We start from the raw sequence: 56,003 nt of genomic DNA, 5'->3' as shown, positions 1-56,003 counted from the left end.
CGTCCGGGATTCGTGATCTTCATGTTCGCGCTCCGCGTCACGGCTTCTTCAGTTCGACGACCGTCAGCGCGCCATTCACGTCCTCGGCGACGAAGTCGATCTTGTCGCCGGCCTTGACCTGCGACAGCATCGCCGGGTCCTTCACCTTGAACGCCATCGTCATCCCGTCCATCCCGAGGTTCTCCAGCGGGCCGTGCTTGATCGTCAGCTTGCCGGCGGCCGTATCGACCTTGCGGATTTCACCGTGCGACATGCAATGCGCCGCGTCGGCGCCCTGCTTCGCGGCGCCGCTCATGTCCATGCCGGCCATGTCGCCGGCTGCGTACGACGCGGCGGAAAACGCCAGCGCGCAACCCGTTGCCATCAAAACCAGTCCCTTCTTCATCGTGAAGACTCCCATGTGAGTGAATGAAACCCGGCGGCCGCATCGGTACGGCCCCCGCGTGCTGCTGCTCAACCGTCCGGCAATTCGCCGGTGTATTCGTAGGCGACGGTGCCCTTCGGATGCCGGAACCAGCCCGGATCGCGATAGTCGTTGCGGCCGAGCCCCTGCCGCACCTTGCAGACCGTGAACATGCCGCCCATCTCCAGCGGCCCGAACGGGCCGGTGCCCGTCATCATCGGCAGCGTGTTGTCCGGCAGCGGCATCTCCATCCCGCCCATCGCGCCGCCCGTGCTGCCCATCGCCATGTAGTCGGGCACGAGCTTGCCGATGCGCTTCGCGAGATCCTGCTGCGGCACGCCGATCAGGTTCGGCACCTGGTGGCCCATCGCATTCATCGTGTGGTGCGACTTGTGGCAGTGGAACGCCCAGTCGCCCGGACGATCGGCGGTGAACTCGATCGCGCGCATCTGCCCCACCGCGACATCGGCCGTCACTTCCGGCCAGCGCGCCGCCGGCGGAATCCAGCCACCGTCGGTGCCCGCGACTTCGAAGCTGTAGCCGTGCAGGTGGATCGGATGGTTCGTCATCGTCAGGTTGCCGAAACGAATCCGCACGCGGTCGCCGGCGCGCATCGGCAGCGGATCGATGCCCGGGAACACGCGCGAGTTGAACGTCCACATGTTGAAGTCGGTCATCTCGTTCACGCGCGGCGTGTAGCTGCCCGGGTCGATGTCGTACGCGGCGAGCAGGAACACGAAGTCGCGATCGACCGGCATCGTGCCGCGATCCTTCGGGTGCACGATGAACATGCCCATCATCCCCATCGCCATCTGCACCATCTCGTCGGCGTGCGGGTGATACATGAACGTGCCGTGCGATTCGAGCTGGAACTCGTAGACGAAGGTCTTGCCGGGCGGAATGTGCGGCTGCGTGAGACCGCCCACGCCGTCCATCCCGTTCGGCAGCCGCAGCCCGTGCCAGTGGATCGTCGTGTGCTCGGGCAGCCGGTTGGTCACGAAGATGCGGACCTTGTCGCCTTCGACGGCCTCGATCGTCGGGCCCGGCGACTGGCCGTTGTAGCCCCACAGGTTCGCGTTCATGCCGGGCGCCATCTCGCGCACGACGGGTTCGGCCGTCAGGTGGAATTCCTTCCAGCCGTTCTTCATCCGCCACGGCAGCGACCAGCCGTTCAGCGTCGCGACGGGCGTGTACGGGCGGCCGTTCGGCGGCACGAGCGGCGGCTGCGTGCCGGTTTTCGCCATCGAGGGCGCTTCGGGCAGCGACGCGGCGCCGGCCTTGCTGACCATCGCCGCACCGAGCAGCGCGGCGCCCGAGCCGCTGAGAAATTGTCGACGGGACACCATGTCAATGACCTTCCGGATGCGTTTGCGTCGCGGGCGCCGGTTGCGCCGCGGGGGTGGAAGCCGGCTGCGGAGCAGCGTCGGCCCTGGATGGGGATTCCGGTGCCGAGGCGGTGTCATTCGTCGCGCGCGGCGCGGCGCCCGATGACGGCAGCCGGCCGCCGACGGCCATCTGCAGATCGGTTTCGGCGAGCCAGTAGTCCTTCAGCGCATCGATGTAGCCGTTGACCGCGCCGACCTGTTCGCGCGCATCGGTCAGCAGCTCGAACACGCTCGCCAGCATCCCGTTGTAGCGCAGCAGCAGTTCGTCGGAGATCGTCTTGCGCAGCGGCACGACTTCATCGCGATAGTGCGTCGCGACGTCGTAGCTCGTCACATACGCCGCGTACGATTCGCGCACTTCCGAGCGCGCGTCGATCGCCGTCTTCGCGAGCCGGTTCGCCGACTGCATGTAGATGGCCTCGGCGCGCGCGACCTTCGCGCCGCCCCAGTCGAACAGCGGAATCTCCACGCTGATCTCGTAGCCGTGCTCGTGGCCCTTGCCGGTCTCGTAGTTGTTCACGTAGCCGAGCTCGACCGCGTTGACGAAGCGTGTCGCCTTGCTCAGGCCGAGCGACGATGCGACGCCCTGCATCTGCAGCTTCGCGGCCTGGATGTCGAAGCGGTTGCTCATCGCGAAGCGTTCGAGACCGGGCAGGTCCGGGCGGGCTTTTGGCAGGTCGGGCAAGCGCTCGGGCAGCGCGTACTGCGTGCGCTCGCCCCACAGCCCCAGCGCGCGCGTCAGCTTCTCGCGCGCGGCCACGGCCTGTTGGCGCGCCTTCGCGTGCTGCGCGACCGCGTCGGCATGGAACGCCTGTTCGCGTGCGTAATCGAGGCGGCTGAAGTTGCCGGCCTGCCGCATGCGCTGCGCGAGTTCGGCGGCCGCGCTCGCGGCGTCACGTACCTGTTGCGCGTAGTTCGCGGCCTGTTCGGCGGCGACGGCCTCGACATACGCGCGGCGCGCATCGGCCGCCACCTTCAGCATCGCGTCGGCCGTTTCCAGCTTGGTTTGCTCGAAGCGGCGGCGTTCGATGTTCGTTGCGAGCGGCATCGTCAGCAGCGCGAACACGTTCGCCGAGAACGTGCGGCCAAGCGTCAGCTCGCCATCGCCGGCGCGCGTGCGGCTGAACGCGAAGCGCGGGTTCGGCAGCCGGCCGGCCTGCACGAGGTCGGCCTCCGACAACCCGAGTTCGGCATACGACGCCTGCAGGCCGCGGTTGTTCAGCAGCGCGACCTGCACCGCGTCGTCCATCGACAGCGGCTTCGCAAGCAGTTCCCTGGTTCGTTTGTCGACGGCTTCGCGATCGGCGTCGCTCCTGACGACCACCGCGTCTTTCCCGATGCGTTCCGATGCGGCGGACGACACGGCATCGAATCCGCCGTCCTTCGAAAACGTCGTGCAGCCCGCGAGGAACGCCAGCGCGACCGCGGCCGCGCCGATCCTCGGCGATATCGCCAGGTTCGTCATTGCGCGGCCCCTCCGTGTGTTGCATGGGCGCCGCCGTTGCGCGCCGGCGTGCCGGGCTTCGCGGGCCGCGCCGACACGTCCCGGTTCAGTTGTTTCCAGCCCGGGCCTTCGTCGTCGCGATACGGCCGGTAGCCATCGAATGCGGACGTCACGGTGACATCCGGCACCGCCGCGGCGGCGTCCGCCGGATCGGGCAGCGGGGTTTGCGCAGGCGCGAGCGACGGCACGAAGGCCGCCGCGCTCAACAGCGCCGCAGTGATCAGTCGCATGAAAAGGTCTCGTCTTGAGTCGTCCGGCGGATTCGATATCGCCGCCGGCGCGGATTGCAGATCGCGGCCGGTCGGGCCGCGGGCCGTGTCTAGACGAGAAGCCGGCGCGGTGGCCTGTCGATGCCGCCAGTCAGGAACGACACAACGACTGGCGTCGGAGCGAAAGAGGCGATCGCGATACCGATACCCGACGCAACGGACACCGCAGGGAGATCCGCCATGCCGGTGCCGAAGCAGCACGACCCGCACGCCGGGCACGGCTGTGCATGTCGCGCATGATCGTCGTGCTCATGCTGATGCCCATGCTGGCCACCGTGCGCACCCGGCATCGCATGCTGCGCGGCCGAATCATCGGCGCGTGCCGTGCCTTCCGCGTGCGGCGTAGCCACGACCGCACCAGCGCCCGCGCATGCCATCGACACGGCCGCGAACGACTGGATCGGCAGGCTCAGCGCCAGCAGCACGACGAGGACGAATTTGCGCCAGTACGACATGGATGCGGAATCAGGCAGGCAATGACCGGATGGGCCGGCACGGCGCCGCAATGGCGCGCTCCGGAGACACGACGGCCGCAGCTTATCGCCGGCGCGGTGACGACGACATGGCCGAAACATGACCGGATTTTCATGAAACGCGGGCTACGCAGCGTGCGCGCTCCATGACAATCCCGTCATCCGGCGGTCATCCTTCGCGCACGCGCGGCGCCGTAAGCTCAGGCGTTACACTGACCGGCTGGAATCACGGACAGCCTGCCTTACCATGCGGATACTGATAGTCGAAGACGAACCCAAGATGGCCTCGTACCTCCGGAAGGGGCTGATGGAGGCGAGCTACACGGTCGACATCGCGGAAAACGGCAAGGACGGGCTGTTCCTCGCGCTGCACGAGGATTTCGACCTCGTCGTGCTCGACGTGATGCTGCCGGAGCTGGACGGTTTCGAGGTACTCAAGCGGCTGCGCGCGCAGAAGCAGACACCTGTGCTGCTGCTCACGGCGCGCGAGGCGATCGAGGACAAGGTCGCCGGGCTCGAACTCGGCGCCGACGATTACCTGCTCAAGCCGTTCGCGTATGCCGAATTCCTCGCGCGCATCCGCTCGCTGCTGCGGCGCGCGCCGCGCAACGTGCGCGAGCTCCTGCAGGTTGCCGATCTCGAGGTCGACCTGCTCAAGCGCCGCGTGCGGCGCGCCGACACCCGCATCGACCTGACCGCGCAGGAATTCTCACTGCTGCAGTTGCTCGCGGAACGCGAAGGCGAAGTGCTGACGCGCACGTTCATCACGTCGCAGATCTGGGACATGAATTTCGACAGCGACACGAATGTCGTCGATGCGGCGATCAAGCGCCTGCGCGCGAAGATCGACAACGCGTACGAGAAGAAGCTGATTCACACGATCCGCGGGATGGGCTACGTGCTCGAGGATCGCTCGTGACCGCGAGCCCGGCGTCGTATTCGCTGCTGCGGCGCCTGACGGTCGCGTTCGCCGTCGTCGCCGCGCTCGTGTTCGCGCTGACCGGCGCGTATCTGTACCGTTCGCTGTCCGCAGAACTCACGCGGCGCGACGACATCGAGATCTCCGGCAAGCTCAACCAGTTCCTGCAACTCTCGCATGCCAGCGGATCGACGGCCGCGCTGCGCGCCGATCCGGCCGTGTTTCATGAAGTGCTGCTGTCGCACCCGGGCGTCTATCTCGGCATCTACGACGCGCAGAACCACCCGCTCGTCGAGCATTCCGACGAGGCCGGCAACACGCTCGCTTCCGTCATCGCGGCATCGCATCCGGCCGGTGGCAGCGCCGGCCCGTTCACCTGCTCGCCATCCGGCATCGGCACGTCGCGCTGCGTGTACGCCCGCGAAACGCTGCCGTCCGGCGAAGCGATCCAGGTCGCGCTCGCGCGCACGGCGACCGACCGGCATTCGCTGCTCGAAAGCTATCGTGTCGACATCTGGCTCGCGGCGGCCGTCGGCGCGCTGCTGGTCGGCGCACTCGGCTATGCGGTCGCGTCGCGCGGCCTGCGCCCGGTCGAGAGCCTCGGCCGGCAGACGTCGCGCATCGAGGCGCACAACCTGAACGCGCGCCTCGACGCGCGCGGCGGCCCCGTCGAGCTGCGTGAACTCGCGACGTCGGTCAACCGCATGCTCGACCGCCTCGAACGCGCGTTCGTGCGGCTGTCGCAGTTCTCGTCCGATCTCGCCCACGACATGCGCACGCCGCTCGCGAACGTGATCAGCTCGTCGCAGATTACGCTGTCGCGTGCGCGCTCGACCGAGGAATACGAAGCGCTGATCGATTCGAACATCGAGGAATGCGAACGGCTGCAGCGGATGATCGAGAACATGCTGTTTCTCGCGCGCACCGACAATGCGCGGCAGCACCTGAAGGCCACCGCGCTCGACGCGGGCAGCGAACTGCGCCGGCTCGCGTCGTATTTCCAGGCGCTGGCCGACGAAGCGGGCGTGCGCATCGACGTGCAGGGCGAAGCGCCGGTCATCGCCGACGCAACGCTGTTCCGGCGCGCAGTGAGCAACCTCGCGTCGAATGCGCTCGAACACGCGGAAGCCGCGTCGACGATCGAGCTGGCCGTTTCGACGCAAGGGAATTTCGCAGTCGTCGAAGTGACGAATCGCGGCGTCGCGATTCCGCCCGAACAGGTCGAGCGGATCTTCGAACGCTTCTACCGCATCGATTCGTCGCGGCACGGCGCGGCCCGCAATGCGGGGCTGGGGCTCGCGATCGTGAAGTCGATCATGGAACTGCATCGCGGCAACGTCGAGGTCGCGAGCCGCGACGGGCGCACGACGTTCGCGCTCTACTTTCCGCGCAGCGTGGAAGGGCAATCCGGTTAGCGATTCTCATTCACGACGTTCACGTGACGTCACCCCATGCCGATTGCTTTCCGATGCGGCAAGCGTGCCCGCCATGCACGCGCCTTTCCTCATCCGATGCAGGGATATGCACACGCAAGCTTGCCGAAAGCAATCGGCTCGGCTAGACTGCCCTTCGTCTTTGGGGAGTAGCCTGCTTTCCGTCCCCCGGAAAGCGAACGCGTCAACACACTCGGCCTGCGGCCGTGGCGCGTTCAGCCGGATCGGCTTGGCGAGACCATAGGCGCATCGCGTCGTTCCTGGTCGGACGTCGGCGGATGCGCCATGGTTCGTCAGCGTCCGACCACGGAGTCCCCATGTTCCCCGCAACCTTCTCCCCGCGCTCCCCCGCCCGTTACGCACGTGCCTGCGGAGGTGCCGCATGACCTTCATGTTCCTCGAACTGGCGTTCATGCTGATCGTCATCCTCATCGCGGCCGAGGTCTTTACCAATGCGCTCGAACATCTCGGCGAACGCCTGAAGATTTCCGAAGGCGTTACCGGTTCGCTGTTCGCGGCCGTCGGCACCGCGCTGCCCGAAACGATGGTGCCGCTGCTCGCACTGGCCGGCGGCACCGCGAACCAGGCCGTCAACGAGGAAATCGGCGTCGGCGCGATTCTCGGCGCGCCGCTGATGCTCGCGACGCTCACCACGTTCCTGATGACGCTCGCCGTGATCCGCTCGCGCGGGCTGCGCGGCACGATCGCACCGGAGCGCACGGGCTTCGTGCGTGACATGAACTACTTCCTCGCAGCCTTCTCGCTGGCCACCGCCGCGATGTTCGTCCCGCATCACAACTGGGCCGTGCGGGCACTGCTCGCCGCGATGCTGGTCGGCATCTACGTGATGTACGTCGTGATGACGTTCCGCGCATCGACCCGGCTCGTCGATGCCGGGCACGGCACCGAAGCGCCGCATGCGATGTTCCTGTCGCGTCTCGGCCTGCCGACCAACCTGGCGACGATCGCGCTGCAGCTGCTGATCGGCCTCGCGTTGCTGATCGCCGGTGCGAAGGGCTTCATTCACGGCGTGGAAGGCGTGTCGCACGTGCTCGGCATCTCGGCGCTGCTGCTGTCGCTGATCATCGTGCCGATCGCGACGGAGTTGCCGGAGAAGGTCAACAGCGTGCTGTGGATCCGGCGCAAGAAGGACACGCTCGCGTTCGGCAACATCACCGGCGCGATGGTGTTCCAGGGCACGCTGCTGCCGGCAATCGGCATCATGCTGACGCCGTGGGAGCCGCGCCCCGAAGTGCTGACCGGCGTGATCATCACGCTCGCGGCGGCCGCGTGGCTGCGCTTCAATGCGCGCACGCGCGGGCTCGCGATCTGGGCGCTGCTCGCGAACGGCGCGGGTTATGCGGGGTATCTGGTCCTGACGCTGACGCGTTGATGCTGATGCCCTGACGCCAGGAACGGGCGCGCCGGCCGACGGACACGTCGGCGCGGCGCGCTTCGCTGCGCGGGACGCAGGCGGCAACAACGCCCGCTCCGGACGATCAGGAACCCTTGACGAGCTTGACGATCGTCAGCGTGCCATCGACCTTCTCGATCCGCACCTTGACCTTGTCGCCCGCATGCGCATGCGCGAGCATCGCCGCATCCTTCGCCTTGAACGCCATCGTCATCGCCGGCATCCCGACGTTTTCAAGCGCGCCGTGCTTCAGCGTGATCTTGCCGCTCGCGGCATCGACCTTCTTCACTTCGGCATCGGTCAGCGCGGCATTCGATTCGGCCGCACCGTCCGACGACATCTTCATGCCCGACATGTCCATGCCCGACATCTCGCCGGCGGCAAACGCCGGTACGGCGACAGCGCCGAGCGCGACGACGGCGGTTGCGGTAGCGGTGGCGATCAATCGATTCATCTTCATCGTAATTCTCCAGTTGGGGTGGATGGCACGTTCGTGCCGGAAGGAACTGCATCGGAATGCCGCACCTGGCCCGCGCTTCGTGCACGACGGCGCTGAAACAGGAGCCACGCGGCGGGAATGACGAACATCGACAGCAGCGGTGCCGTGACCATGCCGCCGACCATCGGCGCGGCGATGCGCTGCATGACTTCGGAACCGGCGCCGTGGCCGACCATGATCGGCACGAGGCCGGCGAGCACGACGGCGACCGTCATCGCCTTCGGCCGCACGCGCAGCACTGCGCCCTCGCGGATCGCGTCGAGCAGCACCGCATCGGTCAGCGGTGCGCCGGCATCGAGCCGGCGCTGCAGCGCGCCCTTCAGGTACAACAGCATCACGACGCCGAATTCGGCGGCCACACCGGCCAGCGCGATGAAGCCAACCGACGTCGCGACGGACACCGCATGGCCCAGCACCCACACGAGCCAGAAGCCGCCGATCAGCGCGAACGGCACCGTCGACATCAGCAGCAGCGCATCGGCCGCCGAATCGAACGTGAGGAACAGCAGCACGAAGATGACGACGAGCGTGACGGGCACGACGGTGCGCAGTGTCGCCGCCGCGCGCTCGAGATACTCGAACTGCCCCGACCACGCGATCGAATAGCCGGGCGGCAATGCGACCTGTTGCGCGACGGCCTGCTGCATCGCACGGACCGCCGTGCTCAGGTCGACGCCGCGGAGATCGACGTACACATAGCCGGACAGCCGCGCGTTCTCGCTGCGGATCATCGGCGGCCCGTCGGCGATGTCGATGCGCGCGACGTCGCCGAGGCGGATCTGCGCGCCGCGCGCGGTGACGACCGGCAGTTGCCGCAGGTTCTCGAGCGAATCGCGGATCTCGCGCGGATAGCGGATGTTGATCGGGAAGCGCTCACGCCCCGCGATCACTTCGCCGACATCGTCGCCGCCGACCGCCGACGACACGACCGACTGGATATCGGCGACCGACAAGCCGTAGCGCGCGGCCGCGAGCCGGTCGATATCGACGTCGATGTAGCGCCCGCCGTTCAATCGTTCCGCAAGCGCGGACGTCACGCCCGGCACGTGCTTCACGGCCGCCTCGACCTGCGTCGCGATCGCATCGATGCCGGCGAGGTCCGGCCCGGAAATCTTCACGCCGACCGGCGTCTTGATCCCGGTGGACAGCATGTCGAGCCGGTTGCGGATCGGCGGCACCCACACGTTCGACAGGCCCGGCACCTTCACCGTCCGGTCGAGTTCGTCGACGAGCTTCTCGGGCGTCATGCCGGGCCGCCATGCGCTGCGCGGCTTGAACCGGATCGTCGTCTCGAACATCTCGAGCGGCGCGGGGTCGGTGGCCGAATCGGCGCGGCCCGACTTGCCGAACACCGTGTCGACCTCGGGCACGGTCTTGATCAGCCGGTCGGTCTGCTGCAGCAGCGCGCTCGCCTTGTCGGCAGAAATGCCCGGCAGCGCGGTCGGCATGTACAGCAGGTCGCCTTCGTCGAGCGGCGGCATGAATTCGCCGCCGAGCCGCGACAATGGCACGGCTGTCAGCGCGAGCGCGACGACCGCGACGCCGATCGCGAACCACGGGCGCCGCAGCGTCGCTTCGAGCAGCGGCCGGTACAGGCGAATCAGCACGCGGTTGATCGGATTCGCGTGCTCGTGCGGAATGCGGCCGCGCACGAGATAGCCCATCAGCACCGGCACCAGCGTCACCGACAATCCGGCGGCGGCCGCGATCGTGTAGGTCTTGGTGAACGCCAGCGGCGCGAACAGCTTGCCCTCCTGCCCTTCCAGCGAAAACACCGGGATGAACGACAGCGTGATGATCAGCAGCGAGAAGAACAGCGCGGGCCCGACTTCCGCGGCCGACGCCGCGACGAGCGCCCAGCGGCGCGCGGCCGTGAGCGGCTCGCCCGGATGCGCGTGGTCGTACGCTTCCAGATGCTTGTGCGCGTTCTCGATCATCACGATCGCCGCGTCGATCATCGCGCCGATCGCGATCGCGATCCCGCCGAGCGACATCAGGTTCGCGTTCACGCCCTGGTAGCGCATCACGATGAACGCGGCCAGCACGCCGAGCGGCAGCGACAGGATCGCGACGAACGCGCTGCGCAGATGGAACAGGAACACCGCGCAGACGATCCCGACGATGACGAATTCCTCGATCAGCTTGTCCTTCAGGTTGCCGACCGCGCGCTCGATCAGTTGCGAACGGTCGTAGGTCGTGACGATCTCGACGCCGGGCGGCAGCGAGCGCTTCAGGCCGGCGAGCTTCGCCTTCACCGCATCGATCGTCGTCAATGCGTTCTTGCCCGAGCGCATCACGACCACGCCGCCCGCCACCTCGCCCTGCCCGTTCAACTCGGCGATCCCGCGCCGCATCGCCGGGCCGACCTGGATGCGCGCGACGTCGCCGAGCAGCACCGGCGTGCCCGCGTCGTCGGTGCGCAGCACGACATGACGGAAATCATCGAGCGTGCGCAGGTAGCCGGACGAACGCACCATGTACTCCGACTCGGCCAGCTCGACGACCGACCCGCCGGATGCCTGATTGGCCTGACGCAGCGCATCCGCGACCGCCGCCTGCGTGATGCCGTAGGCGCGCAGCCTGTCGGGATCGAGCACGACCTGGTACTGGCGCACCATGCCGCCGATGCTCGCGACTTCCGAGACGTCCGGCACCGCCTTCAGCTCGAACTTCAGGAACCAGTCGTTGAGCGCGCGCAATTGGCCGAGATCGTGATGGCCGGTGCGATCGACGAGCGCGTACTCGTATACCCAGCCCACGCCGGTCGCATCGGGCCCGAGCGACACGGTCGCGCCGGCCGGCAGCCGGCTCTGCACCTGGCTCAGGTATTCGAGCACGCGCGAACGCGCCCAGTACGGATCGGTGTGGTCGTCGAACAGCACGTAGACGAACGCGTCGCCGAACGACGAGTACGCGCGCACGGTTTTCGCGCCCGGCACGCCGAGCAGCGTCGTCGTCAGCGGATAGGTGACCTGATCCTCGACGACCTGCGGCGCCTTGCCCGGATACGACGCCTTCACGATCACCTGCGTGTCCGACAGGTCGGGCAATGCATCGAGCGGCGTCTGTCGCAGCGAATGCACGCCCCATGCGGCGAGCAGCACGGTGGCCAGCAGCACGAGGAAGCGGTTCCGGACCGACCAAAGAATGATGCGCGCGATCATCGTTCGCCTCCCTGCGGCTCGATCTTCGTCAGCCGGTAGCCGTCGTCGGTCTGCGTGAACGCGAATCGTACGGTCTGGCCTGGCCTCACGTCCGGGAACGCGCGGGCCGACGGCTTGCCGAACGCCATCGTCATCGCGCCCCAGCCAAGCGCCGGTACAGGCTGATGCGAGAACGTGATGTCATCGGCCGTGACCTTCTCGACCTTGCCGGTGGTTTCATAGACCGGCGCGGTTGCCGCGACGGACGATGCGGCCGCGCTTGCCCCCGTCGCGCGCTCCAGCCGCGGCAGCACGCCTTTCAGGCTGGCTTCCGAATCGATCAGGAACTGCCCCGACGCGACGACCGTGTCGCCCTCGTTCAACCCGCCGAGCACTTCGGTGTCGCCGCCGACATCGCGGCCGGCCGTGACCGATACCGGTTGAAGCCGGCCGTCGCCGTTCTTCACGATGACGATCGTGCGCTTGCCGGTCGCGATCACGGCCTCGGACGGCACGAGCAGGCGCGACACCGTGTCCTTCGCGGCGACACGCACGCGCATCAGCATGCCGGGCGTGAGCTTCAGCGATGCGTTGTCGATCTCCACGCGTGCCTGCAGCGTGCGGCTGCCGGTGCTGATGCCGGGCAGCACTTCGCGAATGCGTCCGCTGAAGTGGCGCGCCGGATCGCCCGCGAACGTCGCATCGACCGACATCCCCGGCTGCACGTTCAGCGCGAGCGCTTCCGGCACCTCCACGATCAGCCACAGCGTCGACAGCCCGGCGATCTTCGCGAGCGTCTGACCGGGCGCGACCATCGCGCCGTCGCGCACGTTCAGCTCGCTGACGACACCCGTTTCCGGCGCGGCAAGCACGACATGCGTCTGCGCGCGGCCGGTGCGATCGAGGGCGGCGATCATGCCGTCCGGAATCGACAGCGCCCGCATCCGCGCGCGCGCCGCATCGAGCAGGCTGCCGTCCATCCCGCCGCGCTTCAGCGCGAGATATTCCTCCTGCGGCGCAAGCCAGTCGGGCACGAACAGCGACGCGACCGGTGCGCCCTTCGCGATGCGCTGCATCGGTGCACGCGCGTACAGACGGTCGATATAGCCGGTCACGCGCGACTGCACGACGTCCGCGCGCGATTCGTCGAACTGCGTGGTGCCCACCGCGTCGAAGCCCGCCGCCGTCTGCTGGCGGCGGACGGTCGCATAGCGGATGCCGAGGTTCTGCTGCAGGCCCGGATCGATCCGGATGCCCGCTGCGTTGCCGCCTTCGTCCGCATAGACGGGCTGCAACTGCATGTCCATGAACGGCGATTTGCCCGGTTTGTCGAAGTGCTGGTTCGGCACCATCGGGTCGTGCCAGTACAGCACCTTGCGGGTTGCCTGCCGGTCCGGCATGCGCGTTGGCGAAGCAGCGGCCATCTCGGCGCCGCCCGCCGCATGGCGGGCGCCCGCGAAATAGCCGGCCCCGGCAAGCGCCGCGCCGGCGAACGCCATCAGCGCCGCGCGCGCCAGTGATTGCTTGGTCATGGTGTTCTCCTTCACTGCGCGGCGGCCATCGCCGACGGCACGACCTGATATTCGAGCTGTGCCCAGGTCTGCGATACGTCGCGCCTGAGATCGAGCACCTGCAACTGCGCGTCGAGTTGCGCGCGCCGCGCGGCGAACGTATCGGCGAGCGCCCCCGTACCGGCGCGGTACGCAGCCGTCGCGAGCTGCACGCGCTGGTCGGCGGCCGGCAGCAGCGCGGCGCTCAGGTTCGCGATGCGTTCGCGGCCGCTCGCCAGCGTGTCGGATTGCGTGCGGATATCGGCCTGCACCTGACGCAGCGTGTCCTCGTACATCAGGCGCGCCTTCGTCTCGAGTGCGGCCTTCTCGGCGACGTCGCGGTTCTGGCGGTTCTTGCGATTGAGCGGCAGCGGGATCGAGACGCCGACCGACACCATGTTCGAATACGCGCCGCCGCGCTGCTGGTACGCGATCTCCCACGTCCAGTTCGGGCTGCGCTCGCTGTTCGCGACCGCCGTGTCGGCTTCGGCCACCGCGATGTCGTCCGCCGCCGCGACGAGCGCCGGCTGCGACAGGCGCAGTTCGTCCGGCGGCAGCGACGACACGAACGATTCGGGCGCGGGCGGCGCCCCCGTCACGTCGGCCACCGGAACGGCCGTCCAGCGGGCCAGCGCGATGAGCGCGGTGCGATACGCCTGCTGTGCCTTGAGCACCTGATCCTGCGTTTGCGCGAGCATCACGCGCGCCTGCACGACATCGCTCGCACTCGCCTTCGCGCCGCGATACGACGCCTGCGTCGCCTCGAGTTCGTGATTCATGTGACCGAGCAGCGCCTGCTGCAGCGCGAGCGCCTGCTTCGCGTAAACGGCGTCGAGCCATGCCGTCGCGGTCCGCTCACGCACGGTGGCGAGCTGCGCGAGATAGCCCGCGCGTTCGCGGCCGACCTGCTCGTTGGCGAGTGCCGTGCGCAGCCGCCGCTTGTCGCCGGACACCCATTCCTGTTCGATGCCGATACGGCGCATCGTCATGAAATCCTGGCCGACAGTGAAGCGCTGGCCGCCGTTGATCGGCAGGTTGTCGATGCCGGCCTTGAGCATCGGGTCCGGCAACTGGCCGGCCTTGATGGCCGCTTCGGAACGCGCGAGCACGGAAGCCTGCGCGGCCTGCATCGAGGCGGAATGATCGGTCGCGGCCTGCAGCGCGGCGTCCAGCGTGAAAGGTGGCTGCTGCGCGTGAACGGCGCCCGCCACCAGCAGCGCTGCCCACAGCACGGGCGCGCGCCGACACGCACGCCGCGTGTGCGGCGTGCTGAAATCGAATGACATGGTGTAACCCCAAGTCGGAACCCAAAGGGATTCCACGTCCTGCGCACAGGACGAACCTCACCGCGTGGGCGGTGAACCGGTCAGATCGGGATCAACTGATGCGTGGAGGGCGCCACAACCCGCTCGGGTCGCGGACCGGGACGGACTGCGTGTAGTGGAAGACGATCGTGCTGGCGAATGCAGCGGGACGGCTGACGTCGGCGCGGGCGGCCGGGTGATAGAGACTGCCGAACTGGCATTGGGCCGTCACCTTGCAGGCCATGCCCTTGGCTTTGGCCTTCGCGTGATCGGCGGATGACGGCTGCATCGAATCGCAGTCGCTCATGCCGGTGGACATGGCCAGGTTCATGCCGGTGTCCGAATCCATCGACATCGTGTGCTGCATCGGACATTCACCGGTCAAGCCGCTGGCTGCCAGCCCAGTGATGGGCAGCACCGCGCACAGCAGCAGCAGGATGAAAGTCCGAAGCCATTTCATGGCGCGATTATAGCGCGGCCCATTGCTGCGTGGCGGTGCGTCGATACGGCGGAATGACGCGCCGTCTCCATGACCGCCACCGCGGATTACCGCAGCAGATTGTCCGCCGCCAGCACGGCCTGCACGGCCGGCCGCACGCGCACCCGCTCGTACCACGCGCGCAGATGCGCATGCCGGCTCAGGTCGATATCCGCGTGGTACACCGAGCGCATCCAGTCGGCCTTGCCCCAGCCGGTGAGCGCAAACAGGTACGCATCGGCGACCGTGAACGTGTCGCCCGCCAGGAACGTCCGGCCGTCGAGCTGGCGGTCGATCCATGCAAAGCGGCTGTCGAGTTTCTGCCGGACGGGCTCGACGTACTTCCCCGCCTGCACGGCATACAGCAGCGGGATGAATCCCTTGTGGATCTCGGTGCCGAGGAAGTTGAGCCATTCCATCAGCCGGTAGCGCGCGAGCGTACCGTAGGCCGGTGCGAGCGCGGCTTCCGGGCGCTGGTCCGCGAGATACTGCGCGATCACCGGCCCTTCGCGCAGCATCGTGCCGTCGTCGAGTTCGAGCAGCGGCACGTAGCCGAGTTCGGTCACGTCGTAGAAGTTGCGGCCGTCTTCGACGGCATGCTTGCGGGCGTCGACCTTGACGATCTCCGCGTCGATATCGCCTTCGCGCAGCACGATGCAGATCGCCTGTGAACAGCTGCCGGGAGCGTGATAGAGCTTCATGCGTTTCCTTCGTGAGTGGTCCATGTATCGATTCGCCGCGACGCGGGCGCTAATATCTCGCATCGGCACACGGCTGAGAAGACGGCAGTCGTTTGTGCCGTAGTCACAAAAAATTTACCGATCAGGGTTCAGCACGATGAAAACGAGTGCGACAGGATGTTCCGTTGAAGAAGCGATGCGCCTGCTCGGCGGCCGCTGGCGGCTGCTGCTGGTGTCGTACCTGCTCGACGGGCCGCAGCGCTTCAGCGACCTGCGCCGCGACATGCCGGGCATCTCGCAGCGCATGCTGACGCTCGACCTGCGCGCGCTGGAGGACGCCGGGCTCGTGCGGCGGACCGTCTATCCGGAAGTGCCGGTGCGTGTCGAGTACGATCTGACCGCGGACGGCGACCGGCTGCGGCCGGTGGTCGACGTCATGCGCGAATTCGGGTTGTGGCTGAAGGCGCGCGATGTCGATGCGACGTGCGATACCGGCGCGACGCCTGAAGCGGCGATCGAAACGCAACCCGATTGCCCCGGTAACCCCAGATAACCCATACGCAGGAACCTACGTTCATGGAACTTCACGCTACCGTCGGCGCGGCAACGTCCGACCTCGACGACGACGAAAGCTTCGCCAACATCTACTGTCACGATGCGGAGCAGGACTATTGCTTCGCGCTGTCGCGCTTTCCGGACGACGCGCTGATCGAAGTGATGGTGCGCGACCAGATCAACTGGCGCGTCAAGGATCTGTCGGTGCGACTGACGGACGATACGATCGACGTCGAGATCGAACCGGGCATCGCCGCGCGTCTCGACGGTCAAACGCGTTACGTCATCCATCTCGCACCGGGCCAGTACGATCCGGTCACGCTGCGGGCCGCGCTGAAGGAGATTTTCGTCGGCAAGGACGGGTATCGCGACGACAGCACGCAACGCTGACCAGCCGCCCGCTCATGACACGCTCCCTGCGATTCCGCCCGCTTCTCCGCGTCGCCGCACTGCTGACGGCAGCCTGCGCATTGATCGCCCCCGCTGCCCATGCAGCCAAGCCGCTGCTCACGTTCAAGGTCGACGACACCGTCACGGCCCGCGTCGAGCACGCCGACAGCGCGCACATCACGGTCCGCTTCCTGCCGAGCGGGAAAACGCAGACGCTCGACGTCACCGCCACCGACGAGGAAGGCCACTATCACCTCGCCACCGACGACTACAACTTCGACGGCCACCGCGATCTCGCCGTGCACGCGCTGCTCGGCATGGTCAACGAAAGCTACGGCATCTACCTGTACGACGCCGCGCGCCAGCAGTTCGAGCCGTTGCAATTGCCCGCGAAGAACATGCCGCACGGCAGTTGCGACGACCTGATCAACGTCGAAGCGAAGCCGAAGGAGCGCACGCTGTACAGCTCGTGCCGCGGCGGGCCGATCTGGTACACCGATGCGTACCGCTTCGACGCCGGCGGCAAGATGTACCTGTATCAATCCAGCGAAGCGATCCCCGAGGATCTGCGCGACCTGCTCGACGGCGAATCGGGCCCGTCGTCGATGCTGCTCACCTACGACGAGCACGGCAAGCGCGTGGCGCGCCGCCCGCAGGGCTATGACGCCGGCAAGGTCACGTTCAAGGTGCGCCCGGCACGCCTGCCGCTGCACGACGCGATGACCGATGGGCCCACGCGCCGCTATGTCGTCGCGGGCGACACGGTGGAGGTGATCGACGCGAGCGACGATTTCCAGTGGCTGAAGGTGCGGTATCGCAATCCGCACACCGGTGCCGTGCAGGGTTGGGTCAGCGCGAAGGAAGCGATGGCCAACTGATCCACGATGCGGCTCGCACGCCGCCTGTCCCACATACTGAACGCCCAACATCCCATTAATAGGGATACCTGTTCAAATGTTGACGCGTTTCGCTCCACGGCTCTAACGTTCGCCCCAACGCCATTCGATTCGGCCGCCCCGCTCGCGGGCGCCGGCCGGGCATAGAACACAGGAGACAACCGTGGCCCAATCCGCGTCGCGCACCCATGCGAACCCGCCGAAGCCCTCGACCGCGCATGGCGGTACCGCACCCGATTCAGCCGCCCGCACAGCCGCAACCGCTCAGCCCAGCCGCAAGCGCCTGCTGATCCTCGCGCTGCTGTTCGTCACGGTCGTGATCAACTATCTCGACCGCAGCAACCTGTCGATCGCCGCGCCCGCGCTGTTCAAGGAACTGAACATCGATCCGGTGCGCGCGGGCCTCGTGTTCTCCGCGTTCGGCTGGACCTACGCACTGATGCAAATTCCGGGCGGCTGGCTCGTCGACAAGGTGTCGTCGCGCGTGCTGTATGCGGGCGCGCTCGCGCTGTGGTCGGCCGCGACGCTGCTGCTCGGTTTCGCGGGTTCGTTCGTCGGGCTGATCGTGTTGCGTCTCGCCGTTGGCGCGCTGGAAGCGCCGGCCTACCCGATCAACAACCGCGTGGTCACGACGTGGTTCCCGACCCGCGAACGCGATCGGCGGCTACACGTCGGGCCAGTTCGTCGGCCTCGCGTTCCTCACGCCGGTGCTCGCGTGGCTGCAAGTCCATCTCGGCTGGCACATGGTGTTTGTCGCGACGGGCCTCGCCGGCATCGCATGGGCGGCGATCTGGTATGCGGTGTATCGCGAGCCGCGCGCGTTTCGCGGCGTCAACGCGGCCGAGATCGCGCTGATCCGCGACGGCGGCGGCATCGTCGATCTCGAGGACCGCATCGCGGCGCGCAGCGAACGCGCACCGTCGACGTGGCGCGATCTCGGCGTCGTGCTCGGCCGGCGCAAGCTGTGGGGGATCTACCTGGGCCAGTTCGCGCTGAACTCGACGCTGTGGTTCTTCCTCACGTGGTTCCCGACCTACCTCGTCAAGTATCGCGGGATGGACTTCATCAAGTCGGGCTTCCTCGCATCGCTGCCGTTTCTCGCCGCGTTCGTCGGCGTCCTGTGCTCGGGCGTGCTGTCGGACTGGCTGATGCGCCGCGGCGCCTCGCAAGGCTTCGCGCGCAAGCTGCCGATCATCTCGGGGTTGCTGATCTCGACGTGCATCATCGGCGCGAACTACGTGACGTCCACGGGCTGGGTGATCGCGTTCATGACGATCGCGTTCTTCGGCAACGGCTTCGCGTCGATCACGTGGTCGCTCGTGTCCGGCCTGGCGCCCGCGCGGCTGCTCGGCCTCACGGGCGGCGTGTTCAACCTGATCGGCAACCTGTCCGCGATCGCGACGCCGATCGTGATCGGGCTGCTGGTCGACGGCGCGGACTTCTCGCGCGCGATCACCTACATCGCCGCGATGGCGCTCGCGGGCAGCCTGTCATACGGGTTGCTCGTCGGCAAGGTCGAGCGCATCGACGCATAAGCATCACGAGGGCGGCCCAGATGGGCCGCCCTCCTATACCTCTTCCCGCGTGCCGCGTCAGAACCGCGTGAACCCGTCACGCGAAAGGTCGTGCGGATTGCCGGCCGCATAGTCGAGCGCACACGCATCGGTATCGATGCCGACGGTCAGCAGCGTTTCCCAGCGTTCGGTGTCGGGCATCGACAAATCCGGGTGGAAACACACGATGGCCGCGTCGCCGGCCGCACCGCACATCGCCGCCGCGCGTTCGCGCACATCGGCGCTCGTCATCCCCGTCACGACCGCGTTCAGGTGCGCGAAGCGCTCGCGCGTGGTCGAGCTGTCGGGCATGCACTCGCCGCCGCTCAACGCGCGATCGAGGAAGTGGTTCGTATGCAGCAGCCAGCCGTCCGGGCGCGGCACGACCACACCGACACCCGACGGGCTCAGCTCGATGCTCGCCGCGCGCGGGTTCGCGTCGTGCCGCGTGAACACCGTCAGCACCGTCGATGCGCTCACGCGCGCCGTGCGCGCGATGTCGATCGCCTCCTGCACCGTCGTCGCATCCTCGAGCAGGCGCCGCGCGATCGCGTGCACGGGCACGCCCGCGCTGTCGTTGTCGCTTGCGTGATGCAGGATGTTGAAATGCAGCCCGAGCCCCGCGCTGTTCACGCCGAGCTTCGCGAGCATCCCGAATTCGGTGAACAGCTTGACCGTGCGGCCCTGCGGCGTCACGAACTGCATCAGCACCCCCCGCGGCGCGAGGCTGTCGTGCCAGTCCCACGTCTGCAGCGTGCGCGGCGCATCCGGGCCGGCCGGCGCGTAGACGGTCGTCGAGCATTCGCCTTCGGCCGACGCCGGTGCGGTCGCGAGAATCTCGGTGCGCGCATTCAGGCACGCGAGCTGCCAGCGCGGCAGGTCGACGCCATCGGCGATCGCCTCGACTTCGGCGGCGAGGCGCGGGCACCATGCGTCGAGCGCGGCCAGGCTCGCTTCGCCGATCTCCCGCGCCCGCTGCGGCTCGATGCCGAGCTTCGGAAAGAACGCGAGATACAGCGCGACCGTCTCGCGGATCTCCGGCGCGAAGCGCGCGCCGATCAGGCGACCCCGCTCGCGCGGATCGGTGATGTCGGTCGCGAATGTGTGCAGCTTCAAGATCAAACCTCCTGTGTCGAATGCGCTCCGGGCCCGAACGGCCCGAAGCATGTTTCGTGGTACGAAAAAATCGGCGCGCCCGTCGTCAGAACGAGTAGATGAACTGCATCCCGGCGAGGTCGTTGCTGCGCGAGTACGTGCCGTTGTTCTTCAGGAACACCGGATGGTTCGCCGCGTCGTGGCGGTATTCGACCTTCACGGTAATCTGTTGCGTCGGATAGAACAACAGGTCGGCCGTGATCGCATAGCGCTGCGCGCCCTTGCATTCGGTGCCATTCGTCGCCGAACCCTGGAAACACGACGGATCGACGCCGAAGCCGCTCGTGCCGTTCACCGACGGGTTGCCGCCCGCGAGCCCGTACTGGATGTTCGTGCCGCCGCCGCCGTTCGACGTGTTGTTCAGGTAGTCGAAGCGCAGTGTCGCGCCCATGCGGCCGACCCACGACGTCGTCCACTTCGTATGGCCGAGCAGCGACATCCCGTACCAGCGCGCGGTGCCGCCGTTCCAGGCGCCCTTCTGCAGCTCGCCGTAGTCGACCTGCGCGTTGACCTGGGTCTTGTCGTGCGTATAGGTCATGTCGGCTTCCACATACTTGTAGAGGCCGGTCGGCGACGAACCGTTACACTGGTAGCCGTAGCCGCCCGCCGCCGCACACGGCGAGAACAGCGACTGCCGGCCGAGCATCCCGGAGATGCCGAAGTCGAACGCCGTCGACGTCGCATTGTCGAAACGCGCGGTGATCGTCGGCGTCCAGTTGGTCTTGGTCGTGTTGTTTGCCGCGTTCGCGATCGCGCCGGCCGTGCGCAGCACCTCGTTGCCGATCACGACCTGCCAGAAGCGCGTCATCGCCGCGTTGGAGCCCTTCAGCCCGATGCCGATCAGGTTGCCCGGCTCGCTGAAGTCGTACAGCAGCCCGTGCGTCAGCGTGAGCATCTGGTTCGACGGCTGCACCTCGTAGCCCGCGAGGCTCGGCATCATGCCGATCTCGAACGTACGCGTCGTGCTGAGCGGCACGTTCACCTGCGCCTGCGTGACGATGTTGTTGCCGACGCCGCCGTGCGAATTGCTGAACACGTTGCCGAAGCCACGGTTCGGCTGGATCACGATCTCCGCGGACGGCGCCATCGGGCCGACGCCGAAGGTCTTCTTGATATCGAGGTAGACGTCGCCGATCGTGCTGTTGTAGTAGTCGTACGCGCCCGGATCGTGATTCAGGAACTGGAAGCCGGACGTGCGCTGCGCGCGGTTGAACAGGTACACGGGATCGACGTAGCCGGTGATGCTCAGGCCCGCGAGCGGGCCGGTCGTCGCGGCCTCCTGCAGCGAGTCGACCTTCAGCGATGCGTTCGCGATCTGCTCGCGCATCTGCTGCAGGTCGTCGTTCGTGAACGCCGGCGCGGCATCGGCTGCCGGCGCGGCGGCCGCTGCCGTGTTGATCGTGCCGATCTTCGCGCTGCCCGATGCGGCATCGGCCGTCGTTACGGTGCCGGCCGGCTTCGCGGCCAGCATGCTCGCGCGAAGCTCGTTCACCTGCTGCTGCAGCGCGGTGACCTGCGCCTGCAGCGCCTTCATCCTGCTCGCATCGGTTGCCTGCGGCGTATGTGCGACTGCCGAAGCCGCTTCGAACGCGAGCAGGCACAGCATCGTCATGTGTTTGATTTTCATGTTCTGGGTGGTCGTCGGGACGAGCGCGCCCCCGCCCGCCGCGATCGGCGGCGGGGCGCGCGTAAGGTATGCGGGAGTGCGGGGAACGGCGGCCGGCTTACTCGGTCTTCAGCTTCGTCCAGAGACGGTTCTGCAGACGCATCAGCTCGGGCGGAACCGGCTTGCTGAGGCTGAGCTTGCGGATCACGTCGGCAGGCGGGAACACGGCCGGATCACTCGTCACTTCAGCGCGCACGAGGTGCCTCGACGACGGCACGGCCGACGGATACGACGTGTCGTTGGTCAGGTTCGCGCTCTCCTTCTCCGACAGCACGAAGTTCACGAACTTCAGCGCGGCGTCCGGATGCGGCGCATCCTTCGGGATCGCCATCATGTCGAACCACATCGCGCTGCCCTCGGTCGGGATCACGTACTTGATGTGATACGACTTCTTCGCGGCAGCGGCCGCGATCCGCGCGGAGTTCACGTCGCCCGACCAGCCAAGCGCGAGGCAGATGTCGCCGCCCGCGAGATCGTTGATGTAGCTGCTCGAGTTGAACTGCGTGATGTACGGCCGCACCGTCTTCAGCAGGTCATAGGCGGCCTGGTAGTCGGCCGGATTCGTCGTGTTCGGATCCTTCTTCAGGTACACGAACGCCATCCCGAACGCATCGACCGGCGAGTCGAGCACCGACACGCCGCAGCTCTTCAGCTTCTTCGCGTACTTCGGATCGAACAGCAGCGACCAGCTGTCGAGCGGTGCGTCGCTGCCGAGCGCAGCCTTCACCTTCTCGACGTTCATCCCGAGCCCGTCGGTGCCCCACGTCCACGGAATGCCGAACTGGTTTCCCGGGTCGTCCTTCGACAGCACCTTCATGATTTCCGGATCGAGCAGCCCGTAGTTCGGCACCTGGCTCCTGTCGATCTTGCGATAGATGCCGGCCTGCAGCTGCCGCGCCCAGAAGATGTCGGACGGCACGACGACGTCGTAGCCCGACGTGCCCGACAGCAGCTTCGCCTGCAGCGTCTCGTTCGAATCGAACTCCTGGTAGACGACCTTGATGCCGGTCGCCTTCTCGAAGTTCGCGATCGTCGCCTTGCCGATCGAGTTGCCCCAGTTGTACACGTTGACGACGTCTGCCGCGTGCGCGACCGGCGTGCCCGCGCAGGCGAACCCGCCCAGCGCGAGCGCCGCGCATGCCGTCCTCAGATGATGTTTCCAGTCCCCTGCCATGTCTTCCTCCGTCGATATCATGATCCGTTCGCGATGAACGGGGTGTGCTTCGGTCCGGAAAAATGTAGCCAGAGGAAATTGGCCGGTCTGCCCTGCCAATAGGGGGACACGCCGCACAATCGGCGCATCCGGTTCCGGCCGGATGCGCCGTGCCGCGAAAACGGAAGCAATCCGAAAGCATCCGTCACCGCTTCGTCAGCCGCGATGCCCGGTCAGGACGCCTGCATCCCCGTGCGCGCACCGAACGCGTCGCCCACGTGCGTGATGCGGCCGCCCATCATCGTCAACCCGACGTCGATGCGGCCGATGTCGTACTGGCCGACCTCGAACAGGTCGTGCTCGAGCACGACGAGATCCGCGCGCTTGCCCGGCGTCAGCGAGCCGACCTCGTGCTCCATCCCGAGCTGGTACGCGCCGTGAATCGTGTACGCGGCGATCAACTGCGGAATGCTCAGACGCTCGGCGATGTCCGGGAACACCGGCGCGTCGGGCTCGCCCGCGAGCTGGCGCGTGTGGCCCGACTCGATGTGTTCGAGCGGCTTGTGCTGGCAGCGGCACTGGCACGCCAGGCCGTCCATGCCGATCGACACCGTCACGCCTTCGTCGAGGAACGTGCGGAACTTGTACATGTTGCTCCAGCGCTCGTAGCCGTAGTGGTCGCGCAGCTGCTCGGTATACGCGTCGACCACGCCCCACTGCAGCTGCGTGTTCGCCATCACGCCCGCGCGACGGAAGCGCGGGATGTCGTCCGGATGCGTGAGGAACGCGTGCGTGATCACGTGGCGGCGGTCGCGCGGCGGGTTCGAGCGGTTGACCTCGTCGAAGCCGTCGAGCGCCATCCGCACCGCCGCGTCGCCGACGCAATGGACCATCACGTTCGCGTTCGCGCGATCGGCTTCGACCAGATAGCGGTTGAACGTGTCGGCCGGCATCGTCGGCGCACCGCAGGTGTCGGGGCGGTCCGCATACGGTTCGAGCAGGTAGGCGGTATGGTTCGCCTCGGTGCCGTCGAGGAACAGCTTCAGCGCGCGCGCCTTCACGAGCGGCGAATCGTACTGCTCGCGATACCGGACGAGCGTGCCGACCGGGTCTTCGATCTCGCCGATCACCGCGACGCTGCCGACCACGCGCAGCTTCAGGTCGCCCGCGCGCTCCATCGTCTGCAGCGTCTCGTACAGCAGCGACTGATCGCCGCTCGGGTCGAAGAAACCGGCATCGAACACGGTCGTCACGCCGGCCGCGCACAGCTTCTTCTGCCACGGCGGAATCGATTTCAGGTACAGGTCGATGCCGGTCGGCAGCAGGCCGGCCGCGCTGATCCGCTGCATCAGCAGCGAATACGCGGCGCCGTCGACGATCAGGCCGGTCGGCTCGCCGGTCGCCGCGTCCTTCTCGAACCAGCTCGCGCCTTCCTGCACCGGCGGCGTCGACGCGTCGATACCCGCAATCTCGAGCGCCTTCGAGTTCACCCACATCGAATGGAAATCGGTCGACAGCAGGCACACCGGGCGATCCGCGCAGATCGCATCGAGCGTCTCCTTGCGCAGCATCGACGGCGGAATCGTCGCCTGCACCCAGCCCATGCCGGTGATCGCCGGCTCGTCCGGATGCGATTCGACATAGGCGCGCAGCGCACCGAGCACCTTCTGCGGATCCTCGTAGTTCACGAACGCCTGGAACGCGAACGCGGTCGTCTCGAAGTGCCAGTGCGATTCGACGAAGCCCGGCAACACAAGCCGGCCGGCCGCATCGACGACCTTCGTCTGCGCGCCGACGTACGCCTGCACGGCTGCCGTATCGCCGACGTGGACGATCCGGCCGTCGCGCACGGCCACGGCCTGCGCCCACGGCTTGTGCGGATCGACGGTGTAGACCTTCGCGTTGGTCAGAACGAAATCCGCCGGCGTCGCGGCGGCCTGCGTCGGTTGAATCTGCATTGCCTGTCCTTTGTGGTCATCAGGTTTTCGAAGTGCTTTCACTATAGGCAGACGATTCGCACCGGTATGCCCCCCCGCCGAGGGGGCTTCGGCGATTTCTGGCCGCCGCATGCAGCGGCTTGTCATCGTTTTGGGGACAACGGCCGAAATCCGCGGGGTGGATCCGGTGAATTCCCGGCTGACGCATGCGCGGCGTTCGCGTAACGTCGCGCTGTCCCCAGACCGCCCCCGCCCGATCATGCGACTTCTCCAGCCCGACCCTGCCGCCCGCGGCCACTACCTGATCGGCGTGCGCCCCGACTCGCTCGGCGCGACGTTACGCGCGGTCGGCACGCCGGATTTCGTCGGCGCGGTCACGGAATTCGTCAACGACAGCATCGACGCCGACGCCGTGCACCTCGAACGCTGGCGCGCGGACACGGGCAGCACGTCGGGCTTCGTCGTCGAATGGCTCGGCAGCGGCAGCCTGCGCTTCGCGGCCGATACGCTGCGTGTGATGGATGTCTACTACCAGGACTACTGCCAGAGCGACCCGCTGGTTGCGCCGCTGCGCGGCAAGGCCGGCACGCTGCTCGTGCAGCGCCATGTCGACGGCATCGCGCAAGGCGAGTTCCGCCGGCGGATCTTCGACGAACCCGGCATCGGGCAGGAATGCCTGCTCGTGCACGGCAATGCGCACCTGCAGTACGCGCTCGGGCTCGCGCGCACCGTCGGGCGCGCCGCGTTCACGACCGACGAGCTGTTCCACTTCCGCCAGATGGTCGATCTGCTGTTCCCGATGTTCGAGCTGCATGCACGCACCTGTGCGGCGCGGCGCGTCGCGGCGGTGTCGGTGAATGTCGAATCGCAGGCGAGCTTCGACGCACGCCTCGAACGGCAGGACGTGCAGCTGTCGCGCCGCGAGCACGAGATCTGCCGGCTGATGCTGTGCGGGCGCTCGGTGCCCGAGGCCGCGCAGCAGCTCGACGTGAAGCTGTCGACGGCCGAGTCGTACGTGAAGCGCGCGTTCGCGAAGCTCGGCGTGCGCACGCGCCGCGAACTGTTCGACTGGGTGCTCGTCGACTGCTGAGCGCGCCGCCTGCGTGCTTATGCGGCCAGCGCGGCCGCCTTGATGTTGAACGCGCGCAGCAAGTCCTCGCAGAACGCATCGACGATCGGCTTGTCGCTCGTGCTGCGCTTCATCGCGAGATGCAGCGGCACGTCGAAGCTGAACGTCGTGCGGCCGACGGCCTTCACGAGCCCGCGCTGCTCGAACGCCTCCGCGTAATGCGCGGGCAGGTAGCCGAGATGGCCGCCTGACAGGATCAGGATCGTCGCGGCCTCGATGCTGTCCGCGCTCGCGGTCACGCGCCGCTCCGGCAGCGGATACTGTTCCTCCGGCACCGGGTAGGTGCGCCACACCCAGTCGTGAAGCTGCAGGTCGTCCGCCGTCACGGGCCGCGAGGCATGAAACAGCGGATGCCCGCGCCCGCAGTAGATCACCTGCTGTTCGGTGAACAGCGGCGTGTAGAGCAGGCCCGGCACGCGATGCCAGAAATAGCCGATCGCGAGATCGAGCTGGTGGTTGACGAGGCTTTCCTCGAGCTCCTGCGGCGACGCGACCTTCATCGAGAACGTGACGGCCTGGTCGCGCTTGCGGAACGCGCCGATCGCATCGGCCACGCGCGCGTTCTCGACGAGCGGCGCCTGGCCGATCAATCCGATCGACAGCGTGCCGACCAGCTTGCGATCGATGTCGCGCACACGCGCGACGAATTCGGACGTCGCCGCGACGAGCGTGCGTGCGGTGGCCGCGAAGCGTTCACCCTTCGACGTCAGGCGAAACCCGCCGCGCCCGCGATCGCACAGCTTGAAGCCGACGCGCGCTTCGAGCGCCGACAGCTGCGTGCTGATCGTCGATTGCCGCACGCCGAGCGATGCCTCGGCGGCCGTGATGCCGCGTGCGTCGACGACGGCCAGGAAGACCCGGATGAGCCGGAGATCGAGATCGGAGGTATTCGAAAACATGCGTCAAGCCGCTGCGCGTACGCGCGTTGCCCGGCCGGCACGACGCACTTCGCGCGCCCCGCCCGCCGCCTTCGCCGATGAACCGAACTGGACACGCGCCGCCATCGGCAGCGGCGCGCGTCGCAACCCCTTCACTCCGATACCACCGCGAGCGTGCGCTCCATGCCGAACACGGCCGGCCGCAGCCGCCCGTAGCAAAGGAACGCCACCGCGCACAACACGATCGCCGCGATCAGCGCCGACTGCGTGCCCGCGCTTTCGATCAGCGAGCCGCCCGCGACCGACCCCACGCCATAGCCTAGCGCGACGCAGCCCGGCGACAGCGCGGCCGACTTGCCGATCAGGTCGTACTGCGGAATCGTCGCGTAGATCAGCAGCGCGCCGCCGGTCCAGCAGCCGATGAACACGATCGCGCCGAGCGTGAACGTCGCGACCGATGCCGGCATCGCGAGCAGCACCGCCGCAACGGCGCAGCCGCCGAGGTTCACGAGCGTCCAGCGGCGCAATCCCGCGCCCGCGCCGAGCTTCGGCATCGCCGCGCAAATCACGAGGCTCGCGATGTTCGCGACGCCGAGCACGAGCGACACCGACTTGCCGCTCAGGCCCGCATCGGTGCCGATCTTTTCGAGGAAGGTCCACACGACGCCGACGCCGCCGTACAGCGCGAGCTGCGCGCACAGCACGAGCATCGCGCCCTTGCGGTCGATCTTGCCCGCCACGCCGGCCGGCGTCGGCGCGGCCATCGTCTCGCCACGGCGAAACAGCGGCGTCGCGAGCACGAACATGCCGAGCACGCACGCGACGAAACCGAACACGCCGTGCGCGCCCCACGTGCCGCTCAGCATCGGGAAGATGTAGGCGAGCAGCACCATGCTCCACATCACCTGCCCCATCAGCATGATCCCGAGATTGCGTTCCGGCGCGCGCGAGTACGACAGGTAGCGCAGCGCGATGCCGTTGAGCCCGCCCGAGCCGACGCCCGCGATGAACTGCAACGTCGAATACGCGACGAGCCCGTGCGTCGCGAGCGTGCCGAGGTTCGCGCCGGCGGCGAGCGTCACCGCGCCCGCGAGCACGAGCCGCACCGGCTGGCGGCCGAGCACGAACGCGACGAGCAGCGTGCCCGTCGATTCGCCGAGCACCTCGATGAAGCTCGACAGCCCGAGCGCCGCTTCGCCGAAGCCCCAATGGCGTTCGACCTGCCCGACGATCGCGGGCAGGCCGAGAAAGACCGTCGGCCCGAGAATGCCGAGCAACAGCATCACGACGACGAATAGCGCGCTTTCCTGTCGCGCTTCATCCTGCAGATTCAAACCATTCATTCGCTGTCTCTCTCCGTGTCCGCAACGCGGACCGTCTCCTCAGGGGAGCTTGGTATGGCGGCGGCCCGGCCCGGGCCGCCGTGTCGCTTACATCGGGAAGCCCATCGCCTTGAGGCCGCTGATCCACGCGCGTTTCCAGCCGCCTTCGGCATCCGCGCCGTCGAACGCATGGAACGTGATCTTCGCGGCGACCCAGCGCATCGGCTCCGGCGGGATGTAGCTCGGGCTCTGGTTCGCGATGTCGAGCTTGCGCTCGGGGCTGTCGCGGTCGAACAGGATGTTCAGCCCCATGAACGCGCCGAACCGGCTCGCCGCGACGCCGAAGCCCGTATAGCCGGCGACGAATACGGCCTTGTCGCCGAGATAGCGCTTCGCGAACACCGAGCCGCGCGAGCAATAGTCGATCGGGCCGCCCCACGCATGCGAGAAGCGCACGTCGCTCAGTTGCGGGAACGTGCGGTAGAACGCTTCCGCGAGCCGGTAGTAGGTTTCGCGCCGGCCGTCCTGGTGCGGTTCCGGATCGCCGTCGAAGTGATAGCTGACGAGGCCGCCGAAGATGATGTTGTTGTTCTTCGTCAGCCGGAAATAGTTGAGCTGCGTACGCGTGTCGTACACGCCCTGGCGGTTCTGCCAGCCGATCCGCGCGAGTTGCTCGTCGGTCAGCGGCTCGGTGGCGAGCACGTGGTCGCGCACCTGCATCACGCGGCGGTTGATATCGGGAATCCCTACTTTAGCGGTGCCGCTGCCGAACACGACGCGCGGCGCGCGCACGCTGCCCTTCGGCGTCTTCACGAACACCGTGCTGCCTTCGTCGGTCACGGCCGTGAGCGGCGTGTGCTCGTACAGCGTCACGCCGAGCGACAGCGCCGCACGCTTCAACCCCCACGCGAGCTTCGCCGGATGCACGATGCCGCTGCGGTTGCGCGACCACAGCGCGCCCGCGAACAGCGGCGAATTCAGTTGTTCGAGGGTTTCGTCGCGATTCAGCAGCACGACGTCGTGGCCGTACTCGCGATGCAGGTCGTAGTCGCCCTTCAGGTGCGCGATGTGCTCGGGATCGACCGCGACCGTCATCTCGCCGTTCCATTCGATGTCGGCGTCGATGTCGTAACGCTTCAGCGTTTCCTCGAAGCCATCGAGGTTGTGATGGCCGAACGTCTCGAGCTCCGCGATGTCGTTCGGGAACACGCGTACCGCGTTCGGCAGCCCGTGCATCACCGACGTCGAGATGATCCCGCCCGCGCGGCCCGATGCGCCGTGCGCGACCTTGCCGGCCTCGATCAGCACCACGTTCAGGTGCGGCATCTGTTCCTTCGCCTGCACGGCCGACCACAGCCCCGTGAAGCCGCCGCCGACGATCAGCAGGTCGGCCGTCACGTCGCCGACGAGTTCCGGCTCGGTGGCCGGCTCGGCCGGATTGTCGAGCCAGTACGGGAACAGCTTCGTATTCGCGAGCGCCGCCTCGACGCCCAGCGCGACCGGCGCGCCACACAGCGCGTGCGCCTGCACCGGCGCGGTCTGTTTTGCTTCGTTGACTTCCATTTCCATGATCCCAGCCATCACACGCGGAAACGAAACCGCCGCCGGGTTCGCGTCACACGGACGACGACGCCACGGCGGCGGCTTCGGACATCACGACTTCTCGAGCAGCACGTAGAACTTCTTCGCGTCCTCGATCGTCTCCCAGCGGCCCGCGAATCCGGCCGGCAGCAGGTAGCCCTGGCCCGGCGTGAATTCCTTGCGGTTGCCTTCGACGTCGGTCAGCGCGATCCGGCCCTCGACGAGCCATACCGCTTCGTCGGCCGCCGTTTCCGGAAACTCCACCGAGCCGACCTTGCCTTCCCACCAGCCGATGATGTAGTTGCCGCTCTTGCCTTCGGCTGCGCGCCAGTCGCTTTCGTCCATCCCGAAGTCGAGCTTCGTGAATTCGCCCACGCCTGCGCCCAGCGGCAGGATGTCCTTGATCAGTTTGGTCATCAGAATCGTTCGTCTCTTGATTGAAAAAGCAGAGACAAAGTTACTCATTTACACTGCCCCGGTATGCCCCCCTCCGGGGGGGACAAGCGATGTTTTGCAGGGCAAACGGGTCGGCAGGACAACCGACGGTGTTTCCCCCTAATGACGTTTCCGGCCTCGAACGCTACAATCGCGCCGCTTTTCACCGGGGGACCGCATGCTGCTCAACGTGAACCCCTTCCATCGCGACAACGACCGCTTCAACGTGTCGTTCAAGGCGCTGGGCGAGCTGATCGAGACGGTCGGCACGCCGCACTTCGTGCCGCGCCTCACGCAACTGCTGAACGACGTCGTGCCGCTCGACGTCGCGCACGTCGAACGCTCGCGCGTCGACGGCACGATGCCTACCGGCTACCGCTGCGAATGGATCGGCAGCAGCGGCATCGGCACCGAATCCACCGAAATCTCCGACGTGATGACGCTCTACTACGAGCGCTTTCTCGACAGCGACCCGCTGTTCGCGGGGCTGCGCGGCAAGACGGGCACGATGCTCGTCGTGCGCGACATCGCGGCGATCCCGCCCGGCGAATTCCGCCAGCGACTGTTCGACGACGTCCATATCGGCCATGAATGCGTGCTCGCGCGCGGCACGCGCTATTCGCAGCATTCGATCGCGCTGGAACGCGGCCGCGACCGGCCGCCGTTCACGCTCGCCGAGATGAACCGCTTCCGCAGCATCAGCGACGTGCTGTTCCCGCTGCTCGAACTGCACGCGTCGACCACCGCCGTGCGACGCGTCGCGCATCCGACACCGGAAGTCCATCCGCTCGCGCAGTTCGACGCGCGCATCGCAGCCGACGGCGTGAAGCTGTCGAAACGCGAATACGAAACCTGCAAGCACCTGATCTCCGGCAAGACCGTGCCGGAAACCGCCGGGATTCTCGGCGTGCGCGTCGCATCGGCCGAGTCGTACGTGAAGCGCGCGTTCGCGAAGCTCGGCGTGCGGACCAAACGCGAACTCGCCGCGTGGGGTTCGGCCGCCACCGCGTTTCCTTGCGCCGGATCGCACGACGGCGCCACGCCGCCGGTCATCTCCGGCTGACCCGGCCGGGACCGGCCGCACGGCCGCCTTCGGTTGCGCCGTGTCGATGCGGCGGCGCCACTCGCATCGAGACCCGTCGATGTAAACGTTGCGACTTCAAAATCTTCGCGCAGGCGTTCTCCTCTACCATCGGCCGATCGCTTTACCTCAGATAAAGGAGACGGCCCCATGCCCCGCGAACTCAATCAACCGATGGGCGGCAACGACATGCCGCGCTTTGGCGGCATCGCCACGATGATGCGGCTGCCGCAGGCCGCGACGACCGACGGCCTCGACGTGTGTTTCGTCGGCGTGCCGCTCGACCTCGGCACGTCGAACCGCTCGGGCTCGCGCTTCGGCCCGCGCCAGATCCGCACCGAATCCGTGCTGCTGCGCCCGTACAACATGGCCACGCGCGCCGCGCCGTTCGATTCGCTGCAGGTGGCCGACATCGGCGACGTCGCGACCAATCCGTACGACCTGAAAGACTCGGTGCGCCGCATCGAGGAAGCCTACGACGAGATCGTCGCGAACGGCTGCCGGCCGATCACGCTCGGCGGCGATCACACGATCGCGTGGCCGATCCTGCGCGCGCTGCATAAAAAGTACGGCAAGGTCGCCGTCGTGCACATCGACGCACATGCGGACGTGAACGACACGATGTTCGGCGAGAAGATCGCGCACGGCACGCCGTTCCGCCGCGCGGTGGAAGACGGGCTGCTGCAATGCGACAAGGTCACGCAGATCGGCCTGCGCGGCACCGGCTATCACGCGGACGATTTCGACTGGTGCCGCCAGCAGGGCTTCACCGTCGTGCAGGCGGAAGCATGCTGGAACAAGTCGCTCGTGCCGCTGATGGCGCAGGTGCGCGAACGCGTCGGCGATACCCCGGTCTACCTGAGCTTCGACATCGACGGCCTCGACCCGTCGTTCGCGCCCGGCACCGGCACGCCGGAAATCGGCGGCCTCACCGTGCAGCAGGGCCTGGAAATCATCCGCGGGATGCAGGGCCTGAACATCGTCGGCGCGGACCTCGTCGAAGTGTCGCCGCCGTACGACCCGACCGGCACGACCGCGCTCACCGGCGCGAACCTCGCATTCGAGATGCTCTGCGTGATGCCGGGCGTCGCCTACCGCTAACCCGATCGACAGGATGCCCCTCATGTCCACCGCCGAGCTTTCCCGCGCCACGACCACCTTCGTACTGCCCGCCGCGCGCATCGCCGGCCAGCCGGTGCGCACGCACTCCGACACGGCCGGCGCGCCGATCTTCAATGCGTCGACCGGCGACACGATCGGCTGGCAGGAATTCGCGACGCCCGCGCACGTCGACGCCGCGGTTCGCGCCGCGCGCGACGCGTTCGCGGGCTGGCGCGACACGCCGCCCGCCGGGCGCGGGCGCCTGCTCGCGACGATCGCCGAGCGCGTCGAAGCCGCGCGCGACCGCCTGGCCGCCTTGCAGATGCAGGTGAGCGGCAAGCCGCCGTTCGAAGCCGAAGCCGATGTCGGTGATGTCGTCGCGACGTTCGCGTACTACGCGAAGCTGTGCGAAGACCCGGCGCTGTTCGCGGCCGAACCCGTCACGCTGCCGAGCGACGCCGTCACGGCCGAACGCTTTTACGATGCGGTCGGCGTCGCCGCACTGGTCATGCCGTGGAACTTCCCGATGGTCACGACCGCGTGGAAGCTCGCGCCGGCACTCGCGGCCGGCTGCGCGGTCGTGCTGAAGCCGTCCGAACTCACGTCGCCGGCCGAGCATGCGCTGCTCGACATCATCGTCGAAGCCGGCGTGCCGGCCGGCGTCGTCAACGTCGTGAACGGCGGCGCCGAGATCGGCGCGGCGCTGACCGTGCATCCGCTGATCGACAAGATCTCGTTTACCGGCAGCACGGCGGCCGGCCGCAAGGTGATGCAGGCCGCTGCCGTCGACATGAAGCGCGTGACGCTCGAACTCGGCGGCAAGTCGTCGCTGATCGTGCGCGAGGACGCCGATCTCGACGTCGCGGTATCGCTCGCGGTCGCGGGTGCGTTCACGAACGCGGGCCAGATGTGCTCGGCCACCGCGCGCATCCTCGTGCACGACAGCCTCTACCGCAGCTTCATGGCCGCGTTCGAGACGGCCGTACGTGCGCTCGTCGTCGCGCCGCCGGCCGCCGAACAGGTCGCGATGGGGCCGCTGATCTCGGCCGCGCAGCGAGCGCGCGTCGAGGCGATGCTCCAGCACGGCATCGATGCGGGCGCACGCGTCGCGTTCCGCGGCCGCGTGACGGATGCCGGCGGCGAAGGCTTCTTCATGGCGCCCGTCGTGATCGCCGAACCGGCCGCCGACAACCCGCTGTGGACCGACGAAGTGTTCGGCCCCGTCGCGTGCGTGAAGTCGTTCCGTACCGACGACGAAGCGATCGCGCTCGCGAACGACACACGCTACGGGCTCGTCGCAACCGTCGTCACGCGCGATGCCGACATCGCCAGGCAATTCCAGCAGCGCGTGCGCGCAGGGCTCGTGTGGATCAATGCGCCGCAGCTGATCTACCCGCACGTGTGCTGGGGCGGCTTCGGGCTCAGCGGGATCGGCCGCGAACTCGGCGTCACCGGGCTGCGCAGCTATCAGGAACTGCGCCACGCCATGCGCGCAATCGACTGACCAGTGCGGCCGTTCAGGCCGTTGGCGGCGCCGTGGCGGGTGGCACGGCGCCGCTTTTTTTATTCTCCGAAGATTTCTGCGGAGCGGCCCGGCAGTCCGGCGATCGGCATGCGTCCGTCATGCGTCGGTACGGTGCGAGAGCAACCGCTAATGCGACTGCGCCGCGGCATGATCGTGCTCGCGCAACTGGCCGGGAATCGCACACTGCGCAAGCCCGCCCGCGTCGATCCACGCGCGCGTACGTTCCGCGGCCGCGTCGATCAGTTGCGCACACTTCGAGTAATCGTATGACGACACGTCGAGCGGACAGAGCGGCGGCACGACATGGATGTGCGCGCGTGCCGCGTACAGCTCCAGATCGCGCACCAGTTGCCGCGCGATCACGAGCGTCAGCGCGTGCGTCGCATGCGCGATCGCGCTGCGCGGCGGGACGCGCAACGCACAGGCGAACCCGGCCGGCAGCACGACGATCCGCTTGACGCCAAGCGCGATTGCAACGGAGATCGGCGTGTTGTTCGCGACGCCGCCGTCGACGAGTTCCACGCCGTCGATGCAGACCGACGGAAACACGCCGGGAATCGCCGCGCTGGCCTGCACGGCATCCACGACCGAGCCGGCGGACAGCACGACTTCGCGGCCGTTCAGCACGTCGGTCGCGACGATGTGAAGCGGCAACGCGGCCTGCTCGATCCGCCGGTATGGCAGGTTCCTTTCCAGCAACAGGCGCAGCGCGTCGGCCTCGACCAGATGCGGCCGGTTGCGCAGCAGCATCGCGACGACGCTGCGCATCGAGAACGGCATGACGTCCTGGCGGCGGATTCGGCACCACAGCGCGGCGAGCATCGCGACGCCGTCCGCGTCCGGCCGGCCGGCGAAATACGCGGCATTGATCGCCCCCGCCGACGCGCCGACGACGCAATCGGGCCGTTCGCCGCTCGCGACCAGCTCGCGGAGCATGCCGACCTCGATCGCGCCAAGACTGCCGCCGCCGGCAAACACGAAGGCGGTCGAGGGAGTGGGATCGGAAGTCACGGTGCGCTCTCCTGCGGTTGGCTGCGACAGTGCCTGCTCCATGATGGATCGTGCGGCGCCCCGGATGTCCTGATGAAAACCCTGCCGGCACGCGGACCGCGCCGCTCGGCCGACGATGCGCGTCGCACGCCGCGCTCCCCTGAATCCCGCGATGAACCTTCTCCCGGGAAGGGATACGTCATTTGCCGCCCTGTTTCAGGGTCGCATCGATACGGCCGTTCGCGCGATCGCTGCGCACTTTTTGACCTCGATCAAGAAAATCGCGCACCTCGGCGCCCGCAAACGTGTGCCGGGCGCGAATCGCGCGGGATACGTGGAATCACGGGTTCAGTCGTCCGGACGATCGCCGTTATTGCATCAACACCCGCCGACTGGCATCGCGCTGCGACGCATCGGGACGACCGCCCGGATCGCATTCGACACGCAACGATCCGGCGCCGTCGCGGGCATCGAGCGAGATGGCCGGACATCCCGCTCGCTTTTCGACAACACGTGCATCAGCGCAAGTCGCGGACGAGGTAATCATGTTTGTAGCCATCGGATGGATCGTCGTGATCGGGTCGGTGATCGGCAGTTTCGTCGGTGTCGGCGGCCATTTGCCGGCCTTGCTGCAACCGTTCGAGCTGCTATGCATTTTCGGCGCCGCGCTGGGCGCGTTCGTCGTCAGCAATCCGGTCACGACGCTGAAGAAAACCATCGAGACCCTGCCGACCTGCTTCAAGGGCGGCGGCTACACGAAGCAGCAGTACGTCGAACTGATCGCACTGCTGTACGAGCTGCTGCAGAAGGCGCGCAAGGACGGCATGATGGCGCTCGAGGCCGACGTCGATGCGCCCGAGCAAAGCCCGCTGTTCCAGAAGTATTCGCATGTGCTCGAAGACCATCACCTGCTCGACTTCATCGTCGATTACCTGCGGATGATGTCGAGCGGCAACGTGAACGTGCTGGAGATGCAGGACCTGATGGACGAAGAACTGCATACGCATCACGCGGAAGCGTCGGTCGCGGCCAATGCGATCCAGAAGATGGCGGACGGCCTGCCGGCGTTCGGCATCGTCGCCGCGGTGATGGGCGTCGTGCACACGATGGGCTCGGTCGGCGCGCCGCCCGCCGTGCTCGGCAAGATGATCGCCGGCGCGCTCGTCGGCACGTTCCTCGGCATCCTGCTCGCGTATGGTTTCGTCGGCCCGCTCGCGGATCTGCTCAACGCGAAGGGCCGCGCCGCGGCCAAGCCGTTCCAGTGCGTGAAGGCCGTGCTGCTCGCGTCGATGAGCGGCTACGCGCCGGCGGTGGCGGTGGAGTTCGGCCGCAAGGTGCTGTTCACCGCCGATCGCCCGAGCTTCAAGGAACTCGACGATGCCGTCCGCGCGACCAAGTCGCCCAAGGCGGCGTAACGGATACGCAAGGAAACGGAACACGCCATGACCGACCGCCGCTCCAGTTCGTCGAAGCAGTCCGCATCGCCATCGCTCGTCGTCGTGCGTCGCAAGAAAGGCGGCGACCATGACGCCCACCACGGCGGCGCCTGGAAAATCGCGTACGCCGATTTCGTCACGGCGATGATGGCGTTCTTCCTGCTGATGTGGCTGCTTGGCTCGGTCTCCAAGTACGACAAGCAGGGGATCGAGGACTACTTCAACACGCCGTTGTCGACGCTCCTGTCCGGCGGGAAGGACGCGGACGCCCCGCGCCCGAGCGTCGTGCAGGGCGGCGGCCGCGACCTGTCGGACCCGGCGCCGGCGATCGGCAAAAGGACGCCGCCATCGCCCGCCGACTCGCCCGCGGCGCTCGCCAGCACCGCGGATACGCAAAAACTCGAGCGCCTGAAGGCGAAGCTGACCGCGGCAATTGCCCGCAGTCCGGCGTTGCGCGCGTACCAGGACCAGATCCGGATCGCGATCACCAACGAAGGCTTGCGCATCGAGATCGTCGATTCGCTCAAGCGTCCGATGTTCGCGACGGGCAGCGCGCAACCGGAAAGCTATGCCACCGCGATCCTCACGCAGATCGGCTCGGCGCTCGACGATGTCGAAAACCGCGTGTCGATCGCGGGGCATACCGACTCGACGCCCTATCCCGATGGCCCGACCGGCTATTCGAACTGGGAGCTCTCCAGCGATCGGGCGAACGCCGCGCGACGCGCGCTGGTCGTCGGCGGGTTGCGGGAAGAAAAGCTGCTTCAGGTGCGCGGGCTCGCGGATGTGCTGCCGCTCGACAGGAACGTCGCCGACGAGCCGACCAATCGCCGCATCAGCATCCTCGTGATGAACAATGCCGCCGAACAGGCGTTCTTTCGCGACGGCGGACGGACGACCGTCGACGAGACGCCCGGCATCCGGCCCGCCGCCCTGCCGGTGGCGGTCACGCGACGGCATCCGGTTGCCATCGACTGACGGGCGCGGCCGTTCGGGCCGTTGGCGACACCGCGTCTCGCGACACGGTGTCGCCGTTTTTTTGCGCACTCGATATATTCCGTAGAATATATCGATACCTGCCTACCCGGAGAAACACCATGGCCCGCCCGTCGACGGATCGCCTCCCGCCGCACACCGCCCGGGAACAGCCGATTGCGCGCAGGATCAGCGCACTCAAGCCGTTGTCGAGCGATGCGCGCGCGCAGCAGGTCACCGATGTCGTCGATGCGTTCCGGCGCCTGCGCGGCAGCGTCGCGCGTTTCATCCGGATGTTCCGGGCCGCGCCCGCCGGCGCCATGCCGGACGACAGGCTGTCGGCCATGAGCTTTCGCGAACTGCTGGCAACGCTCGAACACGAAGCCCGTACCGCGCGCTTCACGCGGCTGCCCGATCTCGAACGTGCGATCGGCCACGCGCGCCGCCTCGAACGCACGCGCGACGACGTGTTTTCCGACTCCTTCAGCAACGATCCGGCCGCGATGCGCGATGCGGTTGCCGCGCTGGAGCGCGTCGACGTGCTGTTCGTCGGGCTGTGCGTCGAATCCGTGATGGCGCGCCATGCGCAGGCATCGCTCCCCGTTTCACCCGCGGCACCGGCCGCCCTGCCGCACACCGGCCGTTCGACCGCGCTCTGCTGACCGCGCTCCCCCGCGTGGCCCGGTGGTTTCCCCGGCATTTCCCTCGTTATATTCCGTGGTATATTTCGCGAATCTTTCGCGCATCCGTCTCCGGTCCGAACCTGCCGGATAGAGGTCAACATGCACGCTCCGCCCTTTCGCCTGGCCCGCACGGCGGATCTCTCGTCGCCGGGCGGCACGCCCCGCGCAGCCGCCGGCGTGCGGATCGACGCCTGCTGCGCGCCGTCCCGCTCGCAACAGGTCGAGCTGAAGCGCCGCGCGCGCCTGTCCGAACTCGATGCCAACCTGCATTGCTCGATCATCGGCACCTGCCTGACCACGCACGAACTGCGCAAGCTCGTACCGAAGTTCGCCGATCTCGATCGCCAGCACGCGACCGATCTGGAGATCCACCACGCGGCCGTCGAGCTCGCGATCGGCGGCACGGCCGGCGCCAAGGCGTTGCACAAGGCGCTCGACGAACGCTATGCGGGTGCAATCCGTGCGTTCGACGCCGCGAAGGACGCGGACGAACTCCTCGCGCGCTGGAAGGAAGCGCTCAAGAGCGGCGACGTTCCGCCCGCCTACTGGGCGCTGATGACGCATCCGCGCACGACGATGGGCGTGCGTCAGGCCGCGTTCGGCGACCTGCACATGCTGTCGCACCTGGTCGGCGCGGCCAATCGCGCCGATATCCGGCGGCTGGTCGCGCTGGAGGAAGAGAATGCGGAACTGCACGCGAAGATCGAGCGGCAGCAGGCGCGCCTGCACGAAATGAGCACGCAGCGCGACGCGGCGCTGCAGGAGCGGGATGCGCTCCACGCACGCCAGCATGCGCAGCCGCTGGCCGCCGAAAGCGTGTTGCGCGACGAAGTGCATGAGCTGCGCGAAGCGCTGGCCGCACGAGACGAGCGGCTCGCGCTGCACACGAGCCGCCGCGAGGCGGCCGAGCAGCGGATCGCCGCGGAACAGGCGAGCGCCCGCGCGATGCGCGCGCGGCTCGACGACCTGATGGCGATGGTGAAGACGCTGCGCGCCGAAGCGAGCGCGATCGAACAGGCGGTGCAGGCGTCAAGCGGCGATCCGGTCGACCCGGCAACGGATTCGCTGTCGATGCTTCAGGGCAGGCGCCTCGTCTACGTGGGCGGGCGGCCCGGCTCGAACCGGGCGATCCGGCGGATCGTCGAAACGGCGGGCGGCGAAGTGACGCTGCACGACGGCGGCATCGAGGATCGCAAAGGCCTGCTGGCCGCGGCGCTGCCGGGCGCGCAGATGGTCGTGTTCCCGGTCGACTGCATCGACCACGATTCGATGAACCTGCTCAAGCGCATCTGCGAGCGTCACCACATCGCGTACTACCCGCTGCGGACCGCCAGCGTCGCGAGCTTCGTCGAACTGATCGGGCGGCTCGATGCCCAGGCGCGCGACGTCATCGCGACGGATACCCCCGCGGGCGACACGTCACGCTTCTGCCTGCGACACGGGTAGCCGGCGCCAGCCTCGGTGCGATGCGTCTTTCAGCGGCGCACCATTTTCGTGAGCGCGGCGATCTCGTCCGCGCAGGCCGCATACGCGCGTTCCTCGATCCCGCGATAGAGGCGGATGATCTCTTCGCCAACCGGCGTCAGCACGCTGCCGCCTCCGCTCTGCCCGCCATGCTCGGACACCGTCGCCGGCGATTTCAGCGAGCGGTTCAGCTCGTCCATCAGCAGCCACGCACGCCGGTACGACATCTTCAGACTGCGCGCCGCCGCCGAAATCGAGCCGTGCTCGCGCACCGCTTCGAGCAGCGCGACCTTGCCCGGGCCGAGCGCGATCGTATCGGCCTGCTGGATACGCATCCTGAACCGCACCTCAGGCTTGGGGTGTGCCGAAGTCTTCATCTTGTCCGCCGTTAGATCGATGCGGGCAAGCATACACGATGGCCGCCGCCGCGAACGCCGGCAGCGCGCGCGTCGCGATCAGATCTCGAGCACGCGCGCGACGATGCCGGCCAGCCGCTTCACGTGGCGCGGCGCGGGCAGCAGGTCGGCGCCCGAGAACAGCAGCGGCGCACCGTCCTCGATCGACAGCGGCGCATCGCCGCATTCGAACGCAACGATCACGTGTTCGCCGACAGGTGTATTGAACAGCTCGTGCCACGAGAACGTGACCGCATAGCCGTCGTGCGCATGCGCGATGAATACCATTCGCTTGAAGTCGCCGGGCTCGTCGTTGCGCAGCCCGGCCGCGTCGAGCAGGTCCTTCAGCCGCGCGCCGCGATACGGCGCGACCGAGCGGATGAAGCGGTTCGTCGTGAAGCAGCGCAGGTCGAACGGCTCGGCCATCGCGCTCGCGTGCCGGCGCAGATCGTCGAGCGTCACCGTCATCGGCCGCACGAATGCGCCCGTCAGCGCAATCGAACCTGCCGCCGCCTGATGCGCCGAAGGCGCCGCCGTCCCTGCCATCTCCATCGCCCGCCTCCGTGACGGCCCGCCGGGTGGCGGGCCTGCGTTGTATCGGCGGATATATTACGCCGCGAAAAGGCCGGCTGGCAGAATGCGCGCCGCATGAGCGGTATACGGCAGCCGGTCGTGCCCCGCGCCTGCAGGCGCTATGAAAGCACGATGTTCCGGATCGCCTTCCTGATGCTCTTGTAGCTGTCGACCGACTCCGCCTTCTGGTCGGTCACCAGCGTGCCGATCCGTGCCGGCTCGCAGAAGCCGATCCGGCTGTTCGTGCCGAGCTTGCTGAAATCGGCCAGGATCGCGACCTCCGCCGCGTTGCTGACCATTGCGCGCGCCACCTCGGTTTCCATCCGGTCGTAGTTCGTCGCACCGCGAACATGGTCGACGCCGACCGGCGACAGCAGCGCGAGATCGGCGCGGTAGCGGAAGATTTCGGCAACCGTGCCGTCACCGACCGTTGCGGCCGCGCGGCTGCCGATCATCCCGCCGAGCAGGATCGTTTCGTTCTTCCCTTGCTCCGGGTCGCTCGACCGCATCTTCAGCGCGACGTCGATCGAATTCGTGATGATCGTGAGGCCCGACAGCTTCGCCAGTTCCTCGGCCAGCAGCGTGGTGGTGGTCCCCGCGTCGATGAACAGCGTCTGCGAGCCCGTGACGAGCCGTGCCGCCGCGCGCGCGATCGACAGCTTCGCCTTCACGTGCGTCTGCGCGCGCTCGGCGATCGGCGCTTCGTCGCCCACCTGCACCGCGCCGCCATGCACGCGCTTCAGTTCACCGAGCGCCTCGAGGTCGACGAGGTCGCGGCGCACGGTTTCCCGCGAGACGTTCAGATCGGCCATGATCCGGTCGGTGGAAACGCGCTGCATCTTCGATAACAGAAGCCGGATCCTCTGGTATCGCTCTTCTTGCCACATGAAATATCCTCGGAAATGTCTGTCAATCTTATTCGAACGACCGTCTACCCAGCGCTTTCCTCCATCTTTTTGATGCCGACGAGGGTCTGCAGGGATTGACGGACCACCTGGAACTCGCTGCTCGTCATCTTCGAAAACACCACGTGGATGCGGTCGTCGTCGGGCGCCGCGTCGTCCTGCTCGATGATGAACTGGACGATCCGCGCCTGGTCGATGCCCGGCATCGCCTGCAACGACGTCAGTTTCACGGCGCCGCGACTCGCGAGGATGCGCACGCCCCAGCGCTGCCGCGCGACGAAAAAGCGCTTCTCGATCGGCTTCAGCCCGGCCAGGATCGCCAGCACGATCGCCGTCGCGGCGATCGAGGCCACGTACATCCCACCGCCCACGGCCAGCCCGACCGCCGCGACCACCCACAGGCTCGCCGCCGTCGTCAGCCCGCGGATGATCTCGCCGCGCAGCATGATCGACCCTGCGCCGAGAAAGCCGATGCCCGACACGACCTGCGCAGCGACGCGCGACGGGTCCAGCGACACGTTCTTCGCATCCTGGATATCCGCGAAGCCGAACGCCGACACGATCATCACGAGCGCGGCGCCCACGGCGACCAGCATGTGCGTGCGCAACCCGGCCGCCCACGACAACCGCTCGCGCTCGATGCCGACGATGCTGCCGAGCAAGGCCGCCAGCAACAGGCGGGAAATGATTTCCATTTGACTGATCATCGAGGTCTCCTCTTTCTGTCGATCTGCTTGATGAGGCGCCCGTCCCGGCCGCCCCGGCTTGTCCGGACTTCATCCCGCCGCCGTCGCATCCGGCGAGCGGCGAGTTGTATTTTTGTGCGATCTTGCGATTTTGTGCGTTCTAATATACGGTACGCAAAACGACAAAGCCAGACCCAAGTTCGTTTGTTTCATCTGATCCACACGATCAATCGTCAGACCAATCAGGCAACACGATCCGAAACACTTGCTTAGGAGACCAACATGATCAAGAAGGTATGGATGCTCGCTGCAACCCTGCTGGCGGCATTGGCAACAGCCCCCGTTCACGCGTCGGAAAGCGACGTCTGCAAGAAGGTGACGCTCGGCGATGTCGGCTGGAGCGACATCGCGGCGACCACCGGCGTCGCGATGATGCTGCTGGACGGTCTCGGCTACGAGGCGACCAAGACGATCGCGTCGCCGCCGATCGTGCTGGCCGGCGTGAAGAAGGCCCAGATCGATGCATTCCTCGGCTACTGGGATCCGAGCATGACGCCGACGGTGAAGCCGTTCGTCGATGCCGGCGCCGTTCACCAGTTGCCGCAGCCGAACCTGGTCGGCGCGCGCTACACGCTGGCCGTGCCGCAATACGCGGCCGACCAGGGCCTCAAGAGCTTTGCCGACATCGCCCGATTCCGCGACCAGCTCGACGGCAAGATCTACGGGATCGGCGCCGGCAACAACGGCAATGCGCTGGTCCAGCGAATGATCGACAAGAACGAATTCGGGCTCGGCGGCTTCAAGCTGGTCGAATCGAGCGAAGCCGGGATGCTCGTGCAGGTCACGCGCGCGGTGCAGGAACACCGGATGATCGTGTTCCTGGCCTGGGAGCCGCATCCGATGAACATCAACTTCAAGATCGCGTATCTCGACGGCGGCGACACCGTGTTCGGCCCGAATTACGGCTCGGCAAAGGTCTACACGCTCGTCACGCCCGGCTATCTCGAACGCTGCCCGAACGTCGGCCACCTGCTGACCAACCTGAAATTCACGACCAACGAAGAGAACCAGCTGATGGTGCCGATCATGAATCATGCAGATCCAGTCGCGGTCGCGAAGGAGTGGGTGAAGAAGAACCCCGGCGTGCTGTCGAAGTGGCTCGACGGCGTCACGACCATCGACGGGAAGAACGCGAAGGACGCGATCGAAAAGCTCATCGGTGCGTAAATCCGCAATACAAGGAATAACCCATGCACAAGAATCTCGCGCTGTTCGATCTCGATCACACGCTGCTGCCACTCGACAGCGACCAGGCCTGGAGCCGCTTCATCACGCGGGTCGGCTGGCAGGAGGACGACGCGCATACGGCGCTGATCGACGAGCACTACGGCCACTATGCGGCCGGCACGCTCGACATGGACGCGTATCTCGCCGTGACGCTCGCGCCGCTCACGCGCTACTCGCGCGAGCAACTCGAACGCTGGCATGCGCAGTTCATGCACGAGGTGATCCGGCCGGCGATTACGGCGGAAGCACGCGCGCTGGTCGACCGGCATCGCGAGAGCGGCGACCTGTGCTGCATCGTGACGGCGACCAACGTGTTCGTCACGCGGCCGATCGCGGCCGAGTTCGGGATCGAGCATCTGCTCGGCATCGAGCTCGATACCGACGACGGCACGCCGGCCGGGCAGTTCACCGGGCGCAGTGTCGGCGTGCCGAGCTTCCGAGAAGGCAAGATCGTGCGCACGGCTGCATGGCTGAGATCGCTGGGTTACATACCCTCCGATTTCGAACGAACCTACTTCTACAGCGATTCGATCAACGACGTGCCGCTGCTCGACTACGTCACGCATCCGGTCGCGACCAATCCCGACTCGAGGCTCTCTCAGGTGGCCGGCAAACGCGGCTGGCCTGTCATGAAGTTGTTCTGATTCGGGCGCTACTCTCTGCTGTCCATTTTCATGTCTGGAGGAGAAATGAAAGACGGAGCACGCAGTATTCACCCCGATCAATCAGGAATCCGATTCGAATCGAATCGGAAGCATGTCGTCCCGCCTCGCCGTGCGGCAAGCCATATGCCGCCCTGGCGCGGCGTTTTCATGATCGCGCTCCTGTGCACGCTGGCCGCTTGCGGCGACGGCGACCCGGGCGCCGCGGGCACCGTCGCCGCCGCGCGCGCGCCGGCATCGGGGCCGGCATCCGCGCCGGTCATTCACTGCGCCAGCGAGTGTCACTGACCGGCACAAGCCCAACCCGCCACCCAGGAAAAGCGATCATGCAAAACAAACCCACGACACGACGTCAGTTCCTCACCGATGCGCTGAAGCTCGCAGGCGCCACCGCCGTCACCGGCATGCTTCCCGAAAGCATCCTGCGCGCACAGTCGATCCCGGCGGCGACCGTCACCGGCACCCTCCAGGATGTGCAGCACGTCGTCATCCTGATGCAGGAGAACCGGTCGTTCGACCATTATCTCGGCACGCTGCGCGGCGCACGCGGCTTCGGCGATCCCCGGCCGGTCGTGATCTCCAGCGGCTATCCGGTCTGGCGCCAGCCGTCGGCGCTGTCCTACGTGTTTCCGTTCAACCCGTCGCCGCCCGTTTCCGGCGTCGCGAACGGCGACACGTACTACAACGACCTGGATCACACCTGGAGCGGCACGCACAGCGCGTGGAACAACGGCCGCTACGACAACTGGGTCGCGGCGAAGACCAGCGGCACGATGTACTACTTCACGCAGAACGACATCCCGTTCTACTACGCGCTGGCGAGCGCATTCACCGTGTGCGACGACTACCACTGCTCGATGCTCGGCCCGACGGACCCGAACCGCCTGTATCTGTGGACCGGCTGCTGCGGCAACGTCGCCGGCTATTCGCCGTATACGACCAACACGATGACCGGCACCGGCTGGACCACGATGCCGGAACGCCTGAACACGGCCGGCGTCACGTGGAAGTTTTACCAGGACAAGGGCAACGGGCTGGACGCCGGGCATGGCTATGGCGAATCCAACGGCTCCAGCAGCGATCTCTGGTGGAACGGCAACTACGGCGACAACGTCATCCTGAACTTCAAGCAGTACCAGAATCTCGGCGCCAATGATCCGCTCGCACCGGCGCTCAACGGCACGCAGGTCGACCCGACCGGCGGCGGCACCGAATACGACACGAATCTGTTCAGCCAGCTGCGGGCCGACGTCGCGAACGGCACGCTGCCGCAGGTGTCGTGGATCGCCGCGCCTTATGCGTATTGCGAGCATCCGTCGTGGGCCGCGAGCGGCGGCGAATGGTATGTGAGCAACGTGCTCAATGCGCTGACGTCGAATCCGGCGGTATGGGCCAGCACGGTGCTGCTCGTGATGTACGACGAAAACGACGGCCTGTTCGACCATATGCCGCCGGCCGTTCCGGCGAGTGCCGCCGCCGGCACCGGCCGGTCGACGATCTCGACGGCCGCCGAATTCGTCGCCGGCAGCGGTGCCGCATCGGACGGCTCGGCAAGCGGCGACGTGCCGATCGGGCTCGGCCCGCGCGTGCCGATGTTCGTGATTTCGCCGTGGTCGAAGGGGGGCAAGGTCAACTCGCAGGTCTTCGATCACACGTCGGTGATCCGCTTTCTGGAGGCGCGCTTCGGGCTGCAGGAGACCAACATCACCCCGTGGCGTCGCGCAGTCTGCGGCGACCTGACGTCGGCGTTCGACTTCGCGAATCCCGACCAGACGATTCCGGCGATTCCGGCAGCGGCCAGCAACATGAATCCGAACGGCTCGACGGTCCCGATTCCCGCGGCGACCACCACGGCGGTCCCCGCGCAAACGGCTGGCCGCAACACGGCGTGCCGGCTGCCGTACGAGTTCTTCGTCCAGGGCCGGGTCAACCGGTCCGGCAAGACGCTCGGGTTGACGATGACCAACACCGGCGCAGCCGGCGTGCATCTGCAGGCCTGGGTCGACGGCACGAGCACGACACCGCGGCAGTACACGATCGGTGCCGGCACGGGGACGTGTCTCACGGATTCGCTCGCGCTGAATTCGGGGGGCGGTTACGACTATTCGATCTACGGACCGAACGGGTTCCTGCAGACGCTGCGCGGCAACATCGGCGCCTCGGGAAACGCGGGTTCGACCGCCGAAGTCAGCCTCTGCTACGACGTGCAGAACGGCAACGTGCAGATCACGCTCGACAACTCGGCCGGCTCGAGCGCGACGACGTTCCAGCTCGTCGACAACGCGTACGGGATGAACAGCGCGCAATCGGTCAGTGTGCCGGCCGGCGCGACGCAGGCCGTCACGTGGTACGGCGACGCCGGCTGGTACGACGCGAGCATCCGCGACGCGAACGACCCGAACTTCCTGCGCCGTATCGCCGGCTGTGTCCAGACGCAATCGGGCACGTTGCTGACGGATTCGGCAATCGGTAACACGAGCGGGAAGTTCGTCCCCGCGCTGGCGTCGCAAGGGTCGTCGTACGGGACGCTGCGGTTCGACTACGTCGTGCCGCCGTGGCGCCACAGCCCGAAGAACTGGGTCGGCATCTATCCGCGCGGCGCGCAGCCGGCCAAGGGCGGCTACAAGTCGTGGGCGTACCTGCCCAAGAGCACCGGCTCGCTGCTGTTCTCGTCGACCGCGAACAGCACGCTTGCATCGGGCCAGTACGATGCGTGGCTGCTGTTCGACGACGGCTACACGCCGCTTGCAGGCCCGATCGCGATCAGCATCTGAGGTCGCGGCGGCTCCGTCGTCGTTTCCGGACCCGGCCGATGCGCACCCGTGACGCGCGCCGGCCGGGCGCCGCGCCTAGACGAGCAGGTCTTCGTAGAATGCGCCGAACGCACGCGTCGGGTGGGCGATCTGGATTTCGAGGATCCACAGCCCGGCGGCCGGCGCGGCGTCGAAATCGCCGAGGTTGCCAGCCTTGTAGATCGCGTGCGGGAAATCGCTGACGCGATGGCCCTTGATGTCGACGTTCAACCGGAAGCCGTGCGCGTCGGCGCGTTGCGCCGCGAACTCGTACAGCGCGATGCCCGCGCAGCCGGTGGTTCGCCAGTGATGCTCGACTTCACCGTAGATCACGCCTGCCGCACGCGCACAGGCATGCATGTCCGGATCGTCGCCACACACGAACGTCGCGCCCGCATCGCCCTCGTGCTTCGCCCAGACGGCGCCGAGGTCGATGAAGAAGATGTCGTCCGCGGCAAGGACGGGGTCCGCCACCGAGCGCTCCTTGAACGTGCGCAACGTGTTTTCGCCGAAGCGGACGAGGACCGGATGCCAGATCCGGTCCATGCCGAGTTCCTTCAGCACGCTCAGCCCCAGCGCGTTGGCCTCCGATTCGCGCATGCCGGGCCGGACGCCCTTGGCGATCGCGTCGACGGCCTGCCATGTCATGGTTCTTGCATGCTGCATCGCGTCGAGCGAAAAGGCTTCGCCGACGGCTTCGCGTTGCGTCGAATTCAAGAGCGTGCTCCCGGGCAATGAATGTGGGCGGATCGAGTGTCGCCTCGATATGCACAGGAGAATATATCGATTTTCGAACCGGTGCCGTGTCGCGTTTCGTCGCGCGCTACAGCAATACGGGCGCTCCCGAGAGAGCGCCCGCCCGTGGGTGATGCGTCGATCAGAACTTGTGACGCAGGCCGATGCGCGTGACGAACTGCGTGTTCGCACCCGCGTTGCCGATGAACGACCCCGACGAGCCGATCTCTGCCTGGACCGGCACCGCGCGGCCGTTGATCGTATTGCTGCCCGACGCCTTCTGGTAGGCCGCGCTCACGTACACGTCCGTGCGCTTCGACAGCGCGTAGTCGACCGCGGCGTTGACCTGGTGCCACTTGCCGTCAAAGCGGCCGTCGAGCTTCGAGAACGTGTAGCCGAGACCGCCGCTCAGGGCCGGCGTGAACGCATAGCGGCCACCGATTTCATAATTGTTCAGCTTCGACGACTCGCCCGACAGCGGCGTGAACTTCGTATGCGTCCAGTTCGCCCACACGAGCGCCGCCGCGATCGCATAGCGTGCGCCGACACCGACCGTCTCGAGATCGCGCAGCCCGAGCGTGTTGATGTTCGCGATGCTCACGCCGAACGCGGGCGTCGCGCCGTTCGGAAAGCGGATGTTCGTGTACGCGGCGCCGATGCCGAACGGCCCTTGCGCGTAGTTCGCGCCGAAGCTGTACGCGCTCGACGAACCCTGCGAGCCGTTCGCGCCGGTCGTGGTCGGCGTGCCCGCGAACTGCGTCGAGTTCGAGAAACCGTACATCGCGCCGAACGTGAGGCCCGCGAAGTTCGCGCTCTGGAACTTCACCGCGTTGTTGATGCGGCTCGACGTGAGCTGGTCGAGATCGTTGATGTGATACGCGTAGTTGCCGGCCGGCGTCTGGCTGCCCATCGTGTAGTTCGCACCGATGTAGTCGGTCGAGAACGAGTACTGGCGGCCGAACGTCAGCGACCCGATCCCGTTCTTCGACAGGCCGACGAACGCCTGCCGGCCGAACAGTGCGCCGCCCTGGCCGATCGTGCCGTCGCCGCTGCTGAAGCCGTTCTCCAGCACGAACAGCGCCTTCAGCCCGCCACCGAGATCCTCGGTGCCGCGGATGCCCCAGCGGCTGCCCGATGCCACGCCGTCGCCGTACTTGACGAGCTTGTCGTGCCCGCCCGTCGTCGCGACCTTGTTCGAATACGTGATACCCGCATCGATCAACCCGTAGAGCGTGACGCTGCTTTGCGCATGCGCGGCCGCGCCGAACATCCCGAGTGCGGCCGCGGCCACGATGGTCTTCTTCATGTTGCTTCCTTTTGTTGTGGACGCACGCGCCTGCGTCGCAGCGAAACGCGCGGCGTCTTGACGAAAAACCGTATGACGGACGAACGCAAGCCCGCTCACCGACGGAACGCCGGACGCGCCCATGCCTCATGCGTGCGCACGATGTTCCGATTCGATGCCAGTGTGGGCTTGCGGAAGCGGCATGCCGCAGGGCGGCCGCTCGTGTTGCAGCGCCGGGAAGCGTGCGCACCGGTTGCGCATGCCGTGACGACGCGTTGCTCCGGCGATGCAGGTCAGAATCTCTTCCGGCTTTCGTGGAGCGGGTGGACGACGTGACGCCTGACGGCATCACGACCTTCGATATATTTTTCGGAATATATCGAGTTGTCACCAAACGGTAAACAATTATTCGGGTTCCTGTCGTCTTTCATCCACAGGCGACCGCGGGCGAACCGGAAGCGGCGACGGGCTGCGCGGCGGCCGTCATCGCATCGCGTCGCGTCGCACCGGGCCGGCGCCGAATTCCAGCATAATCAGGCGTTTGATCGCGCACCCCAGCCCGCGCACGTATGCCGCAAACGTGTGCGCGGTCGTCGGGTTCACGGCTCGCGTGCCTTCGACCGCCGGAAACGCCGCCGGTCTGTGCCGGTTTCGCGCGCGGCGAATTGTGCAGGTGCAGAACACGAAGAAAGACAATCGATGCGATCCGGCATACCTCACGGCGCCGGCGATCGCGTCACGGACAGAACCACACCCTCCCGCGAAGACAGGACACCGACATATGGACCGAGCCGAACACATCAGCATCGAACCGGCGCTCGCGCTTGCCGCAGACGAACTGGACGGATGCGATTTCTCGTTCGACATCGCATGGGAATTGAACGCGCCGTATCAGGACTTGCTCGATCTTCGCGCGCTGCCGGTGCGACGCAAGGACTACGGCTTCGATCCGGCCGGCTGGGCGGACGAGGCGTCGGGCAAAACGGCGCTCTTTCGCGCGACGGCCGGCGAGCGGCTCGCCGGGTTCGTCGCGATCGAGGAGAGCTGGAACGGGATGGCCGAGATCGCGGAGCTGGCCGTCGACCGGGATCATCGACGCCTCGGTATCGGACAATTCCTGCTGGCGGCAGCGGAAGCCTGGGCGCGCAATCACGGGTTCGGCTTCATCCGGCTGGAAACGCAGGCGAACAACGTCGCGGCCTGCTCGACGTATGCGCGTGCCGGCTTCGCGCTCGGCGGCCACGACCGCTTCCTGTATGCCGATGGCGAGAATGCCGGGGAAGTCGCCCTCTTCTGGTACAAGGACCTGCGCGACGGGCAGACCGCACGGAGCCGCACGGTCGATCCGGCATCGGTGCCGCCGGTGCGTTGACGCACCGCCGCCACCCGTCACGTCGTTGCCGCGTTACTTCCGCGTCGCCACGATGAACAGGCGCGGAAACGGCAGCAGCACGGTGCCGTCGTCCTGCACCGGATAACCGCCCGGCCCGGCGAGCGCGTCGCGATAGCGCGCGAGGAATGCGCGCTGTCCGGCGTCGTCGAGCGCCGCGAGATACGGCCGCAACGCGCTGCCCTTGAACCATTCGACAATCGCATCGGCGCCACCGCGCAGCGCGTGGTAATAGGTCGTGCGCCACACGTCCACGCGCGAACACAGCGGCGACAGCAGCGCGTAGTAGTACCGCGCATCGAACCGCTCGGTACGCGCCGCACCTTTCAGCCGGTCGGCCCACGGCCCGGCCGCGGCGACCTCGCGCATCAGCCGGTGCGCCGGTTCGTCGAGGTTGTCGGGCATCTGCACCGCCAGATGGCCGCCCGGCGCAAGCCGGCCGACGAGCGCCGGGAACAGCGTGTCGTGCGCGGGCACCCATTGCAGCACCGCGTTCGACAGGATCAGGTCATAGCCGCCCGGATCGTCCCACGTGGCCACGTCGGCGATATCGAAACGCAATGCGGGCAGACGCTTGCGTGCGGCCGCGATCATGTCCGCCGACGCATCGATCCCGTGGATCGTCGCGTCGGGCGCACGGGCAATCAGCGCTTCCGTCGAATTGCCGGGCCCGCAACCGATATCGATCGCGGTATGGATCGGCGTCTTCGGCACGGCGGCCAGCAAATCGCGCACCGGCCGCGTGCGTTCGTCTTCGAACTGTACATACTGGTTCGCGTATTGATCGAGTGGGGTCGTCACGCTATTTCTCCTGGTCGGCATGAGCGGCTGCGGCGCATCCGGGTGCGGGATACCGGGGGCCGCCGATGCAGCGCATTCTGCGACTGCCGCCAACCTTCAGTAAAATGAATTTAATATCGTGATTGATTCAAAATTCTGATGAAGATCGATACGCTCGGTGTTCAGGCCTTCGTCGCAATCGCCGACGGCGGCAGCTTCCGGCAGGCAGCCGATACGCTGCACGTCACGCAAACGGCGATCACGCAGCGGCTGCGCAAGCTCGAATCGTATCTCGGCGTCGCACTGGTCGAGCGCACGACGCGCCGCACCACGCTGACCGAGATCGGCCGGCGTTTCCTGCCGCAGGCGCGCCGGCTGCTGAACGAGCTGTCCGACGCGCTGACCGAAATCCGCGAGACGGGCCTGAGCCAGCGCGGCGACGTCACGATTGCATGCGTGCCGACGGTCGGCGTGCAGTATCTGCCGCGCATCCTGCGCGCGTTCTCCGGGCACCGTCCGCACGATCGCGTGAAGATCCTCGATCACGCGTCGGCGTCGGTGCTGCAGGCCGTGCTGCGGCGCGAGGCCGAATTCGGCATCAGCATCGCCGGCGACCAGCACCCCGAACTCGTCAGCGTGCCGCTCACGCACGATCCCTATGTGCTCGTGTGCCGCGACGATCATCCGCTCGCGAAGCGGCGGCGCATCCGCTGGGCGGCATTGCAGCCGCATCCGCTGATCTTCGCCGGCGAAGTGAGCGGCAATCGCGGGCTGCTCGAAGGCGCGCTGAAGACGAGCGGCGTGTCGTTGCATTCGTTCTACGAGGTGCAGCGCAGCTCGACGGCGCTCGGGCTCGTCGCGGAAGGGCTCGGCGCGGCCGTCGTGCCGAGGCTCGCGATCCAGAAGAATGCGTATCCGATGATCCGCACGATCGAGCTCGTCGAGCCGTCGGTGTCGCGCACGCTCGTGCTCGTCACGCGCAAGAACGCGCAACTGTCGCCCGCGGCGTGCGCGCTTTACGACATGATCGTCGCGCGCGCGACACCCTGTCCATAGTGTCAGTAGCGCGTCACGAAGCAGCGCCTTAGGGTTAGTATCGGCACATGCGGCCGCCACGAACGGCGCCTACCCGGTGGCGCACGCGTGATGCCGCCGCTGCAACGGCCGTTCCTCACCCCTCTGCAAGGAGCACTGCATGGCCTATCGCAACTACCACAAGCGCAAGATTGCAGACCGGGAACTCCATCCCGAAACCCAGATGATGTCCTACGGCTACGATCCGTTCCTGTCGGAAGGATCGGTGAAGCCGCCCGTGTTCCTCACGTCCACGTTCGCGTTCCGCACGGCCGAGGATGGCGCCGAGTTCTTCGACGTCGTGGCCGGGCGCAAGCCGTCACCGGAAGGCGAAGGCGCGGGCCTCGTCTACAGCCGCTTCAATCACCCGAACCTGGAGATCGTCGAGGACCGCCTCGCGCTGCTCGACGATTCCGAAGCCGCCGTCGTCACGTCGAGCGGCATGTCCGCAATCGCCGCGATCCTGCTGACGTTCCTGCGGCCGGGCGACTGTGTCGTCCAGTCCGTGCCGCTGTACGGCGGTACCGAGACATTGATCTCGAAGTTCCTGCCCGAGTGGGGCATTCGCTCCGAAGCGATCGCCGACGGGCTGTCCACCAGCGCGATCCGCGCCGCGCTCGAAGCGGCCGCGCAAAAGGGCAACGTGCGGATGTGCTACATCGAGACGCCCGCCAACCCGACCAACGCGCTGTTCGATCTCGAAGGGCTGCGCCGCGAAATCGACGCGTTCGAGGCGCGCCACGGCTATCGCCCGCTGTCGGTCTGCGACAACACGCTGCTCGGGCCGCTGTACCAGAAACCATCGCGGCAAGGCATCGACCTGAGCGTGTACTCGCTGACGAAATACATCGGCGGGCATAGCGACCTCGTCGCCGGCGGCGTCACGGGCGCCCGCGACCTGATCACGAAAATCCGTTCGGTCCGCAGTACGCTCGGCTCGCAGCTCGACCCGCATTCGTCGTGGATGATCACGCGCTCGATGGAAACGCTCGTGCTGCGCATGCAGCAGGCCGCACGCAGCGGCAGCGCCGTCGCCCGCTGGCTCGCCGGCAATCCGCATCGGCCGGTGCGCGTGCTGCACCCCGAGCTGATCGACGATCTGGCCTACCAGGCCGTCTATCAGCGCCAGTGCAGCGGGCCCGGCTCGACGTTCGCCTTCATCCTCGACGGCGGCCGCGAGCAGGCGTTCCGGTTCATCAACCACCTGACGCTCTTCAAGTCGGCGGTCAGTCTCGGCGGTACGGAATCGCTGATCTGCCATCCGGCGTCGACGACGCATTCGGGCGTGCCGGCCGATGCGCGTGCCGCGGCGGGCGTATCGGAAGGGTTGATTCGCGTGTCGGTCGGGCTCGAACATCCGGATGACCTGATCGCCGACCTGTCGTACGCGCTGGAGCATTGCTGACGCAGGCGGCCGGTGCTCGATAGCGGTTCGCACGGAAGGCGCGCCGGTCGGTGCGGCACGCAATCTGCAACGCCTGCTGCGCCGGCATGCCGGCGTTCGAGCGGCAGCGTCGCGTTGGCACAAGGCATCGCACCATGAGCACCACGCGGCATCGATACCGGGTCACGGATCGTCAAGACGCGTTGTTCGCGACGACGACGATCGCGCATCTTCCGGGGCCGGTTCGTCGATCCGGTCCGTCTTCCCGGCTAGGTCCGGAAGGCGATCGCCGCGAAAATCCGGCCGCGAGAAGCGAGCCGGTGGCAGCGATTCACAGTACCTTCACCATGAATACGCGCGATGTCCCTTCCGGCTCGCACGGCACTTCGCCGAACGTCTCGTAACCCTGCTTCCGGTAGAAGTCCGGCGCCTGGAACGAGATCGTGTACAGCACCGCGCGCGCACAACCGCGCCGCTTCGCTTCCGCTTCGGCCTCGCGCAGCAGCCGGCTGCCGAAGCCGCCGCCGCGCAGCGATTCGGGCAAATAGAACAGGTCGATGAAGAACAGGCCGAGCGATGTGCGGCCGGTGAGGCCGCCCAGAACCTCGCCGGTCGCGGAATCGGTTACGTAAACGTCGAGCGCGGCCGCGTCCGAGCGCCCCGTCATCGCATGGTTGAATTCGCCGAGCCGGCGGCTGATGAAGTCTCGGGCGGCCGGCTGCTCGGTGTCGGTCAGTCGGAGGGTGACGTCGGGATGGGCGGTCATCGGGCGAATGCGTGCGTGAAAGGGGCCGCCGGGCATGCAGCAACCGCGGCGGGCATCGCACGACTATAGCGCGTCGCCACGCGACGTGGCGACCGCGCCATTGCCGTGCGACATCGCGCCCCGCCACACGCTCACGCCGCCGCGAACGCCGCCTTCAGGTCGGCCATGCGGCGCCGCTCGCGCGCGATCATCATCCGGTTCACGACGATCACGCCGATCGTCACGGCCGTGATGAACAGCGTCGCCAGCGCGTTCATCTCCGGGTTCAGCCCCAGCCGCACGCGCGAGAACACCACCAGCGGCAACGTCGTCGACCCCGGCCCCGACAGGAACGCCGACAGCACCAGATCGTCGATCGACAGCGTGAACGACAGCAGCCACCCCGACAGCAGCGCCTGCGAGATCAGCGGCAGCGTCACCACGAAGAACACCTTCAGCGGCGTCGCACCCAGATCCAGCGCGGCCTCCTCCAGCGACTTGTTCATCTCCTTCACGCGCGACTGCACGATGATCGCCACGTACGACACGCACAGCATCACGTGACCGATCCAGATCGTCACCATCCCGCGACCCTTCGGCCAGCCGAACATCTGCTCCAGCGCCACGAACAGCAGCAGCAGCGAGATGCCCTGGATCACTTCCGGAATCACCAGCGGCGCGTTGATCATCCCCGTGTACAGCGTGAAGCCCTTGAAGCGGCCGAAGCGCGCGAGCACGAAGCCCGCCCACGTGCCGATCACGACCGACGCGGTCGCCGTCAGCAGGCCGATCTTCAGCGACAGCCACGCGGCCGTCAGCAGCTCGTCGTCCTCCAGCAGCGCCGCGTACCACTTCAGCGAGAAGCCCGACCACACCGTCACCAGCTTCGACTCGTTGAACGAGTACACGATCAGGCTGATGATCGGGATGTACAGGAACAGGAAGCCGAAGGCGAGAACGCCCGTCGACAGCGGTTTGCTCGGCTTGATCATTTCGCTTCCTCCAGTTCCTTGACCTGGTAGTACTGGAACAGCGCCATCGGCACCAGCAACAGCAGCACCATCGCGACCGTCACCGCGGACGCCATCGGCCAGTCCATGTTGTTGAAGAATTCATCCCACATCACCCGGCCGATCATCAGCGTGTCGGCGCCGCCGAGCAGCTCCGGAATCACGTACTCGCCCACCGCCGGGATGAACACCAGCAGGCTGCCGGCGATGATCCCGTTCTTCGACAGCGGCAGCGTGATCCGCGTGAACGCGACCCACGGCTTCGCGCCCAGGTCGTACGCGGCTTCGAGCAGCGTCAGGTCCATCTTCACCAGGTGCGCGTACAGCGGCATCACCATGAACGGCAGGTACGAATAGACCATCCCGATGTAGACGCCCGCATCGCTGTGGTACAGCCGCAGCGGCGTGTGGATGATGCCGAGCGCGATCAGCGTGTGGTTCAGCAGGCCGTCGTCCTTCAGGATGCCGATCCATGCGTACACGCGAATCAGGAACGACGTCCAGAACGGCAGCATCACGGCCATCATCAGCACGTTGCGGCGGTTCGGTTCCGAGCGCGCGATGTAGTACGCCATCGGGTAACCGATCAGCAGGCACAGCACCGTCGACACGGCGGCCATCTTCAGCGAGCTGAGGTAGGTCGCGATGTACAGGTCGTCCTGCAGCAGGAACGCGTAGTGCGACAGCTGCAGCGCGAAGTGCACGACGCCGTCCTTGATCTCGACGAGCGACGTGTACGGCGGAATGCCCATCACCTGGTCGGCGAAGCTGATCTTCAGCACCAGCACGAACGGCAGCGCGAAGAACACGGCAAGCCACAGGAACGGCACGCCGATCGCGACGCTGCGGCCCGACGGCAGGAAGCGCGACAGCGCGGCGAAGCGGCCCGGGCGGGCGCGGCCGGCGCCCGTACTCGCGGCGCCGGACGACACCGGCGCGGA

General features: G+C 67.0%; 53 protein-coding genes, 1 pseudogene and 1 riboswitch (1 of these 55 running past the window's edge). Of the genes and pseudogenes, 23 read left to right on the top strand and 31 right to left on the bottom strand.

The genetic code is table 11. From position 1 onward, the window contains the following. The 5 genes from copC to BLA15945_RS21700 all read right to left on the bottom strand — a co-directional run. A protein-coding gene (gene copC, locus BLA15945_RS21720) for a copper homeostasis periplasmic binding protein CopC (protein ID WP_174993332.1) crosses the window boundary here: on the bottom strand, positions 1-23 show its 5' portion. It extends 358 nt beyond the left edge of the window; 23 of the gene's 381 nt are visible here — the first part of the coding sequence; it begins with the start codon at positions 21-23; its stop codon lies off the left edge, out of view. A 14-nt stretch (positions 24-37) separates the two neighbouring features. Next, positions 38-385, bottom strand: coding sequence for a copper-binding protein (locus tag BLA15945_RS21715; protein ID WP_174993331.1), 348 nt, complete (start codon positions 383-385; stop codon positions 38-40). 68 nt (positions 386-453) lie between these two features. After that, positions 454-1,749 carry a multicopper oxidase family protein gene (locus BLA15945_RS21710; protein ID WP_174993330.1) on the bottom strand — a complete coding sequence of 432 codons (1,296 nt, stop codon included), beginning with the start codon at positions 1,747-1,749 and terminating at the stop codon, positions 454-456. Between the two features lies 1 nt (position 1,750). Further along, positions 1,751-3,253, bottom strand: a complete 1,503-nt coding sequence (locus BLA15945_RS21705) for a TolC family protein (protein WP_174993329.1) — start codon at positions 3,251-3,253, stop codon at positions 1,751-1,753. Then, a complete protein-coding gene (locus BLA15945_RS21700) occupies positions 3,250-3,522 on the bottom strand; it encodes a hypothetical protein (RefSeq protein ID WP_174993328.1) in 273 nt (90 codons plus the stop codon). The genes BLA15945_RS21705 and BLA15945_RS21700 overlap by 4 nt, the downstream gene beginning before the upstream one ends. A gap of 275 nt (positions 3,523-3,797) precedes the next feature. Here BLA15945_RS21700 and BLA15945_RS21695 point away from each other — a divergent pair, with 275 nt between their 5' ends. From BLA15945_RS21695 to BLA15945_RS21680, 4 genes are all read left to right on the top strand, one after another. Beyond that, the gene (locus tag BLA15945_RS21695) at positions 3,798-4,184 is read left to right on the top strand and encodes a hypothetical protein (RefSeq protein WP_155627231.1); all 387 of its coding nucleotides are present in this window, start codon (positions 3,798-3,800) and stop codon (positions 4,182-4,184) included. A gap of 97 nt (positions 4,185-4,281) precedes the next feature. Further along, positions 4,282-4,953, top strand: coding sequence for a heavy metal response regulator transcription factor (locus BLA15945_RS21690; RefSeq protein ID WP_059237765.1), 672 nt, complete (start codon positions 4,282-4,284; stop codon positions 4,951-4,953). Further along, positions 4,950-6,368, top strand: coding sequence for a heavy metal sensor histidine kinase (locus tag BLA15945_RS21685; RefSeq protein WP_174993327.1), 1,419 nt, complete (start codon positions 4,950-4,952; stop codon positions 6,366-6,368). Before BLA15945_RS21690 ends, BLA15945_RS21685 begins: the two co-directional genes overlap by 4 nt. Before the next feature lie 150 nt (positions 6,369-6,518). After that, positions 6,519-6,695: riboswitch (yybP-ykoY riboswitch) on the top strand. 73 nt (positions 6,696-6,768) lie between these two features. Beyond that, positions 6,769-7,779, top strand: a complete 1,011-nt coding sequence (locus BLA15945_RS21680; protein WP_174993326.1) for a sodium:calcium antiporter — start codon at positions 6,769-6,771, stop codon at positions 7,777-7,779. Between the two features lie 106 nt (positions 7,780-7,885). Here BLA15945_RS21680 and BLA15945_RS21675 read toward each other — a convergent pair whose 3' ends face one another. The 6 genes from BLA15945_RS21675 to BLA15945_RS21650 all read right to left on the bottom strand — a co-directional run bounded on the left by BLA15945_RS21675 (position 7,886) and on the right by BLA15945_RS21650 (position 15,475). After that, the gene (locus BLA15945_RS21675; RefSeq protein WP_059237768.1) at positions 7,886-8,260 is read right to left on the bottom strand and encodes a copper-binding protein; all 375 of its coding nucleotides are present in this window, start codon (positions 8,258-8,260) and stop codon (positions 7,886-7,888) included. Further along, positions 8,257-11,463 carry an efflux RND transporter permease subunit gene (locus BLA15945_RS21670; RefSeq protein WP_174993325.1) on the bottom strand — a complete coding sequence of 1,069 codons (3,207 nt, stop codon included), beginning with the start codon at positions 11,461-11,463 and terminating at the stop codon, positions 8,257-8,259. The genes BLA15945_RS21675 and BLA15945_RS21670 overlap by 4 nt, the downstream gene beginning before the upstream one ends. Further along, positions 11,460-12,974, bottom strand: a complete 1,515-nt coding sequence (locus tag BLA15945_RS21665) for an efflux RND transporter periplasmic adaptor subunit (protein ID WP_174993324.1) — start codon at positions 12,972-12,974, stop codon at positions 11,460-11,462. Before BLA15945_RS21665 ends, BLA15945_RS21670 begins: the two co-directional genes overlap by 4 nt. 11 nt (positions 12,975-12,985) lie before the next feature. Then, entirely contained in the window at positions 12,986-14,278 is a 1,293-nt protein-coding gene (locus BLA15945_RS21660) for a TolC family protein (protein ID WP_174993323.1), read from the bottom strand. Positions 14,279-14,369: 91 nt separating this feature from the next. Continuing rightward, positions 14,370-14,756: a hypothetical protein gene (locus BLA15945_RS21655; protein WP_059237771.1), complete on the bottom strand. Its 387-nt coding sequence runs from the start codon at positions 14,754-14,756 to the stop codon at positions 14,370-14,372. Between the two features lie 86 nt (positions 14,757-14,842). Next, positions 14,843-15,475: a glutathione S-transferase C-terminal domain-containing protein gene (locus BLA15945_RS21650; RefSeq protein WP_174993322.1), complete on the bottom strand. Its 633-nt coding sequence runs from the start codon at positions 15,473-15,475 to the stop codon at positions 14,843-14,845. A gap of 136 nt (positions 15,476-15,611) precedes the next feature. Between BLA15945_RS21650 and BLA15945_RS21645 the strand changes: the two genes are divergently transcribed. The 4 genes and pseudogenes from BLA15945_RS21645 to BLA15945_RS21630 all read left to right on the top strand — a co-directional run bounded on the left by BLA15945_RS21645 (position 15,612) and on the right by BLA15945_RS21630 (position 18,830). Then, positions 15,612-16,007: a winged helix-turn-helix transcriptional regulator gene (locus tag BLA15945_RS21645; RefSeq protein WP_174993321.1), complete on the top strand. Its 396-nt coding sequence runs from the start codon at positions 15,612-15,614 to the stop codon at positions 16,005-16,007. Between the two features lie 23 nt (positions 16,008-16,030). Beyond that, positions 16,031-16,399 (top strand): hypothetical protein, encoded by a 369-nt coding sequence (locus BLA15945_RS21640; protein ID WP_059237774.1) that lies wholly within the window; start codon positions 16,031-16,033, stop codon positions 16,397-16,399. A 14-nt stretch (positions 16,400-16,413) separates the two neighbouring features. Next, positions 16,414-17,277 (top strand): SH3 domain-containing protein, encoded by an 864-nt coding sequence (locus BLA15945_RS21635; RefSeq protein WP_174993320.1) that lies wholly within the window; start codon positions 16,414-16,416, stop codon positions 17,275-17,277. 181 nt (positions 17,278-17,458) lie between these two features. Next, a pseudogene (locus BLA15945_RS21630) lies at positions 17,459-18,830 on the top strand (MFS transporter). A 57-nt stretch (positions 18,831-18,887) separates the two neighbouring features. Here the strand turns inward: BLA15945_RS21630 and BLA15945_RS21625 are convergent. From BLA15945_RS21625 to BLA15945_RS21610, 4 genes are all read right to left on the bottom strand, one after another. Continuing rightward, positions 18,888-19,964 (bottom strand): C45 family autoproteolytic acyltransferase/hydolase, encoded by a 1,077-nt coding sequence (locus tag BLA15945_RS21625; RefSeq protein ID WP_174993319.1) that lies wholly within the window; start codon positions 19,962-19,964, stop codon positions 18,888-18,890. A gap of 85 nt (positions 19,965-20,049) precedes the next feature. Next, positions 20,050-21,630, bottom strand: coding sequence for a DUF3138 family protein (locus BLA15945_RS21620; RefSeq protein ID WP_174993318.1), 1,581 nt, complete (start codon positions 21,628-21,630; stop codon positions 20,050-20,052). 97 nt (positions 21,631-21,727) lie between these two features. After that, positions 21,728-22,843 carry a polyamine ABC transporter substrate-binding protein gene (locus tag BLA15945_RS21615; protein ID WP_059237778.1) on the bottom strand — a complete coding sequence of 372 codons (1,116 nt, stop codon included), beginning with the start codon at positions 22,841-22,843 and terminating at the stop codon, positions 21,728-21,730. A gap of 212 nt (positions 22,844-23,055) precedes the next feature. Then, complete coding sequence (locus BLA15945_RS21610; RefSeq protein ID WP_174993317.1) at positions 23,056-24,780, bottom strand: amidohydrolase; 1,725 nt, start codon at positions 24,778-24,780, stop codon at positions 23,056-23,058. Between the two features lie 238 nt (positions 24,781-25,018). Here BLA15945_RS21610 and BLA15945_RS21605 point away from each other — a divergent pair, with 238 nt between their 5' ends. Continuing rightward, positions 25,019-25,849, top strand: a complete 831-nt coding sequence (locus tag BLA15945_RS21605) for a helix-turn-helix transcriptional regulator (protein ID WP_059237780.1) — start codon at positions 25,019-25,021, stop codon at positions 25,847-25,849. A 17-nt stretch (positions 25,850-25,866) separates the two neighbouring features. On the opposite strand, the gene BLA15945_RS21600 is transcribed toward BLA15945_RS21605, so the two are convergent. The 4 genes from BLA15945_RS21600 to BLA15945_RS21585 form a co-directional block, all read right to left on the bottom strand. Next, positions 25,867-26,787: a LysR family transcriptional regulator gene (locus BLA15945_RS21600; RefSeq protein ID WP_059237781.1), complete on the bottom strand. Its 921-nt coding sequence runs from the start codon at positions 26,785-26,787 to the stop codon at positions 25,867-25,869. A 131-nt stretch (positions 26,788-26,918) separates the two neighbouring features. After that, positions 26,919-28,109: an MFS transporter gene (locus BLA15945_RS21595; protein WP_174993316.1), complete on the bottom strand. Its 1,191-nt coding sequence runs from the start codon at positions 28,107-28,109 to the stop codon at positions 26,919-26,921. Positions 28,110-28,196: 87 nt separating this feature from the next. Beyond that, positions 28,197-29,657 carry an NAD(P)/FAD-dependent oxidoreductase gene (locus tag BLA15945_RS21590; RefSeq protein ID WP_174993315.1) on the bottom strand — a complete coding sequence of 487 codons (1,461 nt, stop codon included), beginning with the start codon at positions 29,655-29,657 and terminating at the stop codon, positions 28,197-28,199. Between the two features lie 84 nt (positions 29,658-29,741). Continuing rightward, positions 29,742-30,086, bottom strand: a complete 345-nt coding sequence (locus BLA15945_RS21585) for a cupin domain-containing protein (RefSeq protein ID WP_048249140.1) — start codon at positions 30,084-30,086, stop codon at positions 29,742-29,744. 196 nt (positions 30,087-30,282) lie between these two features. Between BLA15945_RS21585 and BLA15945_RS21580 the strand changes: the two genes are divergently transcribed. The 3 genes from BLA15945_RS21580 (at position 30,283) to BLA15945_RS21570 (ending at position 33,790) form a co-directional block, all read left to right on the top strand. Then, the gene (locus BLA15945_RS21580; RefSeq protein ID WP_059237784.1) at positions 30,283-31,167 is read left to right on the top strand and encodes a helix-turn-helix transcriptional regulator; all 885 of its coding nucleotides are present in this window, start codon (positions 30,283-30,285) and stop codon (positions 31,165-31,167) included. 168 nt (positions 31,168-31,335) lie between these two features. Further along, positions 31,336-32,286, top strand: a complete 951-nt coding sequence (gene speB / locus BLA15945_RS21575; protein ID WP_059237785.1) for an agmatinase — start codon at positions 31,336-31,338, stop codon at positions 32,284-32,286. Between the two features lie 22 nt (positions 32,287-32,308). After that, positions 32,309-33,790, top strand: coding sequence for an aldehyde dehydrogenase family protein (locus BLA15945_RS21570; RefSeq protein WP_174993314.1), 1,482 nt, complete (start codon positions 32,309-32,311; stop codon positions 33,788-33,790). A gap of 147 nt (positions 33,791-33,937) precedes the next feature. Here BLA15945_RS21570 and BLA15945_RS21565 read toward each other — a convergent pair whose 3' ends face one another. After that, entirely contained in the window at positions 33,938-34,864 is a 927-nt protein-coding gene (locus BLA15945_RS21565; RefSeq protein ID WP_264168513.1) for a patatin-like phospholipase family protein, read from the bottom strand. Positions 34,865-35,346: 482 nt separating this feature from the next. Here BLA15945_RS21565 and motA point away from each other — a divergent pair, with 482 nt between their 5' ends. The 4 genes from motA (at position 35,347) to BLA15945_RS21545 (ending at position 39,341) form a co-directional block, all read left to right on the top strand. After that, a complete protein-coding gene (motA, locus tag BLA15945_RS21560) occupies positions 35,347-36,216 on the top strand; it encodes a flagellar motor stator protein MotA (protein WP_174993313.1) in 870 nt (289 codons plus the stop codon). Positions 36,217-36,243: 27 nt separating this feature from the next. Next, positions 36,244-37,215: a flagellar motor protein MotB gene (motB, locus tag BLA15945_RS21555; protein WP_059237788.1), complete on the top strand. Its 972-nt coding sequence runs from the start codon at positions 36,244-36,246 to the stop codon at positions 37,213-37,215. Positions 37,216-37,334: 119 nt separating this feature from the next. After that, positions 37,335-37,874 carry a hypothetical protein gene (locus tag BLA15945_RS21550; RefSeq protein ID WP_174993312.1) on the top strand — a complete coding sequence of 180 codons (540 nt, stop codon included), beginning with the start codon at positions 37,335-37,337 and terminating at the stop codon, positions 37,872-37,874. A 120-nt stretch (positions 37,875-37,994) separates the two neighbouring features. Next, positions 37,995-39,341 (top strand): DUF2325 domain-containing protein, encoded by a 1,347-nt coding sequence (locus tag BLA15945_RS21545; RefSeq protein ID WP_059237790.1) that lies wholly within the window; start codon positions 37,995-37,997, stop codon positions 39,339-39,341. Positions 39,342-39,370: 29 nt separating this feature from the next. Here the strand turns inward: BLA15945_RS21545 and BLA15945_RS21540 are convergent, their stop codons facing one another. The 4 genes from BLA15945_RS21540 to BLA15945_RS21525 form a co-directional block, all read right to left on the bottom strand. After that, positions 39,371-39,694 carry a winged helix-turn-helix domain-containing protein gene (locus BLA15945_RS21540; protein ID WP_047901809.1) on the bottom strand — a complete coding sequence of 108 codons (324 nt, stop codon included), beginning with the start codon at positions 39,692-39,694 and terminating at the stop codon, positions 39,371-39,373. A 120-nt stretch (positions 39,695-39,814) separates the two neighbouring features. Continuing rightward, entirely contained in the window at positions 39,815-40,306 is a 492-nt protein-coding gene (locus BLA15945_RS21535) for a molybdopterin-dependent oxidoreductase (protein ID WP_059237791.1), read from the bottom strand. A gap of 140 nt (positions 40,307-40,446) precedes the next feature. Continuing rightward, entirely contained in the window at positions 40,447-41,214 is a 768-nt protein-coding gene (locus tag BLA15945_RS21530; RefSeq protein ID WP_059237792.1) for a DeoR/GlpR family DNA-binding transcription regulator, read from the bottom strand. A 44-nt stretch (positions 41,215-41,258) separates the two neighbouring features. After that, positions 41,259-41,939, bottom strand: coding sequence for an MgtC/SapB family protein (locus BLA15945_RS21525; protein WP_059237793.1), 681 nt, complete (start codon positions 41,937-41,939; stop codon positions 41,259-41,261). Positions 41,940-42,200: 261 nt separating this feature from the next. On the opposite strand from BLA15945_RS21525, the gene BLA15945_RS21520 reads away from it, so the two are divergent. From BLA15945_RS21520 to BLA15945_RS21505, 4 genes are all read left to right on the top strand, one after another. Further along, on the top strand, positions 42,201-43,145 hold the full coding sequence (locus BLA15945_RS21520; protein WP_059237794.1) for a choline ABC transporter substrate-binding protein: 945 nt from the start codon (positions 42,201-42,203) through the stop codon (positions 43,143-43,145). A 23-nt stretch (positions 43,146-43,168) separates the two neighbouring features. Further along, positions 43,169-43,849 (top strand): HAD family hydrolase, encoded by a 681-nt coding sequence (locus BLA15945_RS21515; protein ID WP_174993311.1) that lies wholly within the window; start codon positions 43,169-43,171, stop codon positions 43,847-43,849. 168 nt (positions 43,850-44,017) lie between these two features. Further along, positions 44,018-44,155, top strand: coding sequence for a hypothetical protein (locus tag BLA15945_RS37710; RefSeq protein ID WP_233464268.1), 138 nt, complete (start codon positions 44,018-44,020; stop codon positions 44,153-44,155). A gap of 38 nt (positions 44,156-44,193) precedes the next feature. After that, complete coding sequence (locus tag BLA15945_RS21505; protein ID WP_174993309.1) at positions 44,194-46,641, top strand: phosphocholine-specific phospholipase C; 2,448 nt, start codon at positions 44,194-44,196, stop codon at positions 46,639-46,641. A 75-nt stretch (positions 46,642-46,716) separates the two neighbouring features. Here the strand turns inward: BLA15945_RS21505 and BLA15945_RS21500 are convergent, their stop codons facing one another. The 3 genes from BLA15945_RS21500 to BLA15945_RS21490 form a co-directional block, all read right to left on the bottom strand. Further along, a complete protein-coding gene (locus tag BLA15945_RS21500; protein ID WP_059237798.1) occupies positions 46,717-47,376 on the bottom strand; it encodes a M24 family metallopeptidase in 660 nt (219 codons plus the stop codon). Between the two features lie 160 nt (positions 47,377-47,536). Next, positions 47,537-48,700 (bottom strand): porin, encoded by a 1,164-nt coding sequence (locus BLA15945_RS21495; protein WP_059240835.1) that lies wholly within the window; start codon positions 48,698-48,700, stop codon positions 47,537-47,539. A 462-nt stretch (positions 48,701-49,162) separates the two neighbouring features. Further along, a complete protein-coding gene (locus BLA15945_RS21490) occupies positions 49,163-49,375 on the bottom strand; it encodes a hypothetical protein (RefSeq protein WP_174993304.1) in 213 nt (70 codons plus the stop codon). A gap of 85 nt (positions 49,376-49,460) precedes the next feature. On the opposite strand from BLA15945_RS21490, the gene BLA15945_RS21485 reads away from it, so the two are divergent. Further along, positions 49,461-50,051 carry a GNAT family N-acetyltransferase gene (locus tag BLA15945_RS21485; RefSeq protein WP_174993308.1) on the top strand — a complete coding sequence of 197 codons (591 nt, stop codon included), beginning with the start codon at positions 49,461-49,463 and terminating at the stop codon, positions 50,049-50,051. Between the two features lie 33 nt (positions 50,052-50,084). Here the strand turns inward: BLA15945_RS21485 and tam are convergent, their stop codons facing one another. Beyond that, positions 50,085-50,870, bottom strand: coding sequence for a trans-aconitate 2-methyltransferase (tam, locus tag BLA15945_RS21480; protein WP_174993307.1), 786 nt, complete (start codon positions 50,868-50,870; stop codon positions 50,085-50,087). A 138-nt stretch (positions 50,871-51,008) separates the two neighbouring features. Between tam and BLA15945_RS21475 the strand changes: the two genes are divergently transcribed. After that, complete coding sequence (locus BLA15945_RS21475) at positions 51,009-51,905, top strand: LysR family transcriptional regulator (protein WP_059237801.1); 897 nt, start codon at positions 51,009-51,011, stop codon at positions 51,903-51,905. A gap of 139 nt (positions 51,906-52,044) precedes the next feature. After that, positions 52,045-53,328 (top strand): cystathionine gamma-synthase family protein, encoded by a 1,284-nt coding sequence (locus BLA15945_RS21470; protein ID WP_059237802.1) that lies wholly within the window; start codon positions 52,045-52,047, stop codon positions 53,326-53,328. Positions 53,329-53,638: 310 nt separating this feature from the next. Here the strand turns inward: BLA15945_RS21470 and BLA15945_RS21465 are convergent, their stop codons facing one another. The 3 genes from BLA15945_RS21465 to BLA15945_RS21455 form a co-directional block, all read right to left on the bottom strand. Continuing rightward, positions 53,639-54,073 (bottom strand): GNAT family N-acetyltransferase, encoded by a 435-nt coding sequence (locus BLA15945_RS21465; RefSeq protein WP_174993306.1) that lies wholly within the window; start codon positions 54,071-54,073, stop codon positions 53,639-53,641. A gap of 131 nt (positions 54,074-54,204) precedes the next feature. Beyond that, complete coding sequence (locus BLA15945_RS21460; protein ID WP_059232999.1) at positions 54,205-55,044, bottom strand: ABC transporter permease subunit; 840 nt, start codon at positions 55,042-55,044, stop codon at positions 54,205-54,207. Then, positions 55,041-56,003: ABC transporter permease subunit (locus BLA15945_RS21455; protein ID WP_233464267.1), on the bottom strand; the 963-nt coding region annotated here is incomplete at its 5' end. The genes BLA15945_RS21455 and BLA15945_RS21460, both read right to left, overlap by 4 nt.

The organism is Burkholderia arboris (assembly GCF_902499125.1).
Taxonomy (GTDB): Bacteria; Pseudomonadota; Gammaproteobacteria; order Burkholderiales; family Burkholderiaceae; genus Burkholderia; species Burkholderia arboris.
The sequence above is the reverse complement of the archived record's forward strand: the minus strand, read 5'-3'. Positions and strand labels throughout refer to the sequence as shown.

Coding starts and splice junctions, on each gene's coding strand:
- BLA15945_RS21525 (WP_059237793.1), bottom strand. CDS start 41,939: ATGATCAGTCAAATGGAAATCATTTCCCGCCTGTTGCTGGCGGCCTTG.
- BLA15945_RS21545 (WP_059237790.1), top strand. CDS start 37,995: ATGCACGCTCCGCCCTTTCGCCTGGCCCGCACGGCGGATCTCTCGTCG.
- BLA15945_RS21540 (WP_047901809.1), bottom strand. CDS start 39,694: ATGCGTATCCAGCAGGCCGATACGATCGCGCTCGGCCCGGGCAAGGTC.
- BLA15945_RS21595 (WP_174993316.1), bottom strand. CDS start 28,109: ATGAATGGTTTGAATCTGCAGGATGAAGCGCGACAGGAAAGCGCGCTA.
- BLA15945_RS21580 (WP_059237784.1), top strand. CDS start 30,283: ATGCTGCTCAACGTGAACCCCTTCCATCGCGACAACGACCGCTTCAAC.
- BLA15945_RS21465 (WP_174993306.1), bottom strand. CDS start 54,073: ATGACCGCCCATCCCGACGTCACCCTCCGACTGACCGACACCGAGCAG.
- motB (WP_059237788.1), top strand. CDS start 36,244: ATGACCGACCGCCGCTCCAGTTCGTCGAAGCAGTCCGCATCGCCATCG.
- speB (WP_059237785.1), top strand. CDS start 31,336: ATGCCCCGCGAACTCAATCAACCGATGGGCGGCAACGACATGCCGCGC.
- BLA15945_RS21505 (WP_174993309.1), top strand. CDS start 44,194: ATGCAAAACAAACCCACGACACGACGTCAGTTCCTCACCGATGCGCTG.
- BLA15945_RS21535 (WP_059237791.1), bottom strand. CDS start 40,306: ATGGAGATGGCAGGGACGGCGGCGCCTTCGGCGCATCAGGCGGCGGCA.
- BLA15945_RS21470 (WP_059237802.1), top strand. CDS start 52,045: ATGGCCTATCGCAACTACCACAAGCGCAAGATTGCAGACCGGGAACTC.
- BLA15945_RS21520 (WP_059237794.1), top strand. CDS start 42,201: ATGATCAAGAAGGTATGGATGCTCGCTGCAACCCTGCTGGCGGCATTG.
- BLA15945_RS21485 (WP_174993308.1), top strand. CDS start 49,461: ATGGACCGAGCCGAACACATCAGCATCGAACCGGCGCTCGCGCTTGCC.
- BLA15945_RS21715 (WP_174993331.1), bottom strand. CDS start 385: ATGAAGAAGGGACTGGTTTTGATGGCAACGGGTTGCGCGCTGGCGTTT.
- BLA15945_RS21600 (WP_059237781.1), bottom strand. CDS start 26,787: ATGTTTTCGAATACCTCCGATCTCGATCTCCGGCTCATCCGGGTCTTC.
- BLA15945_RS21590 (WP_174993315.1), bottom strand. CDS start 29,657: ATGGAAATGGAAGTCAACGAAGCAAAACAGACCGCGCCGGTGCAGGCG.
- BLA15945_RS21570 (WP_174993314.1), top strand. CDS start 32,309: ATGTCCACCGCCGAGCTTTCCCGCGCCACGACCACCTTCGTACTGCCC.
- BLA15945_RS21700 (WP_174993328.1), bottom strand. CDS start 3,522: ATGCGACTGATCACTGCGGCGCTGTTGAGCGCGGCGGCCTTCGTGCCG.
- BLA15945_RS21550 (WP_174993312.1), top strand. CDS start 37,335: ATGGCCCGCCCGTCGACGGATCGCCTCCCGCCGCACACCGCCCGGGAA.
- BLA15945_RS21670 (WP_174993325.1), bottom strand. CDS start 11,463: ATGATCGCGCGCATCATTCTTTGGTCGGTCCGGAACCGCTTCCTCGTG.
- BLA15945_RS21660 (WP_174993323.1), bottom strand. CDS start 14,278: ATGTCATTCGATTTCAGCACGCCGCACACGCGGCGTGCGTGTCGGCGC.
- BLA15945_RS21680 (WP_174993326.1), top strand. CDS start 6,769: ATGACCTTCATGTTCCTCGAACTGGCGTTCATGCTGATCGTCATCCTC.
- BLA15945_RS21695 (WP_155627231.1), top strand. CDS start 3,798: ATGATCGTCGTGCTCATGCTGATGCCCATGCTGGCCACCGTGCGCACC.
- BLA15945_RS21655 (WP_059237771.1), bottom strand. CDS start 14,756: ATGAAATGGCTTCGGACTTTCATCCTGCTGCTGCTGTGCGCGGTGCTG.
- BLA15945_RS21615 (WP_059237778.1), bottom strand. CDS start 22,843: ATGGCAGGGGACTGGAAACATCATCTGAGGACGGCATGCGCGGCGCTC.
- BLA15945_RS21585 (WP_048249140.1), bottom strand. CDS start 30,086: ATGACCAAACTGATCAAGGACATCCTGCCGCTGGGCGCAGGCGTGGGC.
- BLA15945_RS21530 (WP_059237792.1), bottom strand. CDS start 41,214: ATGTGGCAAGAAGAGCGATACCAGAGGATCCGGCTTCTGTTATCGAAG.
- BLA15945_RS21460 (WP_059232999.1), bottom strand. CDS start 55,044: ATGATCAAGCCGAGCAAACCGCTGTCGACGGGCGTTCTCGCCTTCGGC.
- BLA15945_RS21515 (WP_174993311.1), top strand. CDS start 43,169: ATGCACAAGAATCTCGCGCTGTTCGATCTCGATCACACGCTGCTGCCA.
- BLA15945_RS21635 (WP_174993320.1), top strand. CDS start 16,414: ATGACACGCTCCCTGCGATTCCGCCCGCTTCTCCGCGTCGCCGCACTG.
- motA (WP_174993313.1), top strand. CDS start 35,347: ATGTTTGTAGCCATCGGATGGATCGTCGTGATCGGGTCGGTGATCGGC.
- BLA15945_RS21650 (WP_174993322.1), bottom strand. CDS start 15,475: ATGAAGCTCTATCACGCTCCCGGCAGCTGTTCACAGGCGATCTGCATC.
- BLA15945_RS21645 (WP_174993321.1), top strand. CDS start 15,612: ATGAAAACGAGTGCGACAGGATGTTCCGTTGAAGAAGCGATGCGCCTG.
- BLA15945_RS21565 (WP_264168513.1), bottom strand. CDS start 34,864: ATGGAGCAGGCACTGTCGCAGCCAACCGCAGGAGAGCGCACCGTGACT.
- BLA15945_RS21705 (WP_174993329.1), bottom strand. CDS start 3,253: ATGACGAACCTGGCGATATCGCCGAGGATCGGCGCGGCCGCGGTCGCG.
- BLA15945_RS21620 (WP_174993318.1), bottom strand. CDS start 21,630: ATGAAAATCAAACACATGACGATGCTGTGCCTGCTCGCGTTCGAAGCG.
- BLA15945_RS37710 (WP_233464268.1), top strand. CDS start 44,018: ATGATCGCGCTCCTGTGCACGCTGGCCGCTTGCGGCGACGGCGACCCG.
- BLA15945_RS21665 (WP_174993324.1), bottom strand. CDS start 12,974: ATGACCAAGCAATCACTGGCGCGCGCGGCGCTGATGGCGTTCGCCGGC.
- BLA15945_RS21640 (WP_059237774.1), top strand. CDS start 16,031: ATGGAACTTCACGCTACCGTCGGCGCGGCAACGTCCGACCTCGACGAC.
- BLA15945_RS21675 (WP_059237768.1), bottom strand. CDS start 8,260: ATGAAGATGAATCGATTGATCGCCACCGCTACCGCAACCGCCGTCGTC.
- BLA15945_RS21710 (WP_174993330.1), bottom strand. CDS start 1,749: ATGGTGTCCCGTCGACAATTTCTCAGCGGCTCGGGCGCCGCGCTGCTC.
- BLA15945_RS21690 (WP_059237765.1), top strand. CDS start 4,282: ATGCGGATACTGATAGTCGAAGACGAACCCAAGATGGCCTCGTACCTC.
- BLA15945_RS21610 (WP_174993317.1), bottom strand. CDS start 24,780: ATGCAGATTCAACCGACGCAGGCCGCCGCGACGCCGGCGGATTTCGTT.
- BLA15945_RS21495 (WP_059240835.1), bottom strand. CDS start 48,700: ATGAAGAAGACCATCGTGGCCGCGGCCGCACTCGGGATGTTCGGCGCG.
- BLA15945_RS21475 (WP_059237801.1), top strand. CDS start 51,009: ATGAAGATCGATACGCTCGGTGTTCAGGCCTTCGTCGCAATCGCCGAC.
- BLA15945_RS21605 (WP_059237780.1), top strand. CDS start 25,019: ATGCGACTTCTCCAGCCCGACCCTGCCGCCCGCGGCCACTACCTGATC.